At 68.1% G+C, this 54744-nt stretch carries 61 protein-coding genes and 1 tRNA gene (2 of these 62 cut by a window edge); 32 read left to right on the top strand and 30 right to left on the bottom strand.

Annotated features, from left to right (window positions below; all coding sequences use genetic code 11):
• Positions 1-1133: the 5' portion of an MFS transporter gene (locus tag AC2YG9_RS14935; protein WP_487298770.1), read on the bottom strand. Its footprint begins 277 nt before the window's first position; the window shows 1133 of its 1410 coding nt (coding positions 1-1133); the start codon lies at positions 1131-1133; the stop codon falls past the left edge of the window.
• 155 nt (positions 1134-1288) lie between these two features.
• Here AC2YG9_RS14935 and AC2YG9_RS14930 point away from each other — a divergent pair, with 155 nt between their 5' ends.
• The 3 genes from AC2YG9_RS14930 to AC2YG9_RS14920 all read left to right on the top strand — a co-directional run bounded on the left by AC2YG9_RS14930 (position 1289) and on the right by AC2YG9_RS14920 (position 2454).
• A complete protein-coding gene (locus AC2YG9_RS14930) occupies positions 1289-1876 on the top strand; it encodes a hypothetical protein (protein WP_487298769.1) in 588 nt (195 codons plus the stop codon).
• 66 nt (positions 1877-1942) lie between these two features.
• Positions 1943-2176 carry a hypothetical protein gene (locus AC2YG9_RS14925; protein ID WP_487298768.1) on the top strand — a complete coding sequence of 78 codons (234 nt, stop codon included), beginning with the start codon at positions 1943-1945 and terminating at the stop codon, positions 2174-2176.
• Between the two features lie 44 nt (positions 2177-2220).
• Positions 2221-2454, top strand: a complete 234-nt coding sequence (locus tag AC2YG9_RS14920) for an SRPBCC family protein (protein ID WP_487298767.1) — start codon at positions 2221-2223, stop codon at positions 2452-2454.
• A gap of 170 nt (positions 2455-2624) precedes the next feature.
• Here the strand turns inward: AC2YG9_RS14920 and AC2YG9_RS14915 are convergent, their stop codons facing one another.
• The 4 genes from AC2YG9_RS14915 to AC2YG9_RS14900 form a co-directional block, all read right to left on the bottom strand.
• Positions 2625-3755 (bottom strand): hypothetical protein, encoded by a 1131-nt coding sequence (locus AC2YG9_RS14915; protein WP_487298766.1) that lies wholly within the window; start codon positions 3753-3755, stop codon positions 2625-2627.
• 113 nt (positions 3756-3868) lie between these two features.
• Entirely contained in the window at positions 3869-4504 is a 636-nt protein-coding gene (locus AC2YG9_RS14910) for a glutathione S-transferase family protein (RefSeq protein ID WP_487298765.1), read from the bottom strand.
• Between the two features lie 33 nt (positions 4505-4537).
• A tRNA-Leu gene (locus tag AC2YG9_RS14905) sits at positions 4538-4622 on the bottom strand.
• A 52-nt stretch (positions 4623-4674) separates the two neighbouring features.
• The gene (locus tag AC2YG9_RS14900) at positions 4675-5175 is read right to left on the bottom strand and encodes a GNAT family N-acetyltransferase (protein ID WP_487298764.1); all 501 of its coding nucleotides are present in this window, start codon (positions 5173-5175) and stop codon (positions 4675-4677) included.
• Positions 5176-5259: 84 nt separating this feature from the next.
• Between AC2YG9_RS14900 and AC2YG9_RS14895 the strand changes: the two genes are divergently transcribed.
• Positions 5260-5388: a hypothetical protein gene (locus AC2YG9_RS14895; RefSeq protein ID WP_487298763.1), complete on the top strand. Its 129-nt coding sequence runs from the start codon at positions 5260-5262 to the stop codon at positions 5386-5388.
• On the opposite strand, the gene AC2YG9_RS14890 is transcribed toward AC2YG9_RS14895, so the two are convergent.
• From AC2YG9_RS14890 to hppD, 8 genes are all read right to left on the bottom strand, one after another.
• A complete protein-coding gene (locus AC2YG9_RS14890) occupies positions 5385-5852 on the bottom strand; it encodes a MarR family winged helix-turn-helix transcriptional regulator (RefSeq protein WP_487298837.1) in 468 nt (155 codons plus the stop codon). The two genes, AC2YG9_RS14895 and AC2YG9_RS14890, sit on opposite strands and share 4 nt — an antisense overlap.
• A 53-nt stretch (positions 5853-5905) precedes the next feature.
• Positions 5906-6913 (bottom strand): fumarylacetoacetate hydrolase family protein, encoded by a 1008-nt coding sequence (locus AC2YG9_RS14885; protein WP_487298762.1) that lies wholly within the window; start codon positions 6911-6913, stop codon positions 5906-5908.
• A gap of 13 nt (positions 6914-6926) precedes the next feature.
• Positions 6927-7190, bottom strand: a complete 264-nt coding sequence (locus AC2YG9_RS14880) for a hypothetical protein (protein WP_487298761.1) — start codon at positions 7188-7190, stop codon at positions 6927-6929.
• A complete protein-coding gene (locus AC2YG9_RS14875; RefSeq protein WP_487298760.1) occupies positions 7187-7552 on the bottom strand; it encodes a cupin domain-containing protein in 366 nt (121 codons plus the stop codon). The genes AC2YG9_RS14880 and AC2YG9_RS14875 overlap by 4 nt, the downstream gene beginning before the upstream one ends.
• Positions 7549-8685 (bottom strand): homogentisate 1,2-dioxygenase, encoded by a 1137-nt coding sequence (locus AC2YG9_RS14870; protein WP_487298759.1) that lies wholly within the window; start codon positions 8683-8685, stop codon positions 7549-7551. Before AC2YG9_RS14870 ends, AC2YG9_RS14875 begins: the two co-directional genes overlap by 4 nt.
• Positions 8686-8694: 9 nt before the next feature.
• Positions 8695-9747 carry an isoaspartyl peptidase/L-asparaginase family protein gene (locus tag AC2YG9_RS14865; RefSeq protein WP_487298758.1) on the bottom strand — a complete coding sequence of 351 codons (1053 nt, stop codon included), beginning with the start codon at positions 9745-9747 and terminating at the stop codon, positions 8695-8697.
• Positions 9748-9829: 82 nt separating this feature from the next.
• Entirely contained in the window at positions 9830-14050 is a 4221-nt protein-coding gene (locus AC2YG9_RS14860; protein WP_487298757.1) for a hypothetical protein, read from the bottom strand.
• Between the two features lie 123 nt (positions 14051-14173).
• Positions 14174-15262 (bottom strand): 4-hydroxyphenylpyruvate dioxygenase, encoded by a 1089-nt coding sequence (gene hppD, locus AC2YG9_RS14855; RefSeq protein ID WP_487298756.1) that lies wholly within the window; start codon positions 15260-15262, stop codon positions 14174-14176.
• Positions 15263-15523: 261 nt separating this feature from the next.
• Between hppD and AC2YG9_RS14850 the strand changes: the two genes are divergently transcribed.
• Genes AC2YG9_RS14850 through AC2YG9_RS14835 form a run of 4 tightly spaced genes read left to right on the top strand, consistent with a single transcriptional unit; the run spans position 15524 to position 17443 of the window.
• Complete coding sequence (locus tag AC2YG9_RS14850) at positions 15524-16123, top strand: YqaA family protein (RefSeq protein ID WP_487298755.1); 600 nt, start codon at positions 15524-15526, stop codon at positions 16121-16123.
• A 25-nt stretch (positions 16124-16148) separates the two neighbouring features.
• The gene (locus tag AC2YG9_RS14845; RefSeq protein WP_487298754.1) at positions 16149-16685 is read left to right on the top strand and encodes a disulfide bond formation protein B; all 537 of its coding nucleotides are present in this window, start codon (positions 16149-16151) and stop codon (positions 16683-16685) included.
• Positions 16682-17245 carry a demethoxyubiquinone hydroxylase family protein gene (locus tag AC2YG9_RS14840; RefSeq protein WP_487298753.1) on the top strand — a complete coding sequence of 188 codons (564 nt, stop codon included), beginning with the start codon at positions 16682-16684 and terminating at the stop codon, positions 17243-17245. The genes AC2YG9_RS14845 and AC2YG9_RS14840 overlap by 4 nt, the downstream gene beginning before the upstream one ends.
• Before the next feature lie 51 nt (positions 17246-17296).
• Complete coding sequence (locus AC2YG9_RS14835) at positions 17297-17443, top strand: hypothetical protein (protein ID WP_487298752.1); 147 nt, start codon at positions 17297-17299, stop codon at positions 17441-17443.
• Here AC2YG9_RS14835 and AC2YG9_RS14830 read toward each other — a convergent pair.
• Positions 17440-17808, bottom strand: coding sequence for a PilZ domain-containing protein (locus tag AC2YG9_RS14830; protein WP_487298751.1), 369 nt, complete (start codon positions 17806-17808; stop codon positions 17440-17442). The two genes, AC2YG9_RS14835 and AC2YG9_RS14830, sit on opposite strands and share 4 nt — an antisense overlap.
• Positions 17809-17919: 111 nt before the next feature.
• Here AC2YG9_RS14830 and AC2YG9_RS14825 point away from each other — a divergent pair, with 111 nt between their 5' ends.
• Both AC2YG9_RS14825 and AC2YG9_RS14820 read left to right on the top strand, forming a co-directional pair.
• The gene (locus tag AC2YG9_RS14825; protein WP_487298750.1) at positions 17920-18174 is read left to right on the top strand and encodes a hypothetical protein; all 255 of its coding nucleotides are present in this window, start codon (positions 17920-17922) and stop codon (positions 18172-18174) included.
• 61 nt (positions 18175-18235) lie between these two features.
• A complete protein-coding gene (locus AC2YG9_RS14820) occupies positions 18236-19339 on the top strand; it encodes a hypothetical protein (protein WP_487298749.1) in 1104 nt (367 codons plus the stop codon).
• Here AC2YG9_RS14820 and AC2YG9_RS14815 read toward each other — a convergent pair.
• The gene (locus AC2YG9_RS14815) at positions 19336-19896 is read right to left on the bottom strand and encodes an HNH endonuclease (RefSeq protein ID WP_487298748.1); all 561 of its coding nucleotides are present in this window, start codon (positions 19894-19896) and stop codon (positions 19336-19338) included. The two genes, AC2YG9_RS14820 and AC2YG9_RS14815, sit on opposite strands and share 4 nt — an antisense overlap.
• A gap of 531 nt (positions 19897-20427) precedes the next feature.
• Between AC2YG9_RS14815 and AC2YG9_RS14810 the strand changes: the two genes are divergently transcribed.
• The 4 genes from AC2YG9_RS14810 (at position 20428) to AC2YG9_RS14795 (ending at position 23369) form a co-directional block, all read left to right on the top strand.
• Positions 20428-21057 carry a TetR/AcrR family transcriptional regulator gene (locus AC2YG9_RS14810; RefSeq protein WP_487298747.1) on the top strand — a complete coding sequence of 210 codons (630 nt, stop codon included), beginning with the start codon at positions 20428-20430 and terminating at the stop codon, positions 21055-21057.
• A gap of 66 nt (positions 21058-21123) precedes the next feature.
• A complete protein-coding gene (locus tag AC2YG9_RS14805; RefSeq protein WP_487298746.1) occupies positions 21124-21546 on the top strand; it encodes a CBS domain-containing protein in 423 nt (140 codons plus the stop codon).
• Positions 21547-21645: 99 nt separating this feature from the next.
• Entirely contained in the window at positions 21646-22470 is an 825-nt protein-coding gene (gene gluQRS, locus AC2YG9_RS14800) for a tRNA glutamyl-Q(34) synthetase GluQRS (RefSeq protein ID WP_487298745.1), read from the top strand.
• The gene (locus AC2YG9_RS14795; protein ID WP_487298744.1) at positions 22467-23369 is read left to right on the top strand and encodes a DMT family transporter; all 903 of its coding nucleotides are present in this window, start codon (positions 22467-22469) and stop codon (positions 23367-23369) included. Before gluQRS ends, AC2YG9_RS14795 begins: the two co-directional genes overlap by 4 nt.
• Here AC2YG9_RS14795 and AC2YG9_RS14790 read toward each other — a convergent pair.
• Together AC2YG9_RS14790 and AC2YG9_RS14785 are read right to left on the bottom strand one after the other, a co-directional pair.
• A complete protein-coding gene (locus tag AC2YG9_RS14790) occupies positions 23345-24082 on the bottom strand; it encodes a GNAT family N-acetyltransferase (protein ID WP_487298743.1) in 738 nt (245 codons plus the stop codon). The two genes, AC2YG9_RS14795 and AC2YG9_RS14790, sit on opposite strands and share 25 nt — an antisense overlap.
• Positions 24082-24699, bottom strand: coding sequence for a TlpA family protein disulfide reductase (locus AC2YG9_RS14785; protein WP_487298742.1), 618 nt, complete (start codon positions 24697-24699; stop codon positions 24082-24084). Before AC2YG9_RS14785 ends, AC2YG9_RS14790 begins: the two co-directional genes overlap by 1 nt.
• Between AC2YG9_RS14785 and argH the strand changes: the two genes are divergently transcribed.
• Genes argH through AC2YG9_RS14765 form a run of 4 tightly spaced genes read left to right on the top strand, consistent with a single transcriptional unit; the run spans position 24700 to position 28594 of the window.
• On the top strand, positions 24700-26109 hold the full coding sequence (gene argH, locus AC2YG9_RS14780; protein WP_487298741.1) for an argininosuccinate lyase: 1410 nt from the start codon (positions 24700-24702) through the stop codon (positions 26107-26109).
• Positions 26106-26393, top strand: a complete 288-nt coding sequence (gene lptM, locus AC2YG9_RS14775) for an LPS translocon maturation chaperone LptM (RefSeq protein WP_487298740.1) — start codon at positions 26106-26108, stop codon at positions 26391-26393. The genes argH and lptM overlap by 4 nt, the downstream gene beginning before the upstream one ends.
• Before the next feature lie 3 nt (positions 26394-26396).
• Positions 26397-27668, top strand: coding sequence for a diaminopimelate decarboxylase (lysA, locus tag AC2YG9_RS14770; protein WP_487298739.1), 1272 nt, complete (start codon positions 26397-26399; stop codon positions 27666-27668).
• Positions 27665-28594 carry an aminoglycoside phosphotransferase family protein gene (locus AC2YG9_RS14765; protein WP_487298738.1) on the top strand — a complete coding sequence of 310 codons (930 nt, stop codon included), beginning with the start codon at positions 27665-27667 and terminating at the stop codon, positions 28592-28594. Before lysA ends, AC2YG9_RS14765 begins: the two co-directional genes overlap by 4 nt.
• On the opposite strand, the gene AC2YG9_RS14760 is transcribed toward AC2YG9_RS14765, so the two are convergent.
• The 4 genes from AC2YG9_RS14760 to AC2YG9_RS14745 all read right to left on the bottom strand — a co-directional run bounded on the left by AC2YG9_RS14760 (position 28573) and on the right by AC2YG9_RS14745 (position 31524).
• Complete coding sequence (locus AC2YG9_RS14760; RefSeq protein WP_487298737.1) at positions 28573-29154, bottom strand: DUF805 domain-containing protein; 582 nt, start codon at positions 29152-29154, stop codon at positions 28573-28575. The two genes, AC2YG9_RS14765 and AC2YG9_RS14760, sit on opposite strands and share 22 nt — an antisense overlap.
• Before the next feature lie 40 nt (positions 29155-29194).
• Entirely contained in the window at positions 29195-30037 is an 843-nt protein-coding gene (locus tag AC2YG9_RS14755) for an enoyl-CoA hydratase-related protein (RefSeq protein ID WP_487298736.1), read from the bottom strand.
• Positions 30038-30118: 81 nt separating this feature from the next.
• Entirely contained in the window at positions 30119-30643 is a 525-nt protein-coding gene (locus tag AC2YG9_RS14750; RefSeq protein WP_487298735.1) for a phosphoribosyltransferase, read from the bottom strand.
• Entirely contained in the window at positions 30643-31524 is an 882-nt protein-coding gene (locus tag AC2YG9_RS14745) for an MJ0042-type zinc finger domain-containing protein (protein ID WP_487298734.1), read from the bottom strand. Before AC2YG9_RS14745 ends, AC2YG9_RS14750 begins: the two co-directional genes overlap by 1 nt.
• Before the next feature lie 57 nt (positions 31525-31581).
• Here AC2YG9_RS14745 and ftsE point away from each other — a divergent pair, with 57 nt between their 5' ends.
• From ftsE to AC2YG9_RS14720, 5 genes are all read left to right on the top strand, one after another.
• Positions 31582-32304, top strand: a complete 723-nt coding sequence (ftsE, locus tag AC2YG9_RS14740; protein WP_487298733.1) for a cell division ATP-binding protein FtsE — start codon at positions 31582-31584, stop codon at positions 32302-32304.
• A complete protein-coding gene (locus AC2YG9_RS14735; RefSeq protein ID WP_487298732.1) occupies positions 32301-33197 on the top strand; it encodes a cell division protein FtsX in 897 nt (298 codons plus the stop codon). The genes ftsE and AC2YG9_RS14735 overlap by 4 nt, the downstream gene beginning before the upstream one ends.
• A gap of 299 nt (positions 33198-33496) precedes the next feature.
• Positions 33497-34126, top strand: coding sequence for a YdcF family protein (locus tag AC2YG9_RS14730; protein WP_487298731.1), 630 nt, complete (start codon positions 33497-33499; stop codon positions 34124-34126).
• On the top strand, positions 34123-34839 hold the full coding sequence (locus tag AC2YG9_RS14725; RefSeq protein WP_487298730.1) for a lysophospholipid acyltransferase family protein: 717 nt from the start codon (positions 34123-34125) through the stop codon (positions 34837-34839). Before AC2YG9_RS14730 ends, AC2YG9_RS14725 begins: the two co-directional genes overlap by 4 nt.
• Positions 34840-34892: 53 nt before the next feature.
• Positions 34893-35366: a GNAT family N-acetyltransferase gene (locus AC2YG9_RS14720; RefSeq protein ID WP_487298729.1), complete on the top strand. Its 474-nt coding sequence runs from the start codon at positions 34893-34895 to the stop codon at positions 35364-35366.
• Here AC2YG9_RS14720 and AC2YG9_RS14715 read toward each other — a convergent pair.
• Positions 35363-35896, bottom strand: a complete 534-nt coding sequence (locus tag AC2YG9_RS14715; RefSeq protein WP_487298728.1) for a gamma-glutamylcyclotransferase — start codon at positions 35894-35896, stop codon at positions 35363-35365. The genes AC2YG9_RS14720 and AC2YG9_RS14715 overlap by 4 nt on opposite strands.
• A 26-nt stretch (positions 35897-35922) precedes the next feature.
• Here AC2YG9_RS14715 and AC2YG9_RS14710 point away from each other — a divergent pair, with 26 nt between their 5' ends.
• The 6 genes from AC2YG9_RS14710 (at position 35923) to AC2YG9_RS14685 (ending at position 43957) form a co-directional block, all read left to right on the top strand.
• Positions 35923-36882 (top strand): DUF2125 domain-containing protein, encoded by a 960-nt coding sequence (locus tag AC2YG9_RS14710; RefSeq protein ID WP_487298727.1) that lies wholly within the window; start codon positions 35923-35925, stop codon positions 36880-36882.
• A 269-nt stretch (positions 36883-37151) separates the two neighbouring features.
• Entirely contained in the window at positions 37152-39659 is a 2508-nt protein-coding gene (locus tag AC2YG9_RS14705; RefSeq protein ID WP_487298726.1) for a beta strand repeat-containing protein, read from the top strand.
• A gap of 88 nt (positions 39660-39747) precedes the next feature.
• Positions 39748-40929, top strand: coding sequence for a helix-turn-helix transcriptional regulator (locus AC2YG9_RS14700; protein ID WP_487298725.1), 1182 nt, complete (start codon positions 39748-39750; stop codon positions 40927-40929).
• A 148-nt stretch (positions 40930-41077) separates the two neighbouring features.
• Positions 41078-41881 (top strand): chorismate mutase, encoded by an 804-nt coding sequence (locus AC2YG9_RS14695; protein WP_487298724.1) that lies wholly within the window; start codon positions 41078-41080, stop codon positions 41879-41881.
• A gap of 28 nt (positions 41882-41909) precedes the next feature.
• Positions 41910-43019 (top strand): histidinol-phosphate transaminase, encoded by a 1110-nt coding sequence (gene hisC, locus AC2YG9_RS14690; protein ID WP_487298723.1) that lies wholly within the window; start codon positions 41910-41912, stop codon positions 43017-43019.
• Entirely contained in the window at positions 43016-43957 is a 942-nt protein-coding gene (locus AC2YG9_RS14685) for a prephenate/arogenate dehydrogenase family protein (protein WP_487298722.1), read from the top strand. The genes hisC and AC2YG9_RS14685 overlap by 4 nt, the downstream gene beginning before the upstream one ends.
• A gap of 147 nt (positions 43958-44104) precedes the next feature.
• Here the strand turns inward: AC2YG9_RS14685 and AC2YG9_RS14680 are convergent, their stop codons facing one another.
• Positions 44105-44665: an SRPBCC family protein gene (locus AC2YG9_RS14680; RefSeq protein ID WP_487298721.1), complete on the bottom strand. Its 561-nt coding sequence runs from the start codon at positions 44663-44665 to the stop codon at positions 44105-44107.
• 365 nt (positions 44666-45030) lie between these two features.
• Between AC2YG9_RS14680 and AC2YG9_RS14675 the strand changes: the two genes are divergently transcribed.
• On the top strand, positions 45031-46248 hold the full coding sequence (locus AC2YG9_RS14675; RefSeq protein ID WP_487298720.1) for an RtcB family protein: 1218 nt from the start codon (positions 45031-45033) through the stop codon (positions 46246-46248).
• Positions 46249-46287: 39 nt separating this feature from the next.
• On the opposite strand, the gene AC2YG9_RS14670 is transcribed toward AC2YG9_RS14675, so the two are convergent.
• From AC2YG9_RS14670 to AC2YG9_RS14640, 7 genes are all read right to left on the bottom strand, one after another.
• Complete coding sequence (locus tag AC2YG9_RS14670; protein ID WP_487298719.1) at positions 46288-46767, bottom strand: SRPBCC family protein; 480 nt, start codon at positions 46765-46767, stop codon at positions 46288-46290.
• Positions 46768-46778: 11 nt separating this feature from the next.
• The gene (locus AC2YG9_RS14665; RefSeq protein ID WP_487298718.1) at positions 46779-47204 is read right to left on the bottom strand and encodes an SRPBCC family protein; all 426 of its coding nucleotides are present in this window, start codon (positions 47202-47204) and stop codon (positions 46779-46781) included.
• Positions 47201-47530, bottom strand: coding sequence for an ArsR/SmtB family transcription factor (locus tag AC2YG9_RS14660; protein WP_487298717.1), 330 nt, complete (start codon positions 47528-47530; stop codon positions 47201-47203). Before AC2YG9_RS14660 ends, AC2YG9_RS14665 begins: the two co-directional genes overlap by 4 nt.
• A gap of 38 nt (positions 47531-47568) precedes the next feature.
• On the bottom strand, positions 47569-47847 hold the full coding sequence (locus AC2YG9_RS14655) for a helix-turn-helix domain-containing protein (protein ID WP_487298716.1): 279 nt from the start codon (positions 47845-47847) through the stop codon (positions 47569-47571).
• A gap of 106 nt (positions 47848-47953) precedes the next feature.
• Positions 47954-48619, bottom strand: a complete 666-nt coding sequence (locus tag AC2YG9_RS14650) for an O-methyltransferase (RefSeq protein ID WP_487298715.1) — start codon at positions 48617-48619, stop codon at positions 47954-47956.
• Positions 48616-51438, bottom strand: coding sequence for an ATP-dependent DNA helicase (locus tag AC2YG9_RS14645; RefSeq protein WP_487298714.1), 2823 nt, complete (start codon positions 51436-51438; stop codon positions 48616-48618). The genes AC2YG9_RS14650 and AC2YG9_RS14645 overlap by 4 nt, the downstream gene beginning before the upstream one ends.
• Positions 51439-51493: 55 nt before the next feature.
• A complete protein-coding gene (locus AC2YG9_RS14640; protein ID WP_487298713.1) occupies positions 51494-51826 on the bottom strand; it encodes a DUF4180 domain-containing protein in 333 nt (110 codons plus the stop codon).
• A 71-nt stretch (positions 51827-51897) separates the two neighbouring features.
• Here AC2YG9_RS14640 and AC2YG9_RS14635 point away from each other — a divergent pair, with 71 nt between their 5' ends.
• A complete protein-coding gene (locus AC2YG9_RS14635) occupies positions 51898-54369 on the top strand; it encodes a ligase-associated DNA damage response DEXH box helicase (RefSeq protein WP_487298712.1) in 2472 nt (823 codons plus the stop codon).
• 56 nt (positions 54370-54425) lie between these two features.
• A protein-coding gene (pdeM, locus tag AC2YG9_RS14630; protein ID WP_487298836.1) for a ligase-associated DNA damage response endonuclease PdeM crosses the window boundary here: on the top strand, positions 54426-54744 show its 5' portion. Its footprint extends 347 nt past the window's final position; 319 of the gene's 666 nt are visible here — the first part of the coding sequence; the start codon lies at positions 54426-54428; the stop codon falls past the right edge of the window.

The raw sequence follows: 54744 nt of genomic DNA, 5'->3' as shown, positions 1-54744 counted from the left end.
AACAGGCTGCCGCCGACGGCGAATGTGGTGCCGATCTTGACGCTGCCGGCCAGCAGCGAGAACAGCATACCGGAGAGGTCGACGCCGGTGCGCAGCCGGACCACGTCGGCGACGTCGGCCATCATCGAGCGCAACAAGATGCCGCCGGCCGAGAACGGCAGGCCGGCGACGAACATCACCATCGTTCCGATCAAGGCGCCGGTTGGCGCCACCAGCACCCCGACCTGCACCACCGCATAGAACAGCGCCGCCGACATCAGGGCCCGGTGCTTGCCAATCTTTTTGGCCAGCCAGGTCCACAACGGCGCGCCGGCCAGGGCGCCCAGGAAGTAGAACAGCAGCATGAAGGCGGTATCGCCGCGGTCGTACCCGCGCACGCTCTCGAAATAATAGAACAGAAGGGTCCCGGCGATGGTCGGCGCGGTGCCGATGACGATGTCGACGGCCAGCACACGCAACACCGTCGGCTCCTTGATCATCACCCAATAGTGCCGCCAGTTAATGCGGCTCTGCCCGCTCTGGGTCGCAGGCTCGGGCATGACGATGAGCGCCAGGGCGATGGTCAGCGGCAGGGCGGCGATCACGAACCAGCCCATGGCGTGCACCCCGGCGGTGTCGCTGCCGCCCAGCTTTCCGACGATCACCGGCAGGGTGAGGATGAACAGCATCCCGGCCACCGTCAGCCCCTGCCACCAGCCGTAGATGCGGGAGCGTTCGTGGTACTGCGTGGCCGCCTGCGAGGCCCATGCCATCATGCTGAGCTGGCTGGTCGACTGACCGATCCCCACTACGATCAGCCACAGGGTCAGATAGGCCGCCCCGACGCCGACCTTGGCCATGAAGAGGTTGTAGATCGCCAGCATGGCGATCGGACAGCCGATCACCACCCACGGCTTGAACCGGCCCCAGGGGGTGCGAACCCGGTCGATCAGGCTGCCGAAGGCGGGATCGAACCCCAGATCGAACAGCCGGATCAGCACGGCCGCCGCCCCGACCGCCGCCATGTCGACCCCCAGTTCCTTGGTATAGTAGTTGGGCAGGTAGATGGTCAGCGGCAGCATCATCGCCGACAGCGGAATCGCCGGCGACGCAAAGGCGGCGAGACGCCAGCCCGGGTGTTTCTCGGCGGCCATGAACGCGGCGTTCCCCCTGATTTTGGGGTCATGTTGAACGCTTGTTTGAGGCCCGGCAAGCATCCGTCCCCCCTTTTCGGGAGGCGCGGCGAGCGAGCGTTCACCTCAAGGTTGGGCGCAAGGCCGGGGGGCCTGGCCCATGAGGGAGCGGCGTCATGACCACGACCTATGCCAAGCGCGAGAACGCCTTCGAGAAGGGCGAGCACATCTGGCGCGTCGAGGACGACTGTCTGATCTGGACCCGCCCGACCGGCGAAAGCCTGACCCTGCTGTGGAAGGACGTCGGGGCGGTCCGCGCTGCCTATGCCCCGACCCGCTGGAAGTCCTGGCGCCATGTCTTCGAGTTGACCACGCGCAGGGGCGCCAAGCTTCTCATCGACAATGCCCACTTCAGGAAGGTCGGCAACTTCGAGGACCGTTCGCCGACCTTCATCCCCTTTGTCCTGGCCACCCTGGACCGCGTCATCGCCCATGCCCCCGACGCCCGCGCCTCGGTCGGCGCCAGCCCGGCCAGCTATTTCGGCCAACTGGCCTTCGTGCTGACGATGATGGCGTTCCTGGCCGCGGTGCTGATCCTGCTGCCGACGCCGCTCGGCTGGCTGATCATTCTGAAACTGCTGCTGATCGCCGCCATGCTGCCCGTCGCCATAAACTGGGCGGTCAAATCGCGGCCGCGCCGGACCGAACTGACCCCCGGCGCCATGCTGCCTGGCTTGCCAAAACTGGCCGGCAACTGGCCGTAAACCATAGATAAATGGGAACCCGCGCGCGCTTGCCCCATTTCAGGTCACAACGAGAGGAGGCAAGCCGTGAGCGGTCCCCATCATCAGTTGCGATCGGTCGCGTTCCAGCGCCTGCGCGAGCAGATGGCCACGGCCATCGCCCTTTGTAGCGACACGCAAATCCTCGCCCTGGCCGATGACCTGCATGACGCCCTGCGCCGCCGACGAGCCGCGCGCTACGCCGAGGAAGACCGCAGCTGGGCCCCGACCAGCGCCGCCATCAAGGCCGGGTCGATTCCGTCCGAATTCCGCCAGACCTGAAGGCGCTCCCCGGCCATGGTCCGCCTCCCAACAGGAGCAGACCCATGACCCTCACCCCCTCCGGCGCCACGGTGCGCCGCACCGCCCGCCTCGCCGCCGATCCCGCCGCCGTCTGGGACGCCATCGCTGACTTTGGCGCGGTCCACACCCGCGTGGCGCCCGGCTTCCTGACCGCCCTGGAGCTCGATGGCTCCGACCGCATCGTCACCTTCGGCACGGGCGCGGTGGCCCGCGAGGTGTTCATCTCCCGCGACGACGAAACCCGCCGGCTGGTCTAGGCCATCCCCGACGGCCCGTTCCGCACCTACAGCGCCGCCTTCGAGGTCAACGAGGCCGACAACGGCGCCCAGGTGACCTGGACCATCGACCTGGCGCCCGCCTCCTACGCCGACTACGTCGGCGGCATGATGGACACGGCCTTGCCGATCATGCGCCGGGTGCTGGAGGCCTAGGGGCCCTTGGCCGCGGCGACGAACTCCGGGTCCAGCAGCACGGTCCGGGTCATCGCCCCGTACAGGCTGTAGAAGCGATAGATGGCGTCCGGCACGGCCTCGGCGGCGGCGAAGGTGGACTTCCAGTTGTCGGTCGCCGTGTGCACCTTCTCATAGACCACCACCCCGCCCCGCCTGAGGACGAAGCGGGCCGACACCGTGGCGTCGGCCGGGTCATTGCTGTGCACCTCCCGCTTGAGCAGGAAGGCCGTGAGTTCCAAATTCGAGTTGGGGTCGAGCTTGCCGGCCTGGGCCAGTTCGGTCTCGACGGCCGAACGCAGGAAGCCGGAGAAGGAGCCGCCGAAGGCCTGCACCTTGACCAGCCGGATCATCATCGTCTTGTCGTCCTTGGCCGGCAGAGGCTTGTCGACCCCGAAGGCGCCCAGCTTGATCGGCGGAAGGCCCGTGCCGGTCAGCTGACGCAGCGCGCCGATGCTGCCGATCCGGTTCGGAAGGCCCGCCTGCGCCGTGAACGGCGTCGGGACGCCGCCCAGGACGAAGCCCGGATCCTTGGCCGTATCGTTGACGCCGTTGGTCACCACATGGCGGATCATCATGTAGACCGCCTCATCGGTGGTTGCCGCCCGGACCGTGTTTTCGGGCTGCTTCTTGATGCCAACGTTGGTGATGATCTGGTGCAGCACCTGTTTGGTCACGACCGGGGCGTCCGGGCCGGGCGCGTACTCCACCGTGCAGATGTAGTAGTCGACCACCGTGTTGCCGGCCAAACCGAAGGTGAATCCGGTGGCGAAGCCCTGCCGGAAGGCGCCCTCCTCGGGCACGTTCTCCAGGGTGATGGTCAGCACAGCCCCACCCGCCGCCGGGCCGGTCGTCACTTCGCTGAAGGCGCCGGACTTGCGCACGTGATCCAGAACGGCCGGGCCGAACAACTGGGTGGCGTGGGGATTGAAGGACCCCTTGGTCCGGAACTGGAAGATCAGCTGCACCGGCGCCGGCTTGGCCACCACCGCCTTCTGTTCGGGCGTCAGGTCGGTCGGCGTCTTGGGCAGGAAATGCTCGGCGAAGGCCACGCCGGGCATGGCCAGCATGACGGCGAGCACGAGAAGAAGGCGTTTGATCAGGTTCACGACAGGCTGGCCCCACTGACACGGGGACCCACCCGGCCCGACGCCGGCTCACCCCCCGCTCACACCATGAAACGACGCCAACCGCCTGTAAACGCAAAGTTTGGCGGGCAGCCTCAGCCGTTCAGCCACTCCGTCAAACCTTCGCGCCGGCAGACCTCGATGAAGGCCGGCCGGGCCCGCATGCGGGTGATGTAGGGCGAGAGATTGGCGAAGCTGGTCGCCGGCCGCTCCATGTTGCGCGACCAGCGCATCAGCATGGTCGCCAGGAAATCCGCCGTCGTGACCTCATCGCCGAGCAGACAGGACCGCCCATCGCCCAGCATCACGTCCAGCCGCTCGAACATGGCCTCGATCCGGCGTTTGGCGAGGGCCTGCACAGCCTCGGCCCCGGCCGGATCCCCGTCCTTGTCGGCGTAGAACCAGTCGCGCATGGCCGGCGACAGGCCGTTGGCCAGCAGCAGCATGGCCTCCATCCACGCCGCCCGCCCGGGCGAGCCGACCGCCGGCGTGAAGCCGCCCTCGGGATGGCGCTCAGCAAGAAGCATCAGCAGGGCCGCCGACTCGCTGACCGGCGCGCCGTCGATGACCAGGGTCGGCACCCGCCCGGCCGGGTTGAGCGCCAGATAGGCGGCCGACCGTTCGGCCTTGATGTCGACGGCCTCGGCTTCGAACGGGACGCCCAGCTCGATCAGCATCCAATGGACCGCCAGGCTGGCCGTGCCCGGCGCATAAAACAGCAGATAGCTCATGGAACGCCCCGGGTTCGGTCGCTCATGCGCAGGTGGTGCCCCCGGTCGGGCTCGAACCGACACTCCTCTCGGAACCGGATTTTGAGTCCGGCGCGTCTACCAATTCCACCACAGGGGCCCGCGCTAGCGGATCGAGAAGGCCGCGCAATCTAGCGATGGCGAAGGCGGCGTCAACGCGCCTCGACCTGGAATGCCAGATAACTCACCGTCTTGCCGTTGGCGAGCACGGCCTCGCCGACCGGGGTGAAGCCGAAACCCCGGTGAAAGGCCTCCGAACCGGGGTTGGGCGGGTCGCTGTTGACCTCGCAGACGATCAGGTTGTGGCTGGCGCTCCGCGCCGCCTCGACCAGATCCTCGTACAGTTGGCGGGCCAGTCCCCGCCCGCGCGCCGCCGCCGCCGTGACCACCCGGTCGACGTAGACGAACCGCTCATAGCGGTCGCGGAACCACAGGAAGTTGGGGCTGTCGTAGTCGGCATCCTGGTCGAAGGTGATCAGCATGGCGTCGGCCAGCCCAACCCGCCGGGCGAAAAAAGCCTCGCCGACCAGCCGCTCCAGGCCGGCGGCGTCGAGCAGGGACAGTTCGACCGCATGGGCATTGTTGAGGCCGAGCAGCGCCTCGCGAAGCTGGGGATCGGCGGCCAGGTCGGCGGCGCGCAGGGGAGTCGTCATGCGCCCCGCCTACCCGCGCCCAAGGGAGGCGCCTAGCACATTTGCGCAATTGCAGGCCCGGCTCAAACCGGGCAGGACGGAGGCGTGACCCAGCCGATGCCGTTCAAACCCTTCAAGTTCCTGGGCTGCCTGCTCATCGGGCACCTCTGGCGCAACAGCCGCTCGCGGCGGGGCACCCGGGTCTGCGAGCGCTGCGGGGCCCGCCAGGCCTAACGCCCGCCCTCGCCCGACAGCTTGGTCGCCGCCGCTTCGAGCCGCAGCAACAACCGCTTCAGCGTCGCCACCTCGCTGGGCGCCAGGCCCGCCAGCAGCGCCGCCTCATAGGCCTTGGCCAGCGGCGCGATCTCGCCATGCAGGCTGCGCCCCATCGCCGTCAGCCCGAGCAGGTGACTGCGGCCGTCACCGGTATTGCTGTCGCGGACCAACAGGCTGCGGGCGACCAGTTCGCGGGCCGCCCGGCTGACGGTCACCTTGTCCATCACCGTGCGGCTGACCACCTGCTGCTGGGTCAGCGCCCCCTCGGCCAGGACCGCCATCAACCGCCACTGCGGCACGGTCAGGCCGAACCGGTCCTCATAGGCCCGGGCAATCAGCCGCGAGACGCCGTTGGAGGCGACCGACAGGCGGAACGGCAGGTAGTCGTCGAGCACCAGCGGCGAGGTGTCCTCCGCCGCCAGGGTCCCGGGGGCCGGTGCGAGCGATAGATGGCCGGCCACCGGGCGCCTCCTCATCACACAGGCGCCACGGTCTGTTCGATGGCGCCGAAGATGCTGTGCCGACGGCCATCGCGCATCTCAATCCGCACCGTGTCGCCGTGTTTCAGGAAGGGCGTTTTCGCCTCTCCGTTGAGCAGGGTTTCGACCGTGCGCACCTCGGCGATGCAGCTGTAGCCAAGGCCGCCCTCGGCGATCGGCTTGCCGGGGCCGCCCTCGGCGTCGCGGTTCGACACCGTGCCCGAGCCGATGATGGTTCCGGCTGTCAGCTTCCGGGTCTTGGCCGCATGGGCGATCAGGGTCCCGAAGTCGAAGGTCATGTCGACGCCGGCATCGGCCTCGCCGAAGGCCTTGCCGTTCAGCTCGACGTCCAGCCGGCCGTGCAGCTTGCCGTCCTTCCAGGCATCGCCCAGCGCGTCGGGCGTCACCGCCACCGGCGAGAAGGCGGAGGCGGGCTTGGACTGGAAGAAGCCGAAGCTCTTGGCCAGTTCGCCCGGGATCAGGTTGCGCAGCGAGACGTCGTTGCACAGCAGGACCAGCCGGATGTGACCCAGCGCCTCTTCCCGCGTCACGCCCTGGGGCACATCGCCGGTGATCACCGCCACCTCGCCTTCCAGGTCGCAGCCCCAGGACTCATCGGCCAGCGGGATGGCGTCGCGCGGGCCCAGGAAGCTGTCGGAACCGCCCTGGTACATCAACGGATCGGTCCAGAAGCTGCCCGGCATCTCGGCGGCCCGCGCCTTGCGCACCAGGGCCACGTGATTGACGTAGGCCGAGCCGTCCGCCCACTGGTACGCGCGCGGCAGCGGGCTCATGGCGTCATGCTCATGGAAGCGGTCGCGCGGCACCCCGCCGACCTCCAGGCTGGCCGACAGGGCCTTCAGGATCGGCTCGCACCGCTCCCAGTCATCCAGCGCCGCCTGCAGCGTCGGGGCGGCGGCGGAGGCGTCGAAGCACCAGGCCAGATCGTTGGACACCACGACCAGCTTGCCGTCACGGCCGGATTTCAGAGAGGCGAGCTTCACGATTGGCGTTTCCCTATGATTTCTTGATGAGGCGACTGACCCGCGCCCCCTGGTCGTAACGCGACGGACCGCCGAAGACGGCCACCTCGCAGAGAATGTCACCGCCTTCTTCGGCGGCCCACAGATAGTTTCGCTCGACCTGCACCTCGCGCCCGGCCGGCGACAGCCCGTCGAAGGTGTCGCCCCAGGGGGTGATCTTCGAAAGCTCGCGCCAACTCAGCGTCAGGGCCCGGCCCAGTTCGTCCTCCGCGAAGGCCAGCAGGTCGGGATCGCTCACACCGTCGCTCCATGCGGGGCGGTGAATTCCGAGACCTCGGCGTCGCCCGTATTGATCACTTCCGACGGCTCGAAGATCAGCACCTCGGCTTCCTCGTCGGCGGCGGTGCGATGCTCGACGCCGCGCGGCACGACCACCATCTGGCCCGGCCCCATCTCGACGACATGGTCGCGGAACTCGACCCGGAACATCCCCTTCCAGACCAGGAACACTTCCTCGGCGTCCGGATGCCGATGCCAGGGAAACACCCCCTGAACCTTCACCAGCCGCAGGTCCTGGCCATTGGCCTGGGCGGCCACCTTCGGCCGCCAATGCTCGTCGATGGCGGCGAACTTCTCGAAGAGGTCGATCCGCTCGCTCACCCCGGCGTCTTCCAGCTGTCGACGTAAGCCGGATTCTCGACCGACGAGGCCCCCTCGCCCACCTCAAGCGGATCGCGGGTGTCGATCATCACCGCGTATTCGTCGGTCGCCGGCTTGGGCTGGCTGAGCATGTTCTTCAGCGCCTTGGGATGCGGCCCGTGCGTGAAGCCGCTCGGGTGGAAGGTCATCATGCCGCTCTCGATGTGGTCGCGGCTGAAGAAGTCGCCGGCGTGGTAGAACAGCACCTCGTCGAAATCGTCGTTGTTGTGGAAGAAGGGGATCTTGATCGCCCCCGGATCGGTCTCGAACGGCCGCGGCGTGAAGGTGCAGACCACGAACCGGTCGCTGAGGAAGGTGGTGTGGACGCTCGGCGGCAGGTGGTATCGATGGCTGACCACCGGCCGGATATCCTTGACGTTCAGCCGCACTGGCGACAGCTCGCCGTGCCAGCCCACCGCATCGAGCGGGTTGTACTCGTAGGTCGCCACCGACACCTGGCCGCGCTTCTTGATCCGCACAGGATACTCGCCGGCCACCGCCTGGTGGTCGCGGAAGGCCTCGTCCATCACCGGGGTGTCGAGCATGGCCGGATCGAAGATGGCGTGGGGGCCCAGCAGGCCCTTGTCCGGAAGGGTGTAGTGGGTGTTGGTCGCCTGTATGGTCAGCACCGCCGTCGCCTCCGACGGGGCCAGCCGCCACATCGTCCCGCGCGGCAGATAGAGATAGTCCCCGGCCCCATAGCCGATCCGCCCGAAGTCGGTGAACAGGTCCCCTGCGCCGGCATGGATGAACAGCAGCTGGTCGCCGTCGGCGTTGCGCGCCAGGTCGGTGAGCGCGCCTTCCGGCTTCCAGAAGCGAAGCTCGGTGGCGCTGTTGTGCAGCACCACCGGCGCATCCCAGGGCGAGACCTGAGGCTGGTTCAGCCGGTTCAGATCAAACGCCCGGGGCCGCAGCGGCCCCTCGAACTTCGACCATCCGGTCGGGGGCTTCGGGTGATACAGAAACGCCGCCGGGCCGAAGAAGCCCTCCTTGGACATCTCCCGCTCATAGGCGCCGTCCGGCAGGTCGGCGTGGGCCTGACGACTGTGCTGGCCTTGCGCGCCGCGAACGGGGATCCAGGTCTTCTTGCTCATGGCGGTCTCTTAAGGCTCGTCCTTGTAGATCGCGATCACCGCCGGCTCCTCCGACGAAGCGCGGGCGCGATACATGCCGGGCGTGTTGAAGCTCCAGGCCAGCTGGCCGTCGGCGGTCAGGGCGATGATGCCGCCGTCGCCGTTGATGGCCGGCAGCTGTTTCTGGACGACGTCGTCGGCCGCCGCCTGCAGGCTCATGCCATCGTACTGCACCAGGGCGCAGATGGTCCGCGCCACCGTCAGGCGGATGAAGTACTCGCCAGACCCGGTCGCCGAGACGGCGCAGCTCTTGTTGTCGGCATAGGTGCCCGCCCCGATGATCGGGGCGTCGCCGACCCGGTTCCAGCGCTTGGCCGTCATGCCGCCGGTCGAGGTGCCGGCCGCGATGTTGCCGCTGGTGTCCAGCGCCACCACCCCGACGGTGCCGAACCGGTGGTCGTCCGGCTGCGGCCCCTGCGAGATCGACTTGGTCGCCGACGGCGCATTGATCGGCCGGGTCGGGATCGGCAGGCGCGCCTCGTTGAGCGCCTTCTCCAGCTGTTGCCAGCGGCGCTCGGTGAAGAACCAGGCCGGATCGACCTGTTCCAGGCCCACCGACCCGGCGAACCGATCGGCCCCAGCGCCGATCAGCATGACGTGCGGCGACTTCTCCATCACCGCCCGGGCCAGGCTGATCGGATGGCGGGTGCGGGTGACGCCGGCGACGCTGCCGGCCTTCATCGTCGCCCCGTCCATGATCGCCGAATCGAGCTCGTTGCGCCCCTCGGCCGTGAACACCGCCCCGCGCCCGGCGTTGAACAGCGGGTCGTCCTCGAGGACCTTGATGGTCGCCTCAACGGCGTCCAGGGCGCTACCCCCCTTATCCAGCACCCGCTGGCCCGTGGCCAGGGCCGAGGCCAGGCCGGCGCGGTAGGCCGCCTCGGTCTTGGCATCCATGTTGTTGCGCTCGATGACGCCGGCTCCGCCATGGATGACGATGGCCCACTTGGGTTTGGCGGTCTGGGCCGCGGCGGGTGACGCCAGCACCATGGCCACGGCCGCCAGACAGGCGATCAATCTCATCGGCGTTTCCATCGACGCGCTCTTTGCGGCGCGCGTCGATAGTAACGAATGTAACCACCCCGTTGGAAGGGTGGGACCTGCCCTAAAGCGTCCAGGTCCCGCTGTCGGCGGTCACGTTGCCGTTGATCTTCATCTGGTAGTCGAACTTGCCGTCTCCATTGACGTCCAGCTTGAGCAGGGTGACCCCTTGGCCGGGAACCCACGTAAGGGTCATCTGGCCCGCGACCTTGCTGAAGCCTGACGCCAGGGTGAAGGCCTGATCGCCGTCCAGATTGGCGTTTGCGTCGATGGCCGACAGGTCCATGACGTCGCCCTGGCTGGTGTAGAAGTCCTTGATCGTGTCGACCTCGTTCACCCCCACCGACTCCTGAAGCACCACGAACCGGTCCGCGCCGCTGCCGCCGCGGATGGTGTCGTTGCCCGTGCCTCCGGTGACCACGTCCGCGCCATTCCCGGCCTGGATGATGTCGCCGCCGGCGCCGCCCAGGATGACGTCATCGCCGTTGAAGCCGTCGATGGTGTCGACGCCACCGCCGCCCTCCAGCCGATTGTTGTAGTTGTTGCCGGTCAGGTGGTTGTTCAGATCGTTGCCGATGCCGTCGATGTTGCGGATCGTCACCAGCTTCAGGTTCTCGACGTTGTCGCCCAGGGTCCAGCTGACCGAGGCCTCGACCGAGTCGGTTCCCTCGCCCGCCAGCTCCTCGATCACATCGCCCGCGCCGACGATGTAGACATCGCTGCCCACTCCGCCGCGCAGGATGTCGGCCCCATCGCCGCCGTCGAGCCGGTCATTGCCGGCCCCGCCGTTCAGGGTGTCGATCCCGGCTCCGCCGAACAGCTGGTCGGCCCCGTCGCCGCCATTGAGCGCGTCGTCGCCGGCCAGGCCGTTGACGGTGTCATTGCCGCCCAGGGCGTTGATGATCTCGCCGACCGCCGTGCCGTTGATCGCCTCGCTGCGGGCATTGCCGGTGATGGTCGGCGGCGGTGGCGGGGTCGGGACTTCGAAGACCGGGCCGGGATTGGAATCTCCGGCCTCAACGGCGTTGGTCAGGCGGTGCGCGGTCGCCCCGTCGAACGCGTAGAGTTCGAAACCATTGACGCCGTCGCTGGCGACAAAGGACAGACGGCCCGCGACCACTTCGATTTCCGGATCGTCGAACGCGCCACCCAGGTTGAGATCGACCGCCCGCGCCGTGCCGGCGGCAGTACCGTCGGTTCGCCACAGCTCACTGTGATCGCCGACATCGACGATGAAGTAGACCAGGCCCTGGAAGAAGGTGAAGTCGTGCGGGTAGCTGCCGGCGGCGCCGGGCCTCACCTCGATCAGCGTGGCGCCATTGGCGTCGGCGACCCAAAGCTCGAAATTGTCGGGCTCCTGCGCCCCGGTAAAGACCACTCGATCCCCCAGCGAGATCATCTGGCTGGTTATCGACGAGCCGAGGGTCGTGACCTGACGGGACCCGGCGACCGTTCCATCGGTCGCCCAGAGCGCCATTCCACCTGCTTCCAGACGCGTGATGTAGAGCAGGTCGCCGTCCAGGGTCGGCGGGTCGTCATAGGACGGGGTCCAGACCAGCCGGTCCTGCACCAGCCGCACCGTTCCCTCTGGCGTGCCGTCCGTGCTCCACAGATCGTAGCTGTTACCCATCGAGGTGCGGCTGGCGAAGTACAGTCGACCGTCGTGGAAATGGTAGGTGTTCTCGAAGGCCCCGCTGAAGTTCAGGGCGACCGTGCCCTCCACTGTGCCGTCGCTCGAGAACAGCTGCTGGCTGCCGAACATGCCGGTGACTTCCTGCACGAACAGGATGCGTCCGTTCAGGGTCTCGGCATGGCCATAGTCCAGATCGCCAAAGCCCGTGTGTGCCCCCTCGACCCCAAGGATCCGGGTGGTCGCCAGGTCCCTGTAGGCATCGAGAAGCTGGACAGTCCCGGCCGAGGTTCCGTCCGTGATCCAGAGGTCACCCGCCGTGTCACCGTTGTTGGCGACGAAGAACAGCTTGTCGTCGACGACCGCCAGGCCGCGCGCATTGCTGTAGCCCGCGGTGAGCGTCTGGGTCCCCGCCAGAGTGCCGTCCGTGATCTTCAGCACCAGGCTGCCGGGAATCCCGGCGGCGAAGACCCAGGCGTCGCCCACCTGCACGATGTTGTCGAACTGTTGCGGAACGTTGGAGGCCCCCACGGCGCCCAGATTGACCGCTCCCGCGACGGTTCCGTCGGACGTCCAAAGTTCGTAGGCGCCGTTGTTCGTCACCCGGACAAAGATGCGGTCCTCGAAGGCGCGCACGGCGACGGCGGTCCCGGGAGTATCAAGCAGCTTGATCGTGCCGCTCTCGGTCCCATCGCTGATCCACAGCTGGGCCGTGCCGACCCGCGTGCCGAAGACCACCTGATCGCCGAACGGCAGGATGAGCGAGGTCGGCTGCAGCCCGCTGACGGCTCCGGCTCCGATTTCCTTGACGATGTGAGTCCCGGCGACCGTGCCATCGGACACCCACAGCTCCATGCCATGGCCCGGCGTGGTGGCCTGCAGGTAGTATTTCCCGTCGACCTGCAGTCCGTCATAGCCGTCGCTGGCGCCGGCCAGAATTCTCGCCGTGCCGGCGACCGTGCCATCGCTGAACCAGCGCTCGATGGCCCCCGCGACCGTCGTGATCTCGAAGATGGCCCCGCCGTTGATTTCCTCGAAAGTGAAGCCAAGGTCCGTGCCGAGCGAAAGATCGGGGACCGGGTTCGCGTCCGTGACGATGCGGGTGCCGGCCGCGGTGCCGTCGGTCTGCCAGAGTTCGACCCCGGTTGCATCGGTCGTGGCGGAAAAGAACAGAACGTTGCCGACAACGCGGAAGTTCGAATACTCGCCATCACGTGCGCCCGGCACGCTGTCCATCAGCATGCGGGTCCCGGCCGCGGTGCCATCGGTGACCCATAGCTCACGGCCGAACTGCGCGCTGCCGGCGATGTAGACGTACTTCTCGCCGAACTTGATGAAGTCGCTAGGCAGGTCGTTTCGGAATGGGAAGCTGTAGGTCTGCTGGTAGTTGCCGAACTGGGTCGTGCCGTCGGCGGTGCCGTCGGTCGCCCACAGCTGTTCGGTCCGGCCATTGCCCTGGTCGATGATCACCCGGAACAGAAACTTGCCGTCGATCTGGCCCAGCGGCGCGAAAGGCGAGCCGCCGAAATTGCCGAGCGTCTTCAGCAGCGTGGTGCCGCCGCTCGTCCCGTCGGTGACCCAGATTCCCCAGTTCTGATCGGCCAGCCGCGCCCCGAAGAGCGCCTGACCACCGAAGGCCTCGATGTCCAGGATCTGGGTCGAGTAGAAGTCCGGGACGATTTCCTTGAGCAGGCCGGTGCCGCCCGGCGTGCCGTCGGTGACCCAGATTTCTTCGCCGTGCACGGCATCCTTGCCGACAAACACGACCTTGCCGCCGGCCGCGGTGAAGTTCGGATTGTTGAACGAGTTGGCCTGCGGCGCCGTCAGGCGGACGGGGCTGGACCCGTCAGGGTTTGAGACCCACATCGCGTAGCCAGACCCGTCATTGCCGATGAAGTAGGTCTTCGATCCGATCGTGGTTTCACCGGCGCGGAAAGTGACTCCGCCGAGGTCGACCGCCGGAACCTGGAGCGTGCCGGCGGCCGTGCCGTCGGTTTCCCACCAGCGGAAATTGCCGCCGTTCACCCCGACAAGAAACTGCAGCTTGCCGTCCACCTCACGGGTCTGGACGTAGGGGGTCTGGGTGTTCTGGTCGAAGCTGGTCGTAACGCCACCGGCGCCCGGGTTGATGTCGGCCAGCAGCATGGTGCCGGCCGCCGTGCCGTCCGACGCCCACATCTCGCGCCCGGTCACCCCGTCGGTGGCCAGGAAGAGAACATGGTCACCGACCGTCCCGGCGTAGGTGATACCGGCCGCCGCGGTCCCGGGACGAATTTCCTTCACCAGATGGGTGCCCGCTGTGGTCCCGTCCGTGACGAACAGCTCACGGCCGAGGTCGGGCGTGTTGGCCGTGAAGAACAGTTTGCCGCCGACCGCGCTCATGATGACCGGGTTGGACGATCCGGTCCCCGGATAGGCGTCGAACAGACGGACAGGGGCATTCTGGTGATCGACGACCCAGAGCTCGCGGCCGCCGTCGGCCGACGTCGCCAGGAAGACGACCTTGCCGTTCACCAGGGTGAAGCCGTCGGGGTTCGAGCCCACCGCCCCCGGATTGATGTCGGCCAGAAGCCTTGCGCCGCTGCCGTCCGCTTCCGCGATCCACAGCTCACGGCCGTTCGCGCCGGTTTCGGCGGCGAAAATCACTTTGCCCACTTTGGAAATCCCCCCACTCGGCCGGCGACGCCAAGCCGTTACGCTACTGTTTCAGCAGCGTACCGACCTGAAACCGGGGGGACAATCGCTAACTCATGACGTTTATAAGAACGCCGTTCGCCTTTACGCCTGCACAACCCCGCGCCGGATCTGGTCGAGCTCGATGCTCTCGAACAGGGCCTTGAAATTGCCCTCGCCGAAGCCTTCGTTGCCCTTGCGCTGGATGATCTCGAAGAAGATCGGGCCGATCAGGTTCTCGGTGAAGATCTGCAGCAGGATGCCCTGCCCTTCGGTCGGGGCGCCGTCGACGAGGATCTTGTCGGCCTGCAGCCGTTGCAGGTTCTCGCCATGGCCGACGACACGGTCGTTGAGCAGCTCATAGTAGCTGTCCGGCGTGTCCTGGAAGCGGACGCCGCGCTCGCGCAGGGTCTCGACGGTGGCGAAGATGTCGTCGCTGCCGAAGGCCAGGTGCTGGATGCCCTCGCCCTTGTAGTCGCGCAGGAACTCCTCGATCTGGCTCTGGTCGTCCTGGCTTTCGTTCAGCGGGATGCGGATCTTGCCGTCCGGGCTGGTCATCGCCTTGGAGAACAGGCCGGTGACCTTGCCCTCGATGTCGAAGTAGCGGATTTCGCGGAAGTTGAAGACCTGCTCGTAGAAGTCGGCCCACTTCTTCATGTTCCCCCGGAACACGTTGTGGGTCAGGTGGTCGAGATAGGTCAGGCCGACGCTGTTGCCCGCCGCCTTCTCGGCCGCGCCCTCGATGGGGGCGAAGTCGACGTCATAGATGCTTTGGGCGCCATAGCGGTCGACCAGATACAGGTTGGTGCCGCCGATGCCCTCGATGGCCGGGATGTTCAGCTCCATCGGCCCGATCTTGCCCGGCGTCGCCGGCTTGGCGCCGCGCTCCAGGGCCAGCGAATAGGCCTTGGCGGCGTCGCGCACGCGGAAGGCCATGGCGTTGGCCGAAGGGCCGTGGGCGGCCTGGAAGTCGGCGGCCTGGCCGGACGGGTCCATGTTGAGGATGAAGTTGATGTCGCCCTGGCGGAAGTGCAGCACGTTCTTGGAGCGGTGCTTGCCGACCGCCGTGAAGCCCATCAGCTCCCACAGCTTTTTCAGCGTTTCCGGATCGGGCGATGTGAACTCGACGAACTCGAACCCGTCGGTGCCGAGCGGGTTTTCAAAGAGGTCCTTGGTGGCGGCGGGAGCGTTCATCTGAGTGAGCCTTTCCGATCGGGGGGATCGCTTCGACAATAGTATCATATGAAACTATCTGCGCAACGCGGCGGACACATCAAACGTCCTGCACAGCCTCGAGTTCGATTTCGCATCGGCAAGCCGATCCGAAATCGAAGTCGATTCTTTACTTAGAGTGGGAGCCCGTCCGGGCGGCGGAACCGGTGGCCACTTCCGCCTGACGGGCTCCGGGTTCGAAATCCGCTTGGCCTTTGCCTCGCCGGGCTCTAGCACAGGCCCATGCTGCGCAAACTTTACGATTGGGTGATGGGCCTCGCCGGCTCGAAACACGCCCCCTCCGCCCTCTTCGCCGTCTCGTTTGCCGAGGCCTCCTTCTTCCCCATCCCGCCGGACGTGATGCTGGCTCCGATGGTGCTCAAGCGGCCCGAGCGCGCCTGGTTCTACGCCTTCGTCTGCACCCTGGCCTCGGTGCTCGGCGGCATCGCCGGCTACGCCATCGGCTATTATCTGCAGGACCTCGGCCGCTGGCTGCTGTCGCTCGGCGGCCATGGCGGCGACCTCGACAGCTTCCAGTGCTGGGTCAATCAGTACGGGGCCTGGGTGGTGCTGATCAAAGGCCTGACCCCGATCCCGTTCAAGCTGGTGACCATCGCCATGGGCATGGGCAAGCTCAGCCTGCCGATCTTCATCATCACGGCCACCATCACCCGGGGCGCCCGCTTCTTCCTGGTCGCCGGGGTGGTCAAGGTCGCCGGCCCGGCCATGCTGCCGGTCATTGAAAAGCGCCTCGGCCTGGTCGCCGCCGGCGTAGTCGTCCTCATTGTCGCCGGATTCGTCATCGCCCACTTCCTCGGAAACGGCGCACCGTCTGTCTGTTAGAGGGGCCGTCAGCTAGAAGACCCGCATGCAAGCGCTCAAACGCCTGATCTCCTTCTTCCTGCGCCACTGGCCGGAGACCGCCCTGTTCTCGGCCGTGCTGATGCTGGCCATCGCCCATGGCTTCGAGGCCTTCCTCGGCCTGATGCCCTGCACCCTCTGCCTCAAGGCGCGCGAGGTCTATTGGGTGGCCGCCGCCGTGGCCATCGTCGCCATCATCGCCAAACGCACCCCTTGGGCCCGGCGCACGGCGCCCTGGTTCGACCTGGCGCTGGGGCTGATCTTCCTGTTCGGCGCAGGACTGGCCTTCTACCACGCCGGGGTCGAGTGGAAGTGGTGGCCGGGTCCGACCACCTGCTCGGGCAGCGGAGGCGGCGGCTCCTCGGCCGGCGGCGTCGCCGATCTCATGGCCGGAGGCGAGGTCCGTGGGCCCCAGTGCGACAAGATCGTTTGGTCCCTCCTCGGCCTCTCCATGGCCGGCTGGAACGTCATCGTCTCCCTGAAGCTGGCCGTGTGGAGCTTCATCGCCGCCGCCAACGAGCCGAAGACGGGCCTTCTCAAATGAGCGGCAAGCCGATCCCCGCCCGCCCCGGCATGGGCGCGCAGAACGCTCGCCTGGCCGAGATCCTGCGGGTCGACCAGGCCGGTGAACTGGCCGCCGTCCACATCTATCGGGGCCAGCGGGCCGTCATGGACCGCGCCCCCGGCATGGGCCGCACCGCCGCCCAGCTGGCCGAGATGGAAGGCCACGAGCAGGTCCACCTGACTCGCTTCGACGAGATCCTGGGCGAGCGCGGCGTGCGCCCGACCCTGATGTCGCCGGTCTGGCGCCTGGCCGGATTTGCGCTTGGCGCCGGCACCGCTCTGCTCGGCGAAAAGGCCGCCCACGCCTGCACCGAGGCGGTCGAGACGGTCATCGAGCAGCACTACGCCGGCCAGATCGCCGAGCTGGAAGCCCGCGAACCCGAACTGGCGGCCGAGCTCAGCAAGTTCCGCGACGACGAACTGCACCACAAGGAAATCGCCGTCGGCGAAGGCGCCCGCGAGGCGCCCGGCTATCCCCTGCTGTCGGCCGTCATCCGGGCCGGCTGCCGCGCCGCCATCAAGATCAGCGAGAAGATTTAGCGGAACCGCGACGGCTTGCGGCTGGTTGCCTCTGTAACCAGAGGAACCGCCATGTCAGACCCCGGCCCCGATTTCGAACCGACCCCCGGTCCCGCCCCGGCCAACGATCCCGTGCCGCCGGCCGTCGATCCCGACCTGCCGACCGAGCCCGGTCCGGCTCCGGCCACGGACCCGAGCCTGCCGCCGACGGTGTCCTAGCCCTCGAGGTCCTTCGGCGCCGCCCCGGCCATATGCTTCCACACGTGGCGCAACGCCTTCAGCTGCCGGGCGGTGGTCTCGCGTAGATCGTGCCGGTCCAGCAGTTCCAGCCCGACCTTGTTGCCCCGCCGCCAGGCCACCTTGGCGTCCCAGGCCACCCCCTCGCGCACTTGCAGCAGATGCAGTTCGTTGGGGATCAGGTGGGGCGACGGCGTCTCGACCAGAGCCCCGTCGGCGCTCAGGTTCCGGATTACGCAGTCGATGGTGATGTTGGCGCCGTCGGTGGCCAGCTTGCCGGTCAGCAGGGCGCGCTGCCTCTGATTGCGACGGCGTTCAACGGGACGGGAAGCGGGCGAGCTGGACATGGCGCAAGTTTAGGCGCCGGCTCGTTGCCAACACGTTGATATCCGAACCCCCTTTTCGTGGGCAGAAATAACCCTAATCTGGGCTTAATCTGATGCGCTTAAGGGGGCGCCGTGCTGTTCAAACCGAAGACAAACCGCAACGATTTCGAACGCGAGGTGCGCTTCGAGGTCGCCTACATGCGCGATCTGCACGGCGACTATGCCTATCTGGTCGCCAAGGAACGGGCCCAACGACCGCGGCTCGGCGGCCCCCGCAAACGGGTCATCGAGGAAGCCGCCCGCCGCCTCGCAGCCGAGCACAAGGCCGCCGCCAGCAAGGGGGGCGCCGCTCGCCGCCAGACGCTGAATCCACTCAGCGAACATTGATTTAGTTTAACATTTCAACGCTGAAATCCGCCAATACCCGGTCCGGGTGTACTGCGGCGGGATGCCGCATGCAGCATTTGATACAGGCGGGACGCGCGTCCTCCACGGCCTCGGGCCGCAGCTCACCGCCACCCCGGATATCCTGCTGCATTCGCTCGATCCGGTGCATGAGGCGGCCTATCTCGTCCGCCTGACCCGCCGCCACTACGAGGAAGCCAGCTTTCTCGACGACCGGGTCCTGGGCGACGACACCCCGGGCCTTTGGGCGCGAATCGACGAAATCGCCGAGCACGCCACTCCCCTTCCGGAACGCTGCGACTTCATCTTCCACGTCGGCCATGTCGGCTCGACCCTGCTCTCGCGCCTGCTCGGCGCCGCGCCCGGGGTTCATTCCCTGCGCGAGCCGACCGCCCTGCCCCTGCTGGCCCAGATCCACGCCCAACTGACCCGACCCGAAAGCCTGTGGTCGCCGGAACGCTTCGAGGAGGTCCTCAGCCTCTGCCTCAAGCTCTGGTCGCGCACCTATGGCCCCGGCCAGGTTCCCCTGATCAAGGCCACCAGCTGGGCCAGCGAACTGGCCCCCACCCTGCTGGCCCGGCCCAGCAAGCCCCGCGCCCTGATGCTGACCGCCGCGCCGGAAAGCTGGCTGGCCGGCGTCCTCGCCAGCCAGCACGGCCTGGGTGACGTCCGCACCTCAGCCACCATCGCCATGACCCGGCTGCATCGCCGGCTCGGCGCCGAGCCCTGGCGCCTGCACAGCATGGGCATCGGCGAACGCGCCGCCCTGGTCTGGTGCTCTGAGATGATGGCCATGGACACCGCCGCCCGGGCCAGCCCGGGCCAGGTGCTGGGCATGGATTTCGACATGTTCCTGGCCGACCCGATGAAGGGCCTGAGCGAGGCGCTGACGCACTTTGGCCAGCCCACCGACCCGCAGGTCGTCCAGGCCATCGTCTCCAGCCCGATCATGAGCCGCTACGCCAAGAACCCGACCCAGACCTTCACCCAGGTCACCCGCCGCCATCTGCAGGCGACGTCACGCGCCAACAACGCCGAGGAAATCGCCAAGGGCGTCGCCTGGATCGACGCCGCCGCCAGCCGCTTCCCGGCCATCGCCCACTTTGTGGAGCCCTGCTACGGCAAGGGCGGGGTGCTGACGCACTAGGCTTCCAGCTCGATGTCCCAGTACAGGTAGTCGAGCCAGCTTTCGTGCAGGTGGCCCGGCGGAAACCGCCGCCCCCGCTCCTGTAACTCATGCATCGAAGGCCGGCGCGGCGCCCTTCGCGGATGCATGTGCGCCTCTCTCGGTGTCCGTCCACCCTTGGCCAGATTGCACGGCGCGCAGGCGGTGACGATGTTTTCCCAGGTCGTCCGGCCGCCCCGCGAGCGCGGCAGCACATGGTCGAACGTCAGGTCCAGCGTCGAGGTGCAGTACTGACAGGTGAAGGCGTCGCGCAGGAACAGGTTGAACCGGGTGAAGGCCGGCGGCCGGTCCTGGCTGACGAACTGCTTGAGGCTGACCACGCTCGGCAGCCGCATCTCGAACGAGGGGCTGCGGATCACCTGGTCATAGGTCGACACGACATCGACGCGGTCGAGGAAAACCGCCTTGATCACGTCCTGCCAGGGCCAGACGGAAAGCGGATAGTAGCTGAGCGGCCGATAGTCGGCGTTCAGCACCAGAGCGGGCCAGCCTGAGGGCGCGTGGGAGGAAATCTCCATCACGCCGGCTCCCGGAATGTGGAACTCGCAATCGGACTGAAGACCCGCCTGCCTTTCCGTCTCTACGGGAATCGCCTGCATTCCCGATGACCCCTGGAAGATGGCGCCGAACCACGACGGCTCCAAGACACAGGTGCAAAAGAAAAGGGCCCCCGAAGGGGCCCGGAAGTCTTGTTGGATCGAATGGAATTTCGTGGGCGCTGGCGGCCGGTGAGGGCCGACCGCCCGCCCGATCGTTCTTACGCGCCGATAAAGGCGGTCGCGCCGGCCAGGATCAGACCCAGACCCAGGAACAGCACGGAGGCCGAACGGTCAAAGAGGCGTTCGAACGAAGACAGCTTGGAAACTTGCATGACACACACCTTTTAAGTTTGGGCCCCGTGTTGTCGGTGGCCCCCCGTTGATCCCCTCGTCTCACCCGGGGAGGGGGGCGAAGGGTTTGTCCGATCTGGACAGTGCTTAGATAGAAGGCCATCTAAGCGCTGTCAAGATGATCTTTACGGCGTTCGGATGAAAGTTTATACAGGTTCAATGAGCACCGCCGCTGTTGCCGATATCCGCCCCTACCACCACGGCGATCTTCGCCGCGCCCTGGTCGACGCCGCCATCCGGATTCTGGAGCGCGAGGGACCCAGCGCCCTCAGCCTGCGCGCCGTGGCGCGAGAGGCCGGTGTCAGCCCGGCCGCGCCCTACCATCACTTCAAGGACAAGGGCGAACTGCTCGACGCCGTCGCCCATGTGGGCTGGGAAGCCCTCGGCGTGGCCATGACTGAGGCCAAGACCCGGTCGACCGACCTCAACGGCCTGCTGACCGAGATCGGCGTCTCCTATGTTCAGTTCTCGCAGGTTCACCCCGCCCTCTACCGGGTGATGTACGACTGCTCCCGCGACAAGGACTCCTTGCCCGAGGGCATCCAGGACAACGAAGACAGCGCCTACTGCCTGGTGCGCGGCGCCTTCCGCCATGTCGCCGGCGACGAGGTTGCCGACGTCGACATCGAGCTGGCCACCATCGCGGCCTGGTGCGCCGCCCACGGCCTGGCCGAGATGAGCATGTTCAAGCAGTTCGCGCCCCTGAAGGAAGCCTTCGGCGGCGAACAGGGCTTCCTGCGCGCCGTGCTCAGCCATCTGGGCATGTTCACCCCGCGCACGGCCGACTGACGGAACGCCCGGCGCTTCCCACCCGTTAGGCAGGCTCACCAAAGCCGCTGAAGGGGCTCATTCGCCATGCTGATTTCCGACGTCATGACCGCCAACCCGCAGGTCGCCAAGCCCTCCGACACCGTCGCCGACATCGCCCGCCGCATGAACGACATCGACACCGGCGCCATCCCCGTCGTCGAGGACGGTCAGATCAAGGGCATCATCACCGACCGCGACATCGTCCTGCGCGTCGTCGGCGAGCAGCGCAGCTTCGACACCAAGGTGTCGGAGGTGATGACCACCGACGTCCAGACCTGCCGCGAGGATGCCTCCATCGCCGACGTCATCTTCCAGATGCAGGACAAGCAGATCCGCCGCATCCTGATCGTCGATGAAAAACAGAACCTGACCGGCATCGTCAGCCTCGGCGACGTGGCCCAGGAAGCCTCGGCCCGCAAGGCCGGCGCCATCCTCGAAGAAATCTCCGACGCTCCGGCCAACAACTGATCGGCCTGTAAGGCCGATCACCCCGGCGAAGGCCGGGGTCCAGCGCATGATGGCCTCCTCCCGCTCGCGGGGGGAGGTCGATCACGTTAGAGAGGGCGCGTGCCGCCCTTCGTCACCCGCTTCGCCCCCTCGCCCACCGGCTATTTACACCGGGGCCACGCCTATTCCGCCCTCACCGCCCATGAAGCTGCCAGAGCCGCCAACGGCCGCTTCCTGCTGCGCATCGAGGACATCGACGCCACCCGCTGCCGCCCGGAATACGCAGCCGCCCTGCTCGAAGACCTCGCCTGGCTCGGCCTGACCTGGGAGACCCCGGTCCGCCGCCAGTCCGACCACCTCACCGACTACGACGCCGCCCTCGCAGCCTTGCGCGACCTCGGCCTCGCCTACCGCTGCTTCAAGACCCGCAAGGAGATCGCGGAAGCCGCCCAATCCGCCCCCCACGGCCTCCCCGCCCCCTACACCGGCGCCCCGCTCCCCCCAGCCGAGGAAGCCGACCGCCTCGCCGCCGGACAGCCCTTCGCCTGGCGCCTCTCCCTCGCCGCCGCGCAATCCCAGCTCGGCGACCGCCAACTCACCTTCACCGAAGCCGGCGAAATCCGTCCCGCCGACCCCACGGCCGCCGGCGACATCGTCCTGGCCCGCAAGGACGTCGGCGTCGCCTACCACCTGGCCGTCGTCGTCGACGACGCCCTGCAGGGCGTCACCCAGGTCATCCGCGGCCAGGACCTCTACGAGGCCACCCCGGTCCAGCGCCTGCTCCAGACCCTGCTCGGCCTGTCCGAGCCGACCTATCGCCATCATCCCCTGCTGGTCGGACCGGACGGCAAGCGCTACGCCAAGCGCGATCAGGCGCAGACCCTTCGGGAGATTCGCAGCCGCGGCGTCACCGCCGACCAATTGCGCCGGGAGCTGGGATTTTGACGAACAATCGCGCCCTGCCCCTGATCGCCCTGCTCGCCGGCGCCTGCGCCATCGGCTTCGCCCCCATCTTCGTGCGCCTGACCGAGACCGGTCCGGCCGCCGGCGGCTTCTGGCGCCTGGCGTTGGCCCTGCCCCTGCTGGCCCTCTTCACCTTCAGGAAGTCCGAGCCCAGCCCCCGGCTGCCCACCCTGCCGCTGGTCCTGGCCGGCGTCTTCTTCGCCGCCGATCTCGCCTTCTGGCACTACGGCATCGGCATGACCTCGGTGGCCAACGCCACGGTGCTGGCCAACCTCACGCCCATCGTCGTCACCGTCGTCGGCTTCCTGGTCTTCAAGGAGCGGGTCGGCCCCATCTTCCTCGCCGGCATGGCGCTGGGCCTCATCGGCGCCTGGACCATGGCCGAGGGCCGGGGCGCCACCGCCCCCGGGACCAACCCGCCGCTCGGCGACATCCTCTCGGCCGCCACCGCCCTCTGGTACGCCGCCTACTTCCTGTGCGTGCGCCAGGCCCGCGCCCGCTTCGGGACCATGGCGGTGATGTTCTGGTCCAGCCTGGTCGGCGCCATCGGCCTTGCCGTCATCATGCTGGCCCTCGGCGAAGACATCCTGCCCGCCAGCCTCGCCGGCTGGGGCGCCTGCCTGGGCCTAGCCGTCGTCCACGTCACCGGGCAGGGCGCCATCGCCTGGGCGCTGGGCCGCTTGCCGACCGCCACGGCCAGCGTCGTGGTCCTGGTCCAGCCCGCCGTCGCCGCCCTGCTCGGCTGGATGATCTTCAGCGAAGCCATGACCCCGCTCCAGGGCCTCGGCGCCCTCGCCGCCCTGGCCGGCGTCGCCCTGGCCCAATGGGCCGCCAACCGCGACCAGAAGAAATCGGATCAGGCCGCCGGCCTGTCCCAGTAGCTGTAGGCAAACACCATCCGGAACCCGAACCGCTCGTACAGCGCGATCGCCGGCGCATTCGGCGCCTCGACCTGCAGGTAGCTCTTGCTCGCCCCCGCCGCCCGCGCCCCGGCCATCAGCGCCGCCACGATGTCCTGAGCCAGCCCCTGCCGCCGGTACGCCGCCAGAGTCCGCATCCCGAACACTCCGGCCCAGTCACTCTCGATGGCCGAGCCACCGATGGCCACCGGTTCACCCTCGACCTCGATGCTGGCGAAGACGCGCGGCCGGGCGATCCGGTGAAACGCCCCCATCCGCTCCGTCGCATCCTCGGCATTCTCCTGCGTCCCCAGGAACACCCGCTCGAAGGCTTCGCCGACCGTGTCGGCCACCGACACGCGCTCGGGCCGCGCCACATCCGGAATGTCCGCCACCATCATCAGGGTCGGCGTTCGCGCCCGGTACCCCCGCGCCGCCAGCTCGGCCTCCAGCGCCGGCAACGGCCCGGCCGGCTTGAAGACCGGCAGCAAACCCCGCGCGCCGTACCAGGCCTCGACCGCATCCACCGCCTCGGCCATCGGCAGGGACGGCTCCCCAAGCGGCCAACAGGCGTTCAACCGTCCAGACCACCCCGTGGACGCGTTCAAGATCCACGACCCCAGGCTCGAACGCTCGGCCGCCGGCCAGGCCCGGTCGGCGACCCGCTCCAGCCCTTCGATGTCGCTCGCGTCCACTACGGCTCCGCCAGCAGCGCCCGCACCAGCTCCATGGCCTCCGGCCCGCTCCAGTCGGCCTCGCCCGAGAGCCGCGCCCGCTCGACGCCCTTCTTGTCGTAGATCACCGTCGTCGGCATGCCCTGCGCCGGAGGGCTGAGCTGGAACGGCAGGTTCATCGAGCCGTCGCGGTAGTAGGCCAGGGGCCGGTTCTTGGCCATGAAGGCGCGCGCCTGCATGTCCTTGTCGTCCCTGTCGATGCTGATCGCCACGACGGCCACCGGCTGGCCCTGATAGGTCGCCGCCAGCCGCGAGAAAGTCGGCATCTCCAGCAGGCACGGCGCACACCAGGTGGCCCAGAAGTTGACGATGGTCACCTTGCCCTTGAACGAGGCGATGGTGACGTCCTTGCCGGCGGCGTCCTTGAACGCCGACGTCGGGGCGGGCTGCGGAGCTTTGGTGATTTCCAGCTTCTCGAGCTTGCCGCGCTTCAAGGTTTCGAGGTTTGCGGGTCCATTGGGGACTATGACCGCGCTCAGGATGACATATAGAACCGCCAGCACGCCCACCAGGACGGCTACCGTGATCGCCCACCGCAGAATATCGGGCCGCCGACCGGCCTTGGACACTTCGCTCATATGACCGACGACTCCTCGAAAAAATCCCCAGCCGGCCAAGCCATGTGGGGCGGGCGTTTCAGCGCCAAGCCGGCGGACCTGATGCAAGCCATCAACGTCTCCATCGGCTTCGACCGCCGTCTCGCCAGCCAGGACCTGGCCGGTTCGAAAGCCCACGCCGCCATGCTGGCCGCCGTTGGGGCGATATCTAGCGAGGATGAGGCGCAAATCCAGCACGGTCTTTCGACCATCGAGGCGGAGATGGCCGCCGGGACCTTCCCCTTCCGCGACGAATACGAGGACATCCACATGAATGTGGAGGCCCGCCTGGCCGAACTGATCGGCGAACCCTCGGGCCGCCTGCACACCGCCCGCAGCCGCAACGACCAGGTCGCCCTCGATTTCCGCCTCTGGGTCCGCGAGGCCTGCGACCGCACCGGCCATCAGTTGAAGGCCCTGCAACGCGCCTTGCTGGACAAGGCCGAACAGCACGCCGACGCCTTGATACCCGGCTTCACCCACCTGCAGCCGGCCCAGCCGGTCACCTTCGGCCACCACCTGATGGCCTATGTCGAGATGTTCGGCCGCGACGCCAGCCGCTTCGCCGACGCCCGCGTCCGCATGAACGAAAGCCCGCTCGGCGCCGCCGCGCTTGCCGGCTCACCGTTCCCCATCGACCGCCACCAGACGGCCGCCGCCCTCGGTTTCGACCGCCCGACCGCCAACAGCCTCGACTCGGTCGCAAGCCGCGACTTTGCCCTGGAAGCCCTCGCCGCCGCCTCGATCGCCGCCACCCACCTCTCGCGGCTGGCCGAAGAAATCGTCCTGTGGATGACCCCGCAGTTCGGCTTCATCAAGCTGTCGGACGCCTTCACCACCGGCAGCTCGATCATGCCGCAGAAGAAGAACCCCGACGCCGCCGAGCTGGCCCGCGCCAAAGTCGGCCGCGTCTTGGCCGGCTTCACCAGCCTGACCGTGGTCATGAAGGGCCTGCCTCTGACCTATTCGAAGGACATGCAGGAGGACAAGGTCCCCACCTTCGAGGCCTTCGACAGCCTCGAACTGGCCCTGCTGGCCATGGCCGGCATGGTCGCCGACCTCGAACCCAACCGCGAGCGCATGGCCGCCGCCGCCGGCTCAGGATTCTCGACCGCCACTGACCTGGCAGACTGGCTGGTCCGCGAGCTCGATCTGCCCTTCCGCCAGGCCCACCACCTGACCGGCGCCGCCGTAAAGCGCGCCGAGCAATTGGGTGTCGACCTGCCGCAACTTTCGCTCGATGAGTTGAAAGCGTTGGACCCCCGCATCACCGATGGCGTCTACTCGGTCCTCACCCCTGCCGCCTCCGCCGCCAGCCGGCAGAGCTACGGCGGAACCGCTCCCGATCAGGTGCGCAACCAGATCGCCCGCTGGAAGGAACTGCTCTCGTGAAACGCGCCCTGATCCTCGCCGCCCTGATCCTCACTCCCGCCCTCGCTGCTTGCGGCAAGACCGGCGACCTGGAGCGCCCCGGCCCGATGTGGGGTCCGGACGAGCGCCCGCCCGCCGAGCGCGCCAAGGAAGAGCAGGCCCGCCGCGAAGCCTCCCAGCGGGCCAACAAGCCGGCCAAGCCCGGCAGCGACCAGGAAGTCCGCGACCCGGCCTCCAGCACCGCCAACATCCGCCAGCAGCCGATCGCCGGCACGAACGACCCGTTCGGCAAGCCGCCCCAATAGACCGTGAACCACTTCGAGACCCGCTCCGGCGACCTCTACTGTGAAGACGTCTCCCTGGCCGCCGTTGCTCAGGCGGTGGGCACCCCCGTCTATGTCTACAGCCAGGCCACCCTGGAGCGGCACTTCAACGTCTTCCGCGAGGCCCTGCGGGCCTACGCCAATCTCGGCGAGCCGCTGATCGCCTATGCGGTCAAGGCCAACGGCAACGTCTCGGTCCTGCGCGTCCTCGGCGCCCTGGGCGCCGGCGCCGACACTGTCTCCGAAGGCGAGATCCGCCGCGCCCTGGCCGCCGGCATCCCCGCCAGCCGCATCGTCTTCAGCGGCGTCGGTAAACGCCCCCAGGAGATCGAGTTCGCGCTTCTGGCCGGTGTCGCCGAGATCAACGTCGAGTCCGAACCGGAACTCGACCTCATCGCCGCCATCGCCGAACGCCTGACGGTCCAGGCCCCCGTGGTCTTCCGCGTCAACCCCGACGTCGAGGCCGGCGGCCACGCCAAGATCGCCACCGGCAAGGCCGAGAACAAGTTCGGCGTCTCCTTCACCGAGGCCCGCCGCCTCTACGCCAAGGCCGCCGACCACCCCCACCTCAACCCGCTCGGCGTCGCCTGCCATATCGGCAGCCAGATCAGCGACTTGCGCCCCTTCGAACAGGCCTTCACCAAGATGCGCGGCCTTGTCGAAACCCTCCGTGCGGAGGGCTTTCGCGTCGAGCGGCTCGACCTCGGCGGCGGGCTGGGCGTGCCCTACTTCAACATGCCCGAGCCGCCCTCGCCGGCCGACTACGCCGCCATGGTGGCCCGGGTGATCGGGAACTTAAACGTCCAGCTGGCCTTCGAGCCCGGCCGCATGATCGCCGCCAATGCCGGGGTCCTGGTCTCCCAGGTTATCCACCGCCACGAGCGCCCCGAAGGCCGCAAGTTCCTGGTCCTCGACGCGGCCATGAACGACCTGCTGCGCCCGGCCATGTACGACGCCTTCCACGACATCCGCCCGGTGGCCGCCACCAACGCTATCCCTGAGCCCTTCGACGTCGTCGGCCCGGTCTGCGAGACCGGCGACACCTTCACCCGCGACCGCATCATGCCGTCCCTCGACAGCGGCGACCTCGTCGCCTTCATGAGCGCCGGGGCCTACGGCGCGGCCATGGCCAGCGAGTACAACAGCCGCCCCCTGGTCCCCGAGGTCCTGGTCCACGGTGACAAGTTCGCCGTCATCCGCCGCCGCCCGACCTATGAGGAAATGCTGGCCGACGAGGCCCCGGCCGACTGGCTGTGATCGCCGTCCCCGAGATCGTCCGTCGCCGCGCCGCACAGCAGGGCGATGCCGGAACCGCCTGGCTGGAAGCCCTCGACAGCACCGTCGCCGACCTCGCCCGCGACTGGTTCCTGACCGTCGGCGACGTCATGTCCGGCGGCACCGAGGCTCTGGTCCTCGACGTCACGCAAGCCAACGGCGTCCCCGCCGTCCTCAAGCTGCCCTATCCCGGCTCCGACCCCACCGACCGCGAACGCCGCGCCTTCCAGGCCGCCGGCGGCCGGGGCTACGCCACCCTGCTGAACCATGACCCGGCCAGCCGGGCCATGCTCCTCGAGCGCCTCGGCCCCATGCTCGACAGCCTCGGTCTCTCCCTCGACGAGCAACTTCAGGCCATCTGCCAGACCCTGCGCCAGGCCTGGACCGCCCCCATCCCGACCGACCCGATGATGACTGGCCCCGAGAAGGCCGCAGACCTCGCCGCCTTCATCGAAGCCACCTGGGACGATACCGGCCGTCCCTGCCCCCGCGCCGTCATCGACCAGGCCCTGGCCTTCGCCCAGGCCCGCGCCGCCGCCCACGACCCGGCATCCAGCGTCCTCGCTCACGGCGACGCCCACGGCTGGAACACGCTCGCCGATCCGCACCACCCCGGCCGGTTCAAGTTTGTCGACCCTGACGGCCTGATCATCGAACCGGCCTACGACCTGGCCATCCCCATGCGCGAATGGTCCTCGGACCTCCTCGCCGGCGATCCTTTCGAACGCGGCCGCGCCCGCTGCCGCCGCCTGGCGCAGCTGACCGACCTGGCCGAAGAACCGATCTGGCAGTGGGGCTACATCGAGCGCGTCTCGACCGGCCTCGCCTGCCTGCAGCTGGGTCTCCCCGAAGGCCCCGCCATGCTGGCCGTGGCCGAGGCCTGGGCTCAGACCGACGGCGGTCCGTAGCGGTTGGAGTCCGTCTTCCCGGGCATGGCCAGGAAGGCGATCAGCAGCCCCAGCGCCGCCAGGTAGAGGACGTTGTTGGCGAAGACGAGGAAGAAGGGCCGCAGGTCCGGATGCTCGCCTACCGTCATGGCCTCCATGGCGAACGGAAACAGCACCGATGCCGAGACCAGCAGGATGATCGGCGGCAGGCCCCAGAACCCTGATCGGCCCGTGTCATGCAGCCGCCGCGTCACCGCCGCCGCCACAAGCACAAACAGGCCGGCGATCACGACGCGCATGCCGCCAAACAGCTTGCCGAAGTCAGGCATCAACTCGGGATGGTGGCCCTCCACCGTCACTTCGACGCCGCTGGTCGAATAGGCCACGCTGCCGCTGCCCGGGTTCTCCGCCACGTACTTGGTCATCCGGTCGAAGCTGGCGTTGATCTCCGGGACCATGACCGCCCCCATGGCGACCATCGCCAGCGCCACGACCACCGCCGCATAGGGCCAGAACAGCCCGCGCCGATCCCGCCCCTTGAACCGTATGAGGCCCTTCAGGCCGTGAACCACGGAATTCATCAACGCCACCTCCAACAGCGTTGGAGGATTTCACGCAAACTCAGTCCCACCAAGGGTATTGCGGCGGCATGTCTTGCGACACCTTGCCCGGGAAGGCCGGCTTGCGCTTCTCGAGGAAGGCCGAGACGCCCTCCTTCACATCGGGGCTCGCCCCCATCGCCATATTGGCCGGCCCATCGACAGCCAGCACCTTGAACAGGTCCGGCTCCCCCATCGCGCGCCATAGCAGCTGCCGGACCATGGCGATCGACACCGGCGAGGTCTCCTCGGCGATCTCCCGCGCCATCTCCTGCGCGCGCGCCAGCAGGTCCTCGGGCGCCACAACCTCGCTGACCAGCCCGCCCCGCAACGCCTCGGCCGCGTCGAACACATCGGCCCGGTAGCACCAGCGCAAGGCCTGCGGCAGCCCCACCAGCCTTGGCAGGAACCACGCCGACCCCGCCTCCGGCGCCAGCCCCCGCCGCGCGAACACGAACCCGAACTTCGCCTTCTCCGAAGCGATGCGGATATCCATCGGCAGGGTCATGGTCACCCCCACTCCGACCGCCCCGCCGTTGATCGCCGCGATCGATGGCTTGCGGCAGGCGAAGATCGCCCCCACGAACCCACCCTTGGGCCCCGGCGCCTTGCGCGCCCCGAATAGCCTGTCGCCGTCCCCGCCAAAACTGTCCGACCCCGAACCCATATCCGCCCCGGCGCAGAAATGCCGCCCGGCCCCGGTCACCACCACCACCCGCACCGCGTCGTCCTCGTCCGCCGCCACAAAGGCGTCGGCCAGATCGATGCCCATCTGGGCCGTGTAGGCATTGAGTTGCTCGGGCCGGTTCAGGGTCAGGGTCAGCACCCCGTCCTTCAGCTCGGTGAGAAGGGTCTCATAGGCCATGGCGCTCTCCCGCCGGCCTCTGCCGGGCCGGACAGGATCAGCCTGTCGCCGCTTGACGCGCGCGGCAAGTATGACGTGGCGTCAGTCCATCGCCCCGATGTACGGCAGCCCGCGCATCGTCCCGGCCACATCCAGCCCATACCCGACCAGGAACCTCGGCGGCGCCTCCCAGGCCACGAAGTCCGGCTCCAGCGCCCGTTTCTCCGGCCACGGCTTGCGCGCGAACACCGCCGTCAGCACCTCGCTCGCCCCCGCGTCGCGCGTCAGCCGCGCGGCCTCGCTGAGCGACAGCCCGGTGTCGAACACATCATCCAGGATCAGGGTCTTGCGGCCCAGCACCGGCCGCTGCAGGTCGGCCCGCACCTCGCACCGCCCGTACGACGCCCGCGCATCCTTGTACGAAGACAGCCACAGCGCATCGAAATGCACCAGCCGCCCATGCCGCGCCAGGGCCCGGGTCAAATCCGCCGCGAACCAGATGCCGCCGGTCAACAGGCAGATGGCCACCGTATCGTCGTCGATGCGCGGCGCGATCTGGACGGCCAGGGCCTCGACCGCCGCCGCGATCTCGGCCTCCGAGATCAGTACGGTCGGCGTCTCCTTCATCAGTGCTGTTCCTCGGTCGTCCCGGCGGCGGCCGGCAGCGCGTTGGGATCGTGGGCATCGAGCGGCCTGGCCTCCTCAGCCACCACCGGGCCGGGTTCAGCCGAGCCGCGCAGGGCCGGCGCCTCGGGCATGGGGGCCGCCACATGTTTCGGCTTCGGCCTGGTCGCCACCGTCCCCTTTTCCGTGACGAAACCGACCTCGATCTGCGAGGCGGTCTTGGGCGGATCAAGCAGCACCACGGCGAAGTGGCGCGTCTCCCCGGCCGGGATCACCGGATCGGCGGCGTGGGCGATCTTGGCAAGGACCCGCTTGTCCTGCTTGTTCAGCAGGCTGATCTGCAGAGGCGGCGCCTTCACAGGCTCGCCCCGAATGTTGCGGATGACGCCGGACACCGACAACGCCGCATGCCCGTCCTGCAGGGCCGGTTCGAAGCGGATGTCCTCGATCTCCAGCCCGATGGAATTGACGTCCAGCCCAACCGCCGCGAAGGCCGACGCCGACTTCGGCCAGATCCGCACCACGCTCTCGCGGCCGACCACGGCCCCGACGCCCAGTACGATCAGCATCGCCGTCATGCCGGCCCAGACGATGCCCGTCGTCGCCGCCTCGCGGACCCGCTTTTCCGACTGGGCCTTGGCGCGGAAGACCTTGGGCAGTTCTTCGCCGGGCAGTTCGACCAGCGGCGCGGGGTCGGGGGTCAGGGTCGAGGGCTCGACGCCGACGGCGCCTTCATCCCCACTGATCGACAGGTCCAGATCGGGTTCCGCACGCGCGGTCCACCGATGACCGCAAGCCTTGCACTTGACAGTCCGGCCGGTCGCGCCGACCTGATCGTCGCCAACGAAATACCGGGTAGCACACTCTGGGCAGGTCAGTATCATGGCCGGCGAATCGGTCCGCTCCCGCAACTCTATGTGAGGTCGCCGATTCCGGCTCCCATGTCCACTGACCGCAACGCCTACACGAGCGAATTGGCCGCCAGCCCGACCCTGCGCTTCTCCGGCGTCGGCATGCGCTATGGTCGCTCGGCCGAGGTGCTGAAGGACATCAATTTCGAGCTGGCGCCCGGCTCCTTCCACTTCCTGACCGGCGCCTCGGGGGCCGGCAAGTCGAGCCTCTTGAAGTTGATCTACATGGCCGAGCGTGCGTCGAGGGGCCGCATCGAGATGTTCGGCCGCGACATCGACCAGATATCTCCCGCCGATCGCCCCTTCCTGCGTCGCCGCATCGGGGTGGTGTTCCAGGAGTTCCGCCTGCTCGAACACCTGAGCGCCTTCGACAACTGCGCCCTGCCGCTGCGCATCTCCGGCGGCAAGCCGGACAAGTACCGCGCCGACGTCGCCGAGCTGATGAGCTGGGTCGGCCTCAAGTCCCGCCAGCACGCCCTGCCCGCCACCCTCAGCGGCGGCGAGAAACAGCGCCTGGCCATCGCCCGCGCCGTCGTGGGCCGCCCCGACATCCTTCTGGCCGACGAGCCCACCGGCAACGTCGACCACGGCCACGCCCTGCGAATCCTGCGCCTGTTCGTCGAGCTCAACCGCCTCGGCACCACCGTCCTGATCGCCACCCACGACGAGGACCTGGTCGCCCGCAGCGGCCAGCCCGTCCTGCACCTCGATAACGGACGACTGCTTGCCTACGGCCGGAGCGACGGCCGATGAGCGACACCCTCTTCGACCCCACCCGCTGGAAGCCGGGCCCCCTGCTGCCCCGCCGCGACGCCCGTGACGGCGCCCTGATCTTCGTCGTCGCCGTGCTGACCTTCCTTGCCTGCCTGACCGCCATCGGGGCCCTGGCCGCCGACCGCGCCGCCCGCGGCTGGACCAGCCAGCTCAGCGACAGCGCCACCGTCGTCATCCAGCCCCGCGGCCCCGAAACCCCTGACGCCGCCGCCGCCCGCGCCGCCGAGGCGCTGGCCGGGGTGAAGGGCGTCTCCGAAGCCCGCGCCCTCGAAAAGGAAAAGGCCGAGGCCCTGCTCGAGCCCTGGCTTGGCCGCGAAGCCCTGATCGACGACCTGCCCGTCCCCCGCCTGGTCACCGTCGACCTCGACCCCAAGACGCCCGCCAAGGCCGTAGATCTCGACCGCGCCCTGAAGGCCGCCGGCGTCGACGCCAAGGTCGATGACCACAGCGTCTGGATCGAGGACATCCAGCGCGCCGCCGGCATCGCCCGCTGGGCCGCTCTGGCCATCTGCCTGTTGATCATCGCCGCCGCCACCGCCGTCATCGGCTTCGCCACCCGGGCCGGCCTCGCCGCCCACCGCGACGTCATCGAGGTGCTGCACCTTTCGGGAGCCGAGACCGGCTTCGTCGCCCGTCTGTTCCAGACCCGGTTTGCCACCGCCGCGGGCATCGCCGGCCTGTTCGGCGCCGGCGGCGCGGCCCTCGTCGCTGCCCTCGCCCGCCTCGCCGGCGGCGGCCAGGGCCTGACCCCCGTCCTGCCGCTCGCCTGGATCGACCTCCTGGCCGTCCTGCCTGCTCCGCTGCTGGCCGCGCTCACCGCCGCCATCGCCGCCCGCCTGGCCGCCGCCGCCATCCTGCGCCAGATGGGCTGATAATTTTACCCAGGCGAAATTATTGAGCCCCCGGAATCGCCTCCCTCGGCGTAGCCCTCGCCGTTGGCGCCAGCGATCAACATTCCCCGCCCCGACACCAACGTCCCGCCAACGCCGATCTCAACGTTTGGGGCCCGCTCAACAACCTCGGCGCCAACGAAAACAGGCGCGTTTTCAAAATCTTGCACCAGAACTGGATTTGGCCCGCGCGGGCGCCGTGAGATAATGGCGCCAGCTTCGATAAGCCCTCGCCCCACGCCCCCACTTCCCCAACGGCTGGAACCCACTAGAACTTAACCATGCGCCGCCTTTCCCTGCTGCTCATCCTGGTTGTCGTCTGGTTCGTCGGCCTGCTGGCCTTCGCCGGCCGCGTCGACAAGCTGAGCCCCGCCGCCGAACCGCCCGTTTCGGACGCCGTCGCCGTGCTGACCGGCGCCTCGACCGAACGCATCAAGGTCGCCGTCCGCCTGCTCGAAGAAGGCAAGGGCAAGCGGCTGCTGGTCAGCGGCGTCAACACCGAGGTCACCCGAGAGGACCTGCAGGCCGTCACCGGCGCCTGGAAGCCGATCTACCAGTGCTGTGTCGACCTCGGCTTCGAGGCCGCCGACACCAAGGGCAACGCCCAGGAAATCGCCGCCTGGACCGAAAAGCACAGCTTCAAACAGGTGATCGTCGTAACCGCCGACTACCACATGCCCCGCTCGATGCTGGAACTGCGCGGCCAGATGCCGGGCGCCAAGCTGATCCCTTACCCGGTCAAGACCGACGCCGTGGACGCCGCCAAGTGGTGGCAGGACCAGACCCAGATCCGCCGCATGACGCTGGAGTACTGCAAATACCTGGCGGTGCTGGTCCAGGAATCTGTCATGGGCCTGTTCCGCAAAACGCCCGACGCTACCGCGCCGCAGCCCAAGGAAGGGGCGAAGTGAACGTCCTCCGCTCTCTCGTCTTTCTCGTCGTCTTCTATGTGGTCTCGGCCATCGCCGCGATCGGCCTCTCGCCGCTGCTGCTCGGTCCGCGCAAGCCGCTGATGGCGGTGATGAACAACTGGGGCCGGGTGGTCACCTGGTTGCTGCGCGTTATCTGCGGGGTGAAGGTCGAGGTGCGCGGCCGCGAGCATCTGCCCACCGGCGCCGCCCTGATCGCCACCAAGCACCAGCGGATGTTCGACATCTTCGGCGCCTTCGCCTTCCTGCCCGACGCCTGTTTCGTGCTGAAGAAGGAACTGGTCTCCATTCCCTTCTTCGGCTGGTGGGCACTGCGCTCGCACATGATCGTCGTCGATCGCGAGGGCCATTCGGCCGCCCTGCGCAAGCTGGTCACCGACTCCCAGGACCGCATGAAGGAAGATCGCCAGCTGGTCATCTTCCCGGAAGGCACCCGCAAGGACCCGGGCGAGGCCGGCGACTACAAGCCCGGCATCGCCGCCCTCTACCGTGAGCTCGAACTGCCGGTGACCCCGCTCGCCCTGAACACCGGCCTGCACTGGAACGTCGCCAGCGGCTTCGTCATGCGCCCCGGGACCATCGTCTTCGAATTCCAGCCGCCGATCCCGCCCGGCCTCAAGCGCGCCGAGTTCATGCGCCAGCTGGAAACGTCCATCGAGACCGCCTGCGCCCGCCTGGCGGCGGAAGACCACTGAGCGGCCTGACCCAACGGCTGGCGACAGAGGCCGACATCCCGGCTCTGCGCGTTGTGATCGAAGCTGCCATCGACACCCACCTTGCCGCCGCCCTGACGCCCGCCCAGTTGGCCGCCAGCAAACAGCTGATGGGCCTGGACAGCCAGCTGATCGCCGACCGCAGCTACTTCATCGCCGACCTGGACGGCCAGATCGCCGGCTGCGGCGGCTGGAGCAACCGGGCGACGCCCTACGGCGGCAATCACACGCCCGGGCGCGACGCGGCGTTGCTTGATCCGGCGACCGACGCCGCCAAGGTCCGCGCCATGTACACCGCGCCCGGCTTCGAACGCCGGGGGGTAGCGCGGCTGATCCTGGGCCTCTGCGAGGGTGCAGCGAAGGCGGCCGGCTTCTCAAAGGTGGAACTGACCGCCACCATGTCCGGAAAACCCCTCTACGAAGCCTGCGGCTACCACCCCATCGAAGCCTTCCACGATGACCGCGCCGGCGAGCCGGTGCCTTTGCTGCTGATGGGGAAGGCCCTCTAGCCTTCGACCATCTTCAACAACCGCTCCATCCCCTCATCCCGGATGCCCTCGGCCCGCAGGTGCTCCACCAGATCCGTCAGGTAATCCTCGTTCCGCCCCGACAGTCCCACCGCCCCGTGGATCAGTTCCGCCTGCCGCTCCAGGCTCAGATCACCCGCCCACTGCGCATGACCCTTGTCCGACAGGAAGACCAGCGCCGGCGCCCGCCCGCCGCCATTCAGCCGCACCTCGCGCCAGGCCTCGACATAGGTCTCCGTCGGCTGCTCCCGCTCGCGCAGATAGGCGTAGACCTCCGGCCAGGCGTCTTCCGCCACTCGATAGGCCGCTCCGCGCACCGCCCCGCCCGGCGCCAGGCCAAGCACCAGGCCCGGCCGCTCGTAGGTCCCCCGATGATGCACCGAATAGATGCAGAACGCTCTTCTCCGGCCGTGGAGAACCGCGCCCTTTCGCTCTACAAACGGGAACCCTGGCCGCCACATCAGCGATCCATACCCGAACACCCAACGGCCTTCGCCGCCTGAACCGTCCATATTACGCCGACCTGAAAGAGCGCCCTTTGCCAAAGACCGAGAATGGGACCCTGCCCGAACCCGCGCCGCGCCGCAAACGCGGCATCGCCCTGCCCTTCATTCTGGCCGCCATCGTCATCGCAGCCTGGTCCGGCGGATGGTGGTACATGCGCGGCGAGGCCATGCGGCGGATGGACGAAACGGCCAGGACCATGGGCGACAAGGGCTATCGCCTGACCTGGTCCGAGCGCACGGTCAGCGGCTTTCCCTTCCGCCTGGACGTCAACCTGAAGGACGCCACGGTCTCCGAACCCTCCGGCTGGCAGCTGACCGCGCCGCTGATCAAGGCCGAGGCCTACATCTACCGCCTCGACCACTGGGTCATGGTCACCCCGCAGGGCCTGACCTTCACCCGTCCCGACGGCGGCGCGGTCATCGTCCAGGGCAAGGCCATGCGCGCCTCCCTGTCCGACCTCGACAAACATCCGCCCAGCCTCATGCTCGAGGGCGTCGACCTGACCTTCAACCCGGAAGCCGGCGCCAAGCCCTACTTCCTGTCGGCGGCCAGGCAGCTGAACATGAAGATCATGGCCGGGCCCGATGACCTGGGCGGCGTCCTGCTCCACATCGGCGGCGCCCGCATGGCGCTGGAGGGCCTGGCCGCCCGCGCCACCGAGGGCGCCCCCGTCGACATGGACCTCAACCTGACCCTGACGAGGATGTCGGCCCTCAAGGGCGAGGACTGGGAAGGCGCCGCCCGCGCCTGGGCCCGGGACGGCGGGGTCATCCAGGTGCGCCAGGCCCAGGTCACCGGCGGCGCGGCCAAACTCTCCGCCAGCGCCGGCACCCTGACCCCGGACGCCAACGGGCGTTTGAGCGGCGACCTCGACGCCACCCTCGGCGACCTGACCGGCAGCGGCCAGGCCCTGCAGGGCCGCGTCAGCCTGAGCGACGGCAAGGCCCGCATCGGCCCACTGGAGATCGGCCCCTCACCCCGGGTGTGGTGAGGCGTCGGCGGCCATACCTAACTTTGATGATGCGGGGACGCTCCAGCCCGTAGACGGTTGACGTCCGGTACCACCTTGGGGGGCGGGCCGGTCGTGGATGGGGGGCGTCATGTCCGGGTTTGCTGCAGTGATATCGGCATCGGGTCTCAGTGGGGCCAACGGGTTCCGGATCGTTCAGGGGGGATCGAATTCGGGAGCGGGCGCTTCGGCTTCCGGCGGGGCGGGCATTGACGGCGACTGCGGTCTAACCAGCGACTGGGGACACCCCCATGTCCTTTGACGCCGTGTTTGAATTAAGCGGGCTGGACGGAACCAACGGGTTTCGGATCACCGGCGTGGCGGTGAACGACAACAGTGGCTGGACAGTCGCCTCTGCTGGCGACATTAACGGCGACGGCATAGACGACCTCGTCGTTGGGGCCCCTCGCGCTGACGTTAATGGCGTCAACTCGGGGGCCAGCTATGTGGTGTTCGGCAGCGCCGAGGCGTTCGGAGCCCACCTCAACCCCTCCACCCTAGACGGAACGAATGGCTTCCGGATCAGTGGCGCGCTGGCGTACGACAACATCGGCTGGTCGGTCGCCTCTGCCGGCGATGTCAACGGCGATGGATTCGGTGATCTGATCATCGGGGCCAGATTCGCCGCCCCGAACGGCGCCAACTCCGGCGCCAGCTATGTGGTGTTTGGCAGTGACGCGGCTTTCGCGGCCAATCTCAACCTCTCCACCCTGAATGGGACCAACGGGTTCCGCATCAGCGGCGTGGCGGCGCAAGACATCAGCGGCAAGTCGGTCGCCTCGGCAGGAGACATCAACGGCGACGGCATCGACGACCTGATTATCGGCGCCTATGGCGCGGACCCGAATGGCAGCGGCTCCGGCGCCAGCTATGTGGTGTTCGGCAGCGCCGCAAATTTCGGGTCCAACGTCAACCTATCCGCCCTGAACGGAACCAACGGATTTCGGATCAGCGGCGCGGCCGCCGGCGATCAAAGTGGCTATTCGGTCGCTTCGGCGGGAGACATCAACGGCGACGGCAACGACGACCTGATCATCGGGGCCAGGACCGCTGACCCGAACGGTATCAGCTCCGGCACCAGCTACGTCGTGTTCGGCAGCGGCGCGGCGTTCGGGGCCAATATCGACCTCTCAGCCTTGGCTGGGTCCAATGGCTTTCGGATCAACGGCGCGGGGGCCAGCGATTTGAGCGGTCATTCGGTCGCTTCGGCGGGCGATATCAACGGTGATGGGATTGGCGACCTCATCATCGGGGCGATAGACGCTGACCCCAACGGCAGCAACTCTGGAGCCAGCTATGTGGTGTTCGGCAGCGACGCCGGGTTCGCGGCCAATCTCGAACTTTCGAGCTTGGACGGAACTAACGGATTCCGGATTAACGGCGTGGCGGCGAACGACCGGAGCGGTTTTTCGGTCGCCTCGGCCGGGGACATCAACGGCGACGGTATCGGCGACCTGATTATCGGGGCTCGGTACGCCGACTCGAACGGCAGCGACTCCGGGGCCAGCTACGTGGTGTTCGGCAGCGACGCGGCGTTCGGAGCCAATCTTGAACTTTCGAGCCTAGACGGAACTAACGGCTTCCGGATCAACGGCGTGGCGGCGAACGACTGGAGCGGCTTCTCGGTAGCGTCGGCGGGAGATTTGAACGACGACGGAATCGACGATCTGATCATCGGGGCGTGGGGCGCCGATCCCAACGGCAGCGGCTCCGGAGCCAGCTATGTTATCTACGGTCGGGCGGCGCCCTTGCCACTGATAGAGGCCGGCACAGCCGGCAACGACAGTTTCTCCGGCGGAACGCTCGACGATCAACTCAGCGGCCTCGGCGGCAACGACATCCTCTCCGGCCTGGGCGGCGACGACACCCTCGACGGGGGCGATCTGTCGGACCAGCTGTTTGGCGGGGACGGGACCGACACGCTTACCGGCGGACAGGGGGGCGACCTGCTCTACGGGGAAGCCGGCGATGACACCCTCGACGGCGGCGACGGGGCTGACAAGCTGTTCGGCGGGACAGGCGCCGACCAGTTGATCGGATCGACCGGCAATGACCGCATGCTCGGCGAGGGCGATGTCGACACTCTGGAGGGGCAGGACGGCAACGACTATCTGGACGGCGGCGCGGGGGCGGACCTGATGTCCGGCGGCTTCGGCAACGATGTCTACTTCGTCGACAATGTCGGCGATCAGACCACCGAAGACGCCGACCAGGGCTATGACGTCGTCCGCGCCGGCCTGACCTGGACCCTGGCCGTAAACCTGGAGGCCCTCGAGCTGCAGGGCGGCGACAATATCAATGGCTTTGGGAATGCCGGGTCGAACAACATCCAGGGCAACATGGGCGACAACATTCTCGAAGGCGGCGCCGGGGTCGACACCCTCAACGGCGGAGACGGGAACGACGTCATCGTCGGCGGCGCCGGCAACGACCTGATGCGCGGCGGCATCGGCCAGGACACCTTCGATATCGACACGATCAGTCTCGCTGGAGCGCTCGAGACCGACCAGATCTATGACTTCTCCACCGCCGAGGGAGATGTGATGGATTTCAATAACATCGACGCCAACATCAACACTGTGCAGGACGACAGTTTCACCCTTGTCGCCGCCTTTACCAAGGTGGCCGGGCAGATGACGGCTGTCTTCGCCGGCGGCCTCACAACGGTACGGCTCGACGTCAACGGCGATGGCCGGGTTGACTATCAGGTCAAGATCAACGGCGACGTCACCGGCGACACCGGAGACTGGTTCCTCTAGGCGCTGCACGAGGATTGACGCCACCCGGCGCCGGCCTTGCCGTCCACTGTGCTCTTGATACAAGTCCCCTTGGGGTGGGGGGCTGATAATGAATGCAGTGTCCGTAGAGCTGTCCGAGATCATCGAACCGGTCGTCGAGGCGACCTATGGCGCGCTGTTTCAGCCGGATCGATGGAGCGAGGTTGTCGAACGCTTTTGCCGGGTGGTGGACAGTCCTCAAGGGGCCTTGCATTCGGCGCCCCAGGCCGGGGAGTTCGGCAGCATCTTCATCACTCAGGGTCTGGATCCGACGCCGATTCTGCCTGTCCTGCACATTTATGGTCGCCAGGCGCCCTTCATGGACCGGGCCATGGCCATGGGGATCGTGCCGGGTGTCTTTCTCAATCAGGATGTCATTCCGACGGAGGAACTGCACGCGACCGACTACTATCGCCACTACATGTATCCCATGGACGTGGAGCACGGCATGACCGCCGTTCTGCGCGCCAGCCGGGGCAACGAGCGAGCCCCGATTGCCCTGGCCGCCGGACGGCGACGAGGGGAGCCCCCATTCGGCGAGCGAGAGGCGGCTATCACCCGCGCTCTGTTTCCGCACCTTCGGCGTGCGGTGCAGTTGCGCCTGGAGATCGATCCGGCTCGGATGCTGGACCCCGCCGTAAGCGAGGCGCTTGATGGCTTCGAAACGGCTTGCTGCTTCCTGGGACACAGCGGCAAACTGCTTCATGCCAATGCCGCCGCACGGCTTCTGCTGTCCGACGGCGACCGCATCGAGAGCCGCAACGATCAGCTTCGGGCCGTCCCCGCCGCTGCGGAACGCTCGCTTGCTTTGGCGATCAGGCAAGTGTGCGACCCGACCGCGATCTGGGCCCTTCGATCACCTTCTGAAATCCTGATCGCCCCGGAAGGCGCCGACCCGCTGGTTGCCGTGGTCATTCCTCTAGGCCATGACAACCCTTTCCTCACCGTCGGCCCAATTCGGGGGGCGGTCTATCTCCTGGACGCCCGCAATCGGGCGGCGGATAGCCGTCAATTGGAACGGCTGCGGAATCTGTTCGCCCTCACGGTGGCTGAGTCGGAGGTGGCCTCTGAGCTTCTGTCCGGCCTCAGCGTCGCGGAAATCGCCAACAAGCGGGGGGCTTCTGTGCTCACCGTGCGGACTCAGCTCCGCGCAATCCTTGAGAAGACCCAGTCCTCCCGTCAGGCGGATCTTTTCAAGCTGGCGGGCTTGCTGACCGGACCTTCTCCCCGACCGGCGCCCCGGAAAGGATGACTTCGATTGAGCCGAATGATGGCCTCAACTCATCGTCGCTCTCCCATCGCATCGCGCTTCCGCGCAACGCAAGATTCTTGCGCCGCTTGCCACCTATTGCGTCATTGGCCGCATGGCTTTAGGCCCGACAGCGTAGTTTGAGGAACAAATGGGTCGGGACACTCCACCAGCGCCGCCATCTCTCGAAGCGGTCCGCGCGCGCATCGACGAGGTCGATGCCGAGCTCCTGCGGCTGATCGACGAGCGCTCGTCCCTGGCCGCCGCTGTCGCCGAAGCCAAGAAGGCCGCCGGCGGTGAGTTCAAGTTCGGCCTGCGCCCCTCCCGCGAAGCCCAGGTCATCCGCAAGAAGATCCAGCGCGAAAATCCCATCGCCGGCCCCGGCCTGGTCGTCCGCGTCTGGCGCGAACTGATCGCCGACAGTTTGTCGCGCCAGGGCCCGTTCCACGTCACCGTCTGGGGCGGCCGGGCCGAAGCCCAGACCCTGGAGGCGGCCCGCCAACGGTTCGGCGTCGCCCCACCCGTGACCATGGTTACAAAGCCCGAGGACGCCCTGGCCGGCGCCCGCACGCTCGGCGGAGTCGGCGTTCTGGCCCTGACCCGCGACTCCAGCTGGTGGGGCCGCCTGCTGGCCGAGCCCGAGCTTCGCGTCTTCGCCACCCTGCCCTGCCTGGCCCAGTGGGGCCCGACCCGCGCCCTGGCCGTCGCCGCCGTCCCGGTCGAGCCGACCGGGGCCGACCAGACCCTGTGGGTCACCGATTCCGCCAACAGCAGCGCCGCCATCGTCGAGGCCCTGGGCCGGGACGGCGTGGCCGCCGCCCCGATGCTGGAGTCCGGCGGTCTCAAGCTCTTCACCCTGGCGGGCTTCTACCAGAAGGACGACGAGCGCCTCGCCCGCGCTCCCGGGCGACTTTCCGGCGTCATCGGGGCTGCACCCGAGCCGTTCGACGTGTAAAGACGCGGGCCTCTTACAAGGACCTGCTATGACCGACCGCTTCGCCGCGCCCCGTCCCGTTCCCAAGCCCGGCATCCTCGATATCGCCCCCTACAAGCCCGGCAAGGCCGCGGCCGAGGGCATCGCCGACCCGATCAAGCTGTCGGCCAACGAGAACATCCTCGGCTGCTCCGACGACGCCCGCGCCGCCTACGCCGAGGCCGCCGGCAAGCTGAACCTCTACCCTCAGGGCCGCGCCGACATCCTGCGCCACGCCGTCGCCGAGAAGTACGGTCTGGAGCCCGAGCGCCTGCTGTTCGGCTGTGGCTCGGACGAGATCTTCCAGCTGCTCAACCAGACCTTCCTCGAGCCCGGCGACAATATGATCCAGGGCGCGCACGGCTTCGCCGCCTACGCCATCGGCACGCGGGCCTGCGGCGGCGAGGTGAAGTACGTCCCGGAGAAGAACTACACCATCGACGTCGACGCCATGCTCGAAGCGGTCGATGAACGCACCCGCCTGATCTTCCTGGCCAACCCGGCCAACCCGACCGGCACCTGGATCGACGCGGACGAGGTCCGCCGCCTGCACGAAGGCCTGCCTCCGTCGGTGGTGCTGGTGCTCGATGGAGCCTATGCCGAGTTCAACACCGACCCGCGCTTCGAGGATGGCCTCAGCCTGGCCCGCGACGCGGCCAACGTCGTGGTCACCCGCACCTTCTCCAAGATCCACGGCCTCGCCGCGCTGCGCGTCGGCTGGGGCTATATGCCCGAAGACATGGCCAGCGCCGTCGACCGCATCCGCCTGCCCTTCAACGTCAACATCCCGGCCCAGCTGGCCGCCGTCGCCGCCCTCAAGGACGAGGCCTTCGCCGCCCGCTCGGTCGCCCTGGTCGAGCAGTGGCGCCCCTGGCTGACCCAGCAGATCAATGGCCTGGCCCTCGACGTGGTGCCCAGCGCCGCGAACTTCGTCCTGGTCGGCTTCCCCGAGACGGCCGGCAAGACGGCGGTCGAGGCCGAGGCCTTCCTCGCCACCAAGGGCCTGTTGACCCGCGGCGTCGGCAACTACGGCCTGGTCAATCACCTGCGGATCACCATCGGCCTGGAAGAGCACAACCGCGCCGTCGTCGAGGGCCTGGCGGAGTTCATGGGCAAATGACTACGCCCCTGCCCGTCTTCGAGCGCCTGACCGTCATCGGCTGTGGCCTGATCGGCTCGTCGGTCGTCCGCGCCGCCCGCGAGTTCAAGGCCGCCGGCCACATCACCGTCGCCGACATCAGCCAGACGGTCCTCGACCGCGTCACGGCCCTGGGCATCGCCGACGCCGTCGAGGCCGACCTCGGCAAGGCGGTCGAGAACGCCGACCTGGTCATCTTCGCGACCCCGGTTCTGGCCATCGCCGATGTCATGGCCACCATCGCCCCGCACCTGAAGGCCGGTTCGACCATCTCCGACGTCGGCTCGGTCAAGGGCAGCGTCTCCGAAGCCATGCAGGCCGCCGCCCCGGCCGGCGTCCACATCATCCCCGGCCACCCGATCGCCGGCACCGAACAGTCCGGTCCCGACGCCGGCTTCGCCGAGCTGTTCCAGGACCGCTGGACCATCCTGACCCCCATCGCCGCCCGCCACGACGACGCCTACGCCCTGGCCGTCGCAAGGCTGGCCAGCTTCTGGCGGGCGCTCGGCGCCCAGGTCGAGCAGATGGACGAGCGCCACCACGACCTGGTCCTGGCCGTCACCAGCCACCTGCCCCACCTGATCGCCTACAACATCGTCGGCACCGCCGCCGACCTGGAGGAGGTCACCCAGGCCGAGGTGATGAAATACTCGGCCGGCGGCTTCCGCGACTTCACCCGTATCGCCGCTTCCGACCCGACCATGTGGCGCGACATTTTCGTGGCCAACCGCGAGGCCGTGCTCGACGTGTTGGGCCGCTTCACCGAAGACCTGCAGGCCCTGTCCCGCGCCATCCGCTGGGGCGAGGCCGAGAAGCTGCACGAGCTCTTCACTCGCACCCGCGAAATCCGCCGCGGCGTCATCGCGCTGGGCCAGGAAAGCCCCGAACCGAACTTCGGCCGGGACCGCGGCAAGCACTGACTCTCTCCGTCATCCCGGCCGTAGCGAAGCGAAGAGCCGGGACCCAGGGGCCACCTCACCAGCATTCGCGGATGCGAATTTCGCGCCTGGTCACCCGCTGGGTCCCGGATCGGCCTTCGGCCGTCCGGGATGACGGGCGTTGGGTGGTCATCTGCCGGTGACGGCCCTGCGCAAATTCACCAGCACCTTGCCGCAGTCGGTCTTCATCCCGGCCCGCACCACCTCGGCCGGCAGCTTGATGTCGGCCGCCACCCGGTTCTCATAGATCACCCGCGTTCCGTTCCCGCGCGCCTCCAGCCGCCACTCGCCGTTCATCGCCTTCAGGTCGCCGCCGGCCTTGCGGAAGGTGATCCGCGTGTAGGGGGTGTAGTCGGCCCTCACCAGGCTGCGGATGGTCGGCACGAACATGTTGCCCTGGCTGATCTGCTCACGGACGTCCCAGCCCGGTCCCTTCTCGACCACCCGGCAGACGGTCATGTTGGCGATGACCTTCTTGGCCTGGGCGCAGTCGACCAGCACGGCCCAGACTTGTCGTGGCGAGGCGTCGATGTCGATGGCCCCATGAAGGACGGCAGCCTCGCCGGCCGGCCTGACCACCACCCAGGGCCTGCCCGCCGCCAGCGTTTTCTCTGCTGAAGGCGGCACCGGCGCGGCGGCCGCCATGCCGGCCAGCAGGGTCAGTGAAATCCCCAGCGCGAAGCGTCGCATGCGTTGTCTCCCGGCCCCGACCTGACGGTGTAGCTACGGACACACACTCCCGATGGATTGAGCAAATCCCGATTTTCACCCTTGGCGAAAGTCAGAATCCCGTGTTACCCGCCGCGCCCTCAAGGAGAGACGACCTGTGGCGCACAAAGCCCAACCCATGATCTGCAAGCCCGTCTCGCTCGGTAATCGGACCGAGCGCGATGACGCGCGCGCATGGGAAGGGACCAACGCTTAAGGCCATCGAACCTTGAGATTGTACGTAGGAACCCCTCCCGGCCTTAGCCTGGAGGGGTTCCTTCGTTTTGGGGGTCTTCTTTCCAGTCCATGTCGCCGAGAGGGATGGAAAAAAGCAAAGGAGAAGCCCGATGAGCGGCTTCGAAGCGTTTGAAAGTGACGGGGTCCACATCAAGGCCTGGACCCGGGGCGTGCCGATCGAGGACGCCGCCATGAAGCAGCTGCGCAACGTCGCCAGCCTGCCGTTCATTCACCACCACCTGGCGGTGATGCCGGACGTGCACTGGGGTCGGGGCGCGACTGTGGGATCGGTGATCCCGACCGTCGGGGCAATCATTCCGGCGGCCGTGGGAGTCGACATCGGTTGCGGGATGATGGCCGCCCGGCTCAACATCCGGGCCGAGCACCTGCCGGACAACCTGTTCGAGATCCGTTCGCTGATCGAGGCGGCCGTCCCGCACGGCCGGACCGACAACGGGGGACGCAACGACGTCGGGGCCTGGCAGACCGAACCGCCGGAAGCGGCCAAGACCCGGTGGGCGGAGCTCGAGGCCGGCTACAACGCCGTCGTCGACAAGCACCCGAAGGCGGCGCACCCGCGTGGTTTCGGCCACCTGGGGACGCTGGGGACGGGGAACCACTTCATCGAGCTCTGCCTCGATGAGGCCGGTGACGTGTGGGTGATGCTGCACTCCGGCTCGCGGGGGGTGGGGAACCGGTTCGGGTCCTACTTCATCGAGCGGGCCAAGCACGACATGCGGCGGTGGTTCATCAACCTGCCGGACCAGGACCTGGCCTACTTCCCGGAAGGGTCAGAGGGCTTCATCGACTACATCCGGGCCGTCAGCTGGGCCCAGAAGTACGCCCGGGCCAACCGGGAAACGATGATGGACCAGGTGCTGGGCGTGCTGCGGGGCCTGTTCCCGACGCTCGAGGTGACGCAGGAGGCGGTGAATTGCCACCACAACTACGTCACCAAGGAGCGGCACTTCGGCAAGGACGTCTTCATCACCCGCAAGGGCGCGGTGTCGGCGAAGGAGGGTGAACTGGGGATCATCCCGGGTTCGATGGGGGCCAAGTCCTTCATCGTGCGCGGGAAGGGTAACCCGGACAGCTTCTGCACCTGCTCGCACGGGGCCGGTCGGGCGATGAGCCGGACCGAAGCCAAGCGGCGGTTCACTGTCGAAGACCACGTGGCGGCCACCGCCGGCGTCGAGTGCCGTAAGGACGCCGAGGTGATCGATGAAACGCCGATGGCCTACAAGGACATCGACGCGGTCATGGCGGCCCAGGCCGACCTGGTCGATATCGTCCACACGCTTCGGCAGGTGGTTTGCGTCAAAGGCTGAGGGATGCCGTCGGGGGAGACCCCGGCGGCATTTCTCGTTTCAGCGCCCTTTCCACTCCGGCTTGAGCGCCTGGGGGTACTTGTCCTCGATCAGCCGGGCATTGATGCCGTGCTCCAGCCAGACCTTGGCGGCGCACAGCACGGTGGTGAAGCCGCCGTTGCTGTCGAGGGCCTGGGCGATCACCGACTCCGCGTCGCCATGGAACCCGCTGTTGATGACCTCGACGAAGGTCCGGCCCTCATCGAGGACCGAAAACGTCATCTCGACCCGCGACAAATTCCCTTGCCCGCCCCATTCGTAGACAATGGAACTGTCCGCTTCGATAGAGCGGACATGGATGTCGTCCCCGGCGCCGTACATCTCCCAGTCCCAGCGCACCGCCTCCCCGGCCTTCAAAGGCCCGCTCGCCTTGCTGAACCAGAACTTCGTCGTCACCGCTGGATCGACGAAGGCTTCGAACACCTTGGCCACCGGCGCCCGGATCATGGTCTCCGCTTTCGCTACCGGATCCTTGGACATCGTGAACTCTCCTAAGGCATGACTTGCGGCGTCGGCTCGCCGTTCTCCAGCAGGCTCTTGAGCGCAGACATGATCGCCGGCCAGCCGTTGCTGACACCCTTGCGCTGCTCGCTGTTGTCCGGAAAGCCGTCGTGGGTGACGGTCAAACGCACGCTGTCCTCGACCGGCTCCAGCAGATAGGTCACCGTCGTCGTCGGCGAGGCGGTCTCGAAGGTGTAGCTGAGCTTGCGCGGCGGATCGCTCTCCAGCACCACGCCCTGGAAGTCGATGCTGCCGTCCGGCGCATAGAGCACATGCTTCGAACCGGCCTGCCAGTCGCTCTCGAAGCGTCGGCCGAACCAGATTTTCGGGCGGACCTCCGGGTCCAGCAGCGCGTCCCACAGCTTCTGCGGCGTGGTGCGGATGTAGATCACATAGACAAAGGCCGGGTCGCTCATTCGGTGTCCCCTTCTGGGCTCTCGAGTTGCGTCTTGAACGCCACCAGGTCTTCGACCCGCGCACGTTCGAACTTGCCGATCCAGCGATCGGCGATTTCGGCGATGGGCACGGGGTTCAGGTAGTGCAGCTTCTCCCGCCCCCGCCTCACGGCGGTGACGAGGCTCGCCTCTTCCAGGATGCCGAGGTGCTTGCTGACCGCCTGGCGGCTCATCGCCAGACCGTCGCACAGTTCCATCAGCGTCTGTCCGTTACGCGCGAACAGCCGGTCCAGCAGATCGCGCCGGCTTGCGTCGGCCAGCGCGCGAAAGACCGCGTCCGTTTCCATCGGGACAGACTATAGGCAACCATTTGGTTGCATGTCAATCAGATCGGCCGACCCACTTGGTCCAGGGCGTCGAGCACAGCTTCGGGCCGCCATTCGATGACCTGCAGATAGGCCAGCAGCGCCGCGTCGGGCAGCGCCCGGCCGGCCTCGATCTCGGACAGGGAGACGGCGTCCAGCCGGAAGGTGCGGGCGAAGGCTTCCTGGTTGAGACCCGTGCCCCAGCGCACACGCTGGACCAGCGCCCGCGCGCAGATACTGCCCTCCGGCCGCGCGGCGGCGTCTATCGGCAGGTCCGGATGGATCAGCGGCAGGCTCATGTCGTCTCTCCGTTTCGTCCCGACACGGAGAGGGTTAGACGGCCAACATCGCCGCAAGACGACCGTTTTAAGTCAAAGACTTGGCGCTTCGTCCTCACACGGACATTCAGGATTTCACCAGCGCAATCAGCAGCCCGTCATAGCCCTTGTCGCCCACCGTCTGCAGCGCCGTGGCGTCCACCCGCGGCTCGCGGTGGATCAGTTCGGCCAGCCGCCGCACCCCCTGCACCGAGGCGTCGCCATTCTCGTCGATCACCGCCCCGCCGCGCACGACATTGTCGACGATAATGATCCCGCCCGGCCGGGTCATCTTCAGGGCCCAGGCGAAGTAGTCGGCGTTCGACGGCTTGTCGGCGTCGATGAAGGTGAAGTCGAGCGGCGGCCCACCCTCGGCCGCCAGCCTGGGCAAAAGCTCGATCCCCGCCCCGGTCCGCACCTCGGCGACCCCGTCGAGCCCGGCGAAGGCCAGGTTCTTCCGCGCCACCTCCGCATGATGCGGATCGATCTCCAGACTGACCAGCCGCCCACCTTCGGGCAGCGCCCGCGCCAGCCAGATGGTGCTGTACCCGCCCAGCGTCCCGACCTCGAGGATGCGTTTGGCCCCGATCGACCGCGCCAGCAGGTTCAGCAGCTTGCCCTGGTTCGGCGCCACGGCGATGGGCGGCAGCCCCGCGCTACGACTGGCCGCCAGGGCATGATCCAGGGCGGCGTCGTTGGCCCCCAGGCTGTCGTTGAAATAGCCGTCGACGGCGGTCCACAGGGGCTGCGTCACGTCGCGCTGTCCTTCTTCAAGAATTCCGCCGTCGCCTCGATGGCCTCGACCAGCCCGACCCGCTGGATCTCCACCCCTTCCGGCAGCCCGGCGAACAGCCGGGTCGGCGAGGCGGGGTCGAGCATGACGAACACGCCCTTGTCGTCGGCCCGCCGGATCAGCCGCCCGAACGCCTGGGCGATGCGGTTGCGGGCCACCGCGTCGTCGTAGCTCTTGCCGCCGAAACGGGCCCGGCGGGCCTTGTGCAGGATGTCGGGCCGGGGCCACGGCGCCCGGTCGAAGACCAACAGCCGCAGCGACCGCCCGGGCACATCCACCCCGTCTCGCACCGCATCGGTGCCCAGCAGGCAGCTGTCCTCCTCGGCCCGGAAGATGTCGACCAGCCCGCCGACCTCGATGGGATCGACATGCTGGGCGTAGAGCGCCAGGCCCTTGTCGGCCAGGGGCGCGGCGATCTTCTCATGCACCGCCCGCAAGCGTCGGATGGCCGTAAACAGCCCCACCCCGCCACCGCCGGCCGCCAGGAACAGCTCGCGCATCGCCGCCGCCACCTGCCGGGCATCGTCCTTGGCGACATCGGTGACCACGAAGGCCCGCGCCTGGTTGGCGTAGTCGAAGGGCGAGGCCAGCCTGATCGTCTTGGGCCGCTCCGGCAGCCGCGCCCCGCCCGTGCGCATCTCGGCCAGGGCAAAAGGGTCCTCGGACGAGGGATCCGTCAGAGTGGCGCTGGTCACCAGCACCCCGTGGGCCGGGGCCAGCACGGCCGCCGTCAGCGGCTGGGTCGGGTCGACCCAGTGGCGGCGGCTGGAGGCGTCCACGACCCGGCCGTACAGGAAGGTCGCGTCGAACCAGTCGACGAAGTCGGGATCGTCCTCGGCGTCCTCCTCGATGGCCTTCAGCATCGAGCGCCAGGCCGGCAGGGTCATCCGCGCCCGCCGGTCCAGCCCGCGCAAGGCCCCCTCGAACCGAGCCCGCTCGCTGGGGCCCAGCTCGTCGGCCTCGTCGTCGAGCAAATCCTCCAGATGCCGCGCCAGGGCCAGCAACGGCGCCTCGACGCTGGCCAGGGCCGAGGCCGCATCGGCCGCCGTCTCCCGCACCCGGTCGATGGCCGGCCGGGCCTGGCATTCCATGCCAATATCCGCGGCGCCGGCGTTGCGGTCGCTGTTCCTCGCCCGCAGCTGCTCCAGCACCGCGGCCAGGAAGTTCTCCACCGGCCCGATGGGATTGATCTCGCCGTTCGGCGGCGCGATCCGCCCCGACCAGCCCTCGCCCGGCAGCACGGCGGCCGCCCGGGTCACATCATGCAGCGCCCGGCGCGGCTCCTCGCGGTCGCCGATGACCTCGAGCAGCCGATGCTCCAGCCCCCGACCCCGCCGCCCGCGCGACTCCGGCCCACGGATCCAGCGCCGCAGCTCGGCCGCCTCCGCCCCGCTCAGCGCCGCCGAGAACGCGCTGTCGGCGGCGTCGAACAGATGGTGGCCTTCGTCGAAGACGATCCGCTTGAGCTGCACTGTCTCCACGTCGGCCTTCGATCCCCGCGCCCGCCGCGCCCCGTCGAAGGCAGCCTGGGTCAGCACCAGGGCATGGTTGGCGATCACCAGATCGGCCCTGCGGCTGCCCCGGATAGCCTTCTCGACGAAACAGGCGCGGTAGTGGCCGCAGGCGGCGTGCACGCACTCGCCCCGCCGATCGACAAGGTTCGCCGCGCTCGCCTGCGCCGACGGCGGAATTGCGAACAGGGCCGGCAGCCAGCCCGGAAAATCCCCGCCCGTCATGTCCCCGTCCCGCGTCGCCCGCACCCAGCGCGCCGCCAACCCCATGCCGATGATGTCGCCGTTGCCCAGCTGCGAGGTCTGCACCTGCTCCTGGAAGTTCAGCAGGCAGAGGTAGTTCTCGCGCCCCTTTCGCACCACCGCCTTGCGGGCCCGCACCGCCGGGTCGGGAAAGATCGAGGCGCTCTCCCGCTCGATCTGGCGCTGCAGGGCGCGGGTATAGGTGCTGATCCAGACGGCCGGCCCGTTCTCCTCGGCCCACAGCGAGGCCGGCGCCAGATAGCCCAGCGTCTTGCCGACCCCGGTGCCCGCCTCGGCCAGCACCATGCGCGGCTCGCCCTCCCGTTCGCGGGGCGAAAAGGCATAGGCCGTCTCTGCCGCATAGACCGCCTGCATCGGCCGCGCCTCGTCCAGGCCCGAGCGCCGCAACAGGGTCGTCAGCCGTTCCTCGGCCGCCTGCGGCGTCACCGGCCGCGAGCCCGGCTCGCCCGGCGGCGCCTGGTCCTCCCACTCGGAGACCCGCGCCCAGACATCCAGCCCCGATCCCCGCCGCCCGGCCTCGCCGACCGTTCGGCTGCGCAGGGCGTTGATCACCGCCGGGCCCCAACTCCAGCCGGCCCGGTCCATGGTCTCGGCGAGGTTCAGCGCCTCTTCCCGCGACGGCCAGGGCTTGGTCTCCAGATCACTCAGCAGAGCCTCGCAGGCCTCGCGCAAGGTCCTCGCCTGTTCGACCGCACCCTTCGGCTCCGGCAGCCCGAGCGCCTGTGACAGCCCCACCGCCGAGGGCGCCGCGAAGGTCGCCGGCTTGACGAAGGCGAACAGTTCCAGGGCGTCGAACACCCCGCGCGCCCGGGGCGGCGTGTTCAGCCCCAGCCGCTTGGCCGTCATCCCGGCATGGACCACCAGCACCGGCCCGGCCTCGGCCAGGTCACGGGCCGCCGGCGGCCGCAACTCCCGCGCTTCCAGCCCGTCGGCGACGGCGCAGCGCGGCCCCGGCAGCACGATCAGGGCCGGCGCGAGATTGAGGCTGGAGGTGACGGCGTTCACCCCATTTCCCTAGTCCGATCCGCCCCGAAACGAAAGGGGAACAACCGCGGAGGGATCAGAGTTGATCGACGAACCGCACGCCCTTGCCGCGATTGGACTCGATGACGTAGGCCCGCAGCGCCTCACTCTTCGCCAGAGGCTGCGAAATGTCGCCGACGAACACCACGTCCAGCCGATAGTTGGTGAACTTCTGGATCATCAGCCCTGCCATCCGGCTGGCCAGGTTCAGGAACTCCGGATGCAGCCGTTCGACCGGGATGGCCACCGCCTCGGCCCCCATCGACAGGGCGTCGCCGATCAGGTCGGTGGCGTCCCGCTCGCTGCCCAGCGGCGGTCCCTCGGCCGGAACCATCAGCACGGTCGCCTTACCGATCGTCTGCACGTCCATCGCAATCCTCCTGTCGCGGCAGGTTAGCACAGGCCCTCGAAACAGAACGGGAACATGCTATATCGGCCGGGATGACCGCCGCCGCGCTTCCCGCGCTCCTTCCCGACCGCTTCGAAGCCTGGTTCGCCGGACGGGGCTGGGCGCCGCGCCAGCATCAGCTGGACATGGTCAAGGCGGGAGAGGATGAGGCCCACGCCCTGCTCATCGCCCCCACCGGCGGCGGCAAGACCCTGGCCGGCTTCCTGCCCAGCCTGATCGAGCTTTCGCAGCGGCCGCCACCCAACACCCCGCGCGGCGTCCACACCCTCTACATCTCGCCGCTCAAGGCCCTGGCGGTCGATGTCGAGCGCAACCTGATGACCCCCATCGCCCAGATGGGACTGAACATCACCGCCGAGTCCCGCACCGGCGACACTGGCGAGGCCCGAAAGCAGCGCCAGCGGATCAAGCCTCCGGACATCCTGCTGACTACGCCGGAACAGTTGGCCCTGTTCTGCGCCTGGGAAGGCGCGCGGCGGTACTTCGAGGACCTGCGCTGCGTCATCATCGATGAGATTCACAGCCTCTGGCCCCAGAAGCGCGGCGACCTGCTGGCCCTCGACATCGCCCGCCTGCAGCAGTTCGTCCCGACCATGCGCCGCATCGGCCTGTCAGCCACGGTCGATGACCCGGACATGATCCGGCGGTGGCTCAGCCCCGCCGGCAGCGAAGACGCCGACCCCGCCAACGCCGTCCGCCTCGTGCGCGGCCCGCCCGGCCCTCTGCCCCAGGTCGACGTCCTCATCTCCGAAGGTCGCGTCCCCTGGGCCGGCCACACGGCCCAGCACGCCATGGCCGACGTCTACGAGGTCATCAAGCGGCACCGCACCTCACTGATCTTCGTCAACACCCGCTTCCAGGCCGAGTTCGCCTTCCAGGAGCTGTGGAAGCTCAACGACGACGGCCTGGCCATCGCCCTGCACCACGGCTCCCTCGCCGCCGAACAGCGTCGCAAGGTCGAGGCGGCCATGGCGCGCGGCGACCTGCGGGCCGTCGTCTGCACCTCCACCCTCGACCTCGGCATTGACTGGGGCGACGTCGACCTGGTCATCCAGCTGGCCGCCCCGAAGGGCGCTTCGCGGATGGTCCAGCGCATCGGCCGCGCCAACCACCGCCTCGACGAGCCGTCGAAGGCCATCTTCGTCCCGGCCAACCGCTTCGAGGTCCTCGAATGCCAGGCCGCCCGCGAGGCCATCGCCGAAAACGCCTTTGACGCCGAGCCGCCGCGCATCGGCGCCCTCGATGTCCTGGCCCAGCACGTCATGGGCTGCGCCGTCTCCGAGCCCTTCGACCTGTTGGCCCTCTACGACGAGGTCCGAACCGCCGGCCCCTACCGCGACCTGACCTGGGAAGACTTCGAACAGGTGGTCGAGTTCGTCTCGACCGGCGGCTACGCCCTGCGCACCTACGACCGCTTCCGCCGAATCGTGAACGACCAGGATGGCCTCTGGCGCGTCCGCGACGCCCAGACCGCCCAGCGCCATCGGATGAACGTCGGGGCCATCGTCTCCCCCGCTGTCCTCGCCATCCGCCTGGCCGGCCGGCACGGCACGGTCGGGCGCAAGATCGGCGAGGTCGAGGAAGGCTACCTTGAGATGCTGGAGCCCGGCGACACCTTCATCTTCGCCGGCGGCGTCTGGCGGCTGCAGGGCGTCACAGCCACCGACGCGCTGGTCACCCCGGCCCCCAACGACGACCCCAAGCTTCCCAGCTGGGGCGGCTCCAAGTTCGCCATCTCCACCTTCCTGGCCGCCAAGGTGCGCCGCATGATGAGCGATCCGGACAGCTGGAAGGACCTGCCGACCGACGTCTGCGAATGGCTGACCGTCCAGCAGGACAAGTCGATGATCCCGACGCCGGAGCAGATGCTGCTGGAGACCTTCGCTCGCGGCAAACGCCACTTTCTGGTCATCTACCCCTTCGAGGGGCGCCTGGCCCACACCACCCTGGCGATGCTGCTGACCAAGCGGCTGGACCGCATGCGGGTGGGCCCGCTCGGCTTTGTCGTCAATGACTACGCCCTGGCCGTCTGGTCGCTCAAACCGATGGATGACCTCGATTTCGACTCACTCTTCGATCAGGACATGCTCGGAGACGACCTCGAGGCCTGGCTGGACGAGAGCTTCATGATGAAGCGGGCGTTCAAGGGCTGCGCCCTGATTTCCGGCCTCATCGAACGGCGCATGCCCGGCGCCGAAAAGACCGGACGCCAGGTGACCTTCTCGACCGACCTGATCTACGACGTGTTGCGCCGCCACCAACCCGACCACCTGCTGCTGCGCTGCGCCCGCATCGACGCGGCCAGCGGCATGATCGACGTCGCCCGGGTCGGCCAGATGCTGGCCCGCATCAAGGGCCAGATCCTGCATTCGCGGCTCGACCACGTCTCGCCCTTCGCCGTGCCGATCATGCTGGAGATCGGCAAGGAGCGGGTCAGTGGCGACACCGCCGACATGATCCTGGCCGACGCCGCCGACGAGCTGATCGCGGAGGCCCTGTCGTGAACGCCCAGGCCCTGCGCGACCGCGCCTTTGCCCAGAGCGACTGCGGCGGCGTCGCCATGGCCATCCATGGCCACCCGGTGGTCATGCGCCCCAGCGGCGCCCTGTGGCTACCGCCCGAGCGGATGCTCATCGTCGCCGACCTCCACTTCGAAAAGGGCAGCGCCTACGCCGTGCGCGGCCAGCTTCTACCACCCTACGACACCGTCGAGACCCTGGTCCGGCTGGAGGCCGAGGTCGTCGCCACGACGCCCGCCACCCTCGTCTTCCTCGGCGACAGCTTTCACGACGGCCAGGCCGAGGCGCGCCTCGCCCCTCTTATCGCCGAACGCATCGCCGCTCTGGCCTCTGGCCGCACCCTGATCTGGGCCGTCGGCA

Source organism: Caulobacter sp. SRI_014 (assembly GCF_057586315.1).
Note: the sequence above shows the minus strand (reverse complement) of the source record. Positions and strands in the feature narration are given on the sequence as shown.

Bases quoted from the DNA above. Each gene is read 5' to 3' on its own strand.
- AC2YG9_RS14930 (WP_487298769.1), top strand. From the start codon at position 1,289: ATGACCACGACCTATGCCAAGCGCGAGAACGCCTTCGAGAAGGGCGAG.
- AC2YG9_RS14920 (WP_487298767.1), top strand. From the start codon at position 2,221: ATGACCCTCACCCCCTCCGGCGCCACGGTGCGCCGCACCGCCCGCCTC.
- AC2YG9_RS14910 (WP_487298765.1), bottom strand. From the start codon at position 4,504: ATGAGCTATCTGCTGTTTTATGCGCCGGGCACGGCCAGCCTGGCGGTC.
- AC2YG9_RS14900 (WP_487298764.1), bottom strand. From the start codon at position 5,175: ATGACGACTCCCCTGCGCGCCGCCGACCTGGCCGCCGATCCCCAGCTT.
- AC2YG9_RS14870 (WP_487298759.1), bottom strand. From the start codon at position 8,685: ATGAGCAAGAAGACCTGGATCCCCGTTCGCGGCGCGCAAGGCCAGCAC.
- AC2YG9_RS14865 (WP_487298758.1), bottom strand. From the start codon at position 9,747: ATGAGATTGATCGCCTGTCTGGCGGCCGTGGCCATGGTGCTGGCGTCA.
- hppD (WP_487298756.1), bottom strand. From the start codon at position 15,262: ATGAACGCTCCCGCCGCCACCAAGGACCTCTTTGAAAACCCGCTCGGC.
- AC2YG9_RS14850 (WP_487298755.1), top strand. From the start codon at position 15,524: ATGCTGCGCAAACTTTACGATTGGGTGATGGGCCTCGCCGGCTCGAAA.
- AC2YG9_RS14845 (WP_487298754.1), top strand. From the start codon at position 16,149: ATGCAAGCGCTCAAACGCCTGATCTCCTTCTTCCTGCGCCACTGGCCG.
- AC2YG9_RS14840 (WP_487298753.1), top strand. From the start codon at position 16,682: ATGAGCGGCAAGCCGATCCCCGCCCGCCCCGGCATGGGCGCGCAGAAC.
- AC2YG9_RS14835 (WP_487298752.1), top strand. From the start codon at position 17,297: ATGTCAGACCCCGGCCCCGATTTCGAACCGACCCCCGGTCCCGCCCCG.
- AC2YG9_RS14830 (WP_487298751.1), bottom strand. From the start codon at position 17,808: ATGTCCAGCTCGCCCGCTTCCCGTCCCGTTGAACGCCGTCGCAATCAG.
- AC2YG9_RS14820 (WP_487298749.1), top strand. From the start codon at position 18,236: ATGCCGCATGCAGCATTTGATACAGGCGGGACGCGCGTCCTCCACGGC.
- AC2YG9_RS14815 (WP_487298748.1), bottom strand. From the start codon at position 19,896: ATGGAGATTTCCTCCCACGCGCCCTCAGGCTGGCCCGCTCTGGTGCTG.
- AC2YG9_RS14810 (WP_487298747.1), top strand. From the start codon at position 20,428: ATGAGCACCGCCGCTGTTGCCGATATCCGCCCCTACCACCACGGCGAT.
- AC2YG9_RS14805 (WP_487298746.1), top strand. From the start codon at position 21,124: ATGCTGATTTCCGACGTCATGACCGCCAACCCGCAGGTCGCCAAGCCC.
- AC2YG9_RS14785 (WP_487298742.1), bottom strand. From the start codon at position 24,699: ATGAGCGAAGTGTCCAAGGCCGGTCGGCGGCCCGATATTCTGCGGTGG.
- argH (WP_487298741.1), top strand. From the start codon at position 24,700: ATGACCGACGACTCCTCGAAAAAATCCCCAGCCGGCCAAGCCATGTGG.
- AC2YG9_RS14760 (WP_487298737.1), bottom strand. From the start codon at position 29,154: ATGAATTCCGTGGTTCACGGCCTGAAGGGCCTCATACGGTTCAAGGGG.
- AC2YG9_RS14755 (WP_487298736.1), bottom strand. From the start codon at position 30,037: ATGGCCTATGAGACCCTTCTCACCGAGCTGAAGGACGGGGTGCTGACC.
- AC2YG9_RS14750 (WP_487298735.1), bottom strand. From the start codon at position 30,643: ATGAAGGAGACGCCGACCGTACTGATCTCGGAGGCCGAGATCGCGGCG.
- AC2YG9_RS14745 (WP_487298734.1), bottom strand. From the start codon at position 31,524: ATGATACTGACCTGCCCAGAGTGTGCTACCCGGTATTTCGTTGGCGAC.
- ftsE (WP_487298733.1), top strand. From the start codon at position 31,582: ATGTCCACTGACCGCAACGCCTACACGAGCGAATTGGCCGCCAGCCCG.
- AC2YG9_RS14735 (WP_487298732.1), top strand. From the start codon at position 32,301: ATGAGCGACACCCTCTTCGACCCCACCCGCTGGAAGCCGGGCCCCCTG.
- AC2YG9_RS14730 (WP_487298731.1), top strand. From the start codon at position 33,497: ATGCGCCGCCTTTCCCTGCTGCTCATCCTGGTTGTCGTCTGGTTCGTC.
- AC2YG9_RS14715 (WP_487298728.1), bottom strand. From the start codon at position 35,896: ATGGACGGTTCAGGCGGCGAAGGCCGTTGGGTGTTCGGGTATGGATCG.
- AC2YG9_RS14705 (WP_487298726.1), top strand. From the start codon at position 37,152: ATGTCCTTTGACGCCGTGTTTGAATTAAGCGGGCTGGACGGAACCAAC.
- AC2YG9_RS14700 (WP_487298725.1), top strand. From the start codon at position 39,748: ATGAATGCAGTGTCCGTAGAGCTGTCCGAGATCATCGAACCGGTCGTC.
- AC2YG9_RS14695 (WP_487298724.1), top strand. From the start codon at position 41,078: ATGGGTCGGGACACTCCACCAGCGCCGCCATCTCTCGAAGCGGTCCGC.
- hisC (WP_487298723.1), top strand. From the start codon at position 41,910: ATGACCGACCGCTTCGCCGCGCCCCGTCCCGTTCCCAAGCCCGGCATC.
- AC2YG9_RS14685 (WP_487298722.1), top strand. From the start codon at position 43,016: ATGACTACGCCCCTGCCCGTCTTCGAGCGCCTGACCGTCATCGGCTGT.
- AC2YG9_RS14680 (WP_487298721.1), bottom strand. From the start codon at position 44,665: ATGCGACGCTTCGCGCTGGGGATTTCACTGACCCTGCTGGCCGGCATG.
- AC2YG9_RS14675 (WP_487298720.1), top strand. From the start codon at position 45,031: ATGAGCGGCTTCGAAGCGTTTGAAAGTGACGGGGTCCACATCAAGGCC.
- AC2YG9_RS14670 (WP_487298719.1), bottom strand. From the start codon at position 46,767: ATGTCCAAGGATCCGGTAGCGAAAGCGGAGACCATGATCCGGGCGCCG.
- AC2YG9_RS14665 (WP_487298718.1), bottom strand. From the start codon at position 47,204: ATGAGCGACCCGGCCTTTGTCTATGTGATCTACATCCGCACCACGCCG.
- AC2YG9_RS14660 (WP_487298717.1), bottom strand. From the start codon at position 47,530: ATGGAAACGGACGCGGTCTTTCGCGCGCTGGCCGACGCAAGCCGGCGC.
- AC2YG9_RS14655 (WP_487298716.1), bottom strand. From the start codon at position 47,847: ATGAGCCTGCCGCTGATCCATCCGGACCTGCCGATAGACGCCGCCGCG.
- AC2YG9_RS14640 (WP_487298713.1), bottom strand. From the start codon at position 51,826: ATGGACGTGCAGACGATCGGTAAGGCGACCGTGCTGATGGTTCCGGCC.
- AC2YG9_RS14635 (WP_487298712.1), top strand. From the start codon at position 51,898: ATGACCGCCGCCGCGCTTCCCGCGCTCCTTCCCGACCGCTTCGAAGCC.